54 protein-coding genes and 6 pseudogenes are annotated in these 50,722 nt (G+C 36.8%); 12 read left to right on the top strand and 48 right to left on the bottom strand.

The window, feature by feature from the left end:
- The coding region (locus A3I7_RS0103375) for an IS3 family transposase (RefSeq protein ID WP_018375372.1) at positions 1-219 on the top strand (219 nt) is incomplete at its 5' end.
- A 45-nt stretch (positions 220-264) separates the two neighbouring features.
- Here A3I7_RS0103375 and A3I7_RS0103370 read toward each other — a convergent pair.
- From A3I7_RS0103370 to A3I7_RS0103320, 11 genes are all read right to left on the bottom strand, one after another.
- On the bottom strand, positions 265-1,575 hold the full coding sequence (locus A3I7_RS0103370) for a sensor histidine kinase (RefSeq protein WP_018375371.1): 1,311 nt from the start codon (positions 1,573-1,575) through the stop codon (positions 265-267).
- Between the two features lie 4 nt (positions 1,576-1,579).
- Positions 1,580-2,311 carry a response regulator transcription factor gene (locus A3I7_RS0103365; protein ID WP_018375370.1) on the bottom strand — a complete coding sequence of 244 codons (732 nt, stop codon included), beginning with the start codon at positions 2,309-2,311 and terminating at the stop codon, positions 1,580-1,582.
- 16 nt (positions 2,312-2,327) lie between these two features.
- Positions 2,328-2,654 carry a LytTR family DNA-binding domain-containing protein gene (locus tag A3I7_RS0103360; RefSeq protein WP_018375369.1) on the bottom strand — a complete coding sequence of 109 codons (327 nt, stop codon included), beginning with the start codon at positions 2,652-2,654 and terminating at the stop codon, positions 2,328-2,330.
- 182 nt (positions 2,655-2,836) lie between these two features.
- On the bottom strand, positions 2,837-4,129 hold the full coding sequence (locus A3I7_RS0103355) for a glycosyltransferase family 2 protein (RefSeq protein WP_018375368.1): 1,293 nt from the start codon (positions 4,127-4,129) through the stop codon (positions 2,837-2,839).
- A 1-nt stretch (position 4,130) separates the two neighbouring features.
- Positions 4,131-4,430 (bottom strand): DUF3884 family protein, encoded by a 300-nt coding sequence (locus A3I7_RS0103350; RefSeq protein WP_026217110.1) that lies wholly within the window; start codon positions 4,428-4,430, stop codon positions 4,131-4,133.
- Between the two features lie 25 nt (positions 4,431-4,455).
- Positions 4,456-4,638 carry a hypothetical protein gene (locus A3I7_RS0103345; RefSeq protein ID WP_013643491.1) on the bottom strand — a complete coding sequence of 61 codons (183 nt, stop codon included), beginning with the start codon at positions 4,636-4,638 and terminating at the stop codon, positions 4,456-4,458.
- Between the two features lie 81 nt (positions 4,639-4,719).
- A complete protein-coding gene (locus A3I7_RS0103340; protein ID WP_018375366.1) occupies positions 4,720-4,929 on the bottom strand; it encodes a helix-turn-helix domain-containing protein in 210 nt (69 codons plus the stop codon).
- Complete coding sequence (locus tag A3I7_RS0103335) at positions 4,919-5,929, bottom strand: DUF6568 family protein (RefSeq protein ID WP_018375365.1); 1,011 nt, start codon at positions 5,927-5,929, stop codon at positions 4,919-4,921. Before A3I7_RS0103335 ends, A3I7_RS0103340 begins: the two co-directional genes overlap by 11 nt.
- 171 nt (positions 5,930-6,100) lie before the next feature.
- Complete coding sequence (locus A3I7_RS0103330; protein ID WP_018375364.1) at positions 6,101-6,397, bottom strand: bacteriocin immunity protein; 297 nt, start codon at positions 6,395-6,397, stop codon at positions 6,101-6,103.
- Positions 6,398-6,749: 352 nt separating this feature from the next.
- Entirely contained in the window at positions 6,750-7,061 is a 312-nt protein-coding gene (locus A3I7_RS0103325) for a hypothetical protein (RefSeq protein WP_026217109.1), read from the bottom strand.
- 87 nt (positions 7,062-7,148) lie between these two features.
- Positions 7,149-7,379 carry a hypothetical protein gene (locus A3I7_RS0103320; protein ID WP_026217108.1) on the bottom strand — a complete coding sequence of 77 codons (231 nt, stop codon included), beginning with the start codon at positions 7,377-7,379 and terminating at the stop codon, positions 7,149-7,151.
- 157 nt (positions 7,380-7,536) lie between these two features.
- Between A3I7_RS0103320 and A3I7_RS14835 the strand changes: the two are divergent.
- A pseudogene (locus tag A3I7_RS14835) lies at positions 7,537-7,688 on the top strand (bacteriocin secretion accessory protein); the annotation flags it as partial.
- Positions 7,689-7,818: 130 nt separating this feature from the next.
- On the opposite strand, the gene A3I7_RS0103315 reads toward A3I7_RS14835, so the two are convergent.
- The 7 genes from A3I7_RS0103315 to A3I7_RS0103285 all read right to left on the bottom strand — a co-directional run bounded on the left by A3I7_RS0103315 (position 7,819) and on the right by A3I7_RS0103285 (position 11,872).
- Complete coding sequence (locus A3I7_RS0103315; RefSeq protein ID WP_018375361.1) at positions 7,819-8,103, bottom strand: hypothetical protein; 285 nt, start codon at positions 8,101-8,103, stop codon at positions 7,819-7,821.
- 9 nt (positions 8,104-8,112) lie between these two features.
- Positions 8,113-8,328 (bottom strand): hypothetical protein, encoded by a 216-nt coding sequence (locus A3I7_RS0103310; protein ID WP_018375360.1) that lies wholly within the window; start codon positions 8,326-8,328, stop codon positions 8,113-8,115.
- Between the two features lie 183 nt (positions 8,329-8,511).
- A complete protein-coding gene (locus A3I7_RS13985; RefSeq protein ID WP_018375359.1) occupies positions 8,512-8,661 on the bottom strand; it encodes a hypothetical protein in 150 nt (49 codons plus the stop codon).
- A 243-nt stretch (positions 8,662-8,904) separates the two neighbouring features.
- Entirely contained in the window at positions 8,905-9,288 is a 384-nt protein-coding gene (locus A3I7_RS0103300) for a hypothetical protein (protein ID WP_018375358.1), read from the bottom strand.
- A 175-nt stretch (positions 9,289-9,463) separates the two neighbouring features.
- Positions 9,464-10,606: an ABC transporter permease subunit gene (locus A3I7_RS0103295; RefSeq protein ID WP_018375357.1), complete on the bottom strand. Its 1,143-nt coding sequence runs from the start codon at positions 10,604-10,606 to the stop codon at positions 9,464-9,466.
- A complete protein-coding gene (locus A3I7_RS0103290) occupies positions 10,600-11,466 on the bottom strand; it encodes an ABC transporter ATP-binding protein (protein ID WP_018375356.1) in 867 nt (288 codons plus the stop codon). Before A3I7_RS0103290 ends, A3I7_RS0103295 begins: the two co-directional genes overlap by 7 nt.
- Before the next feature lie 193 nt (positions 11,467-11,659).
- A complete protein-coding gene (locus A3I7_RS0103285; RefSeq protein ID WP_018375355.1) occupies positions 11,660-11,872 on the bottom strand; it encodes a bacteriocin class II family protein in 213 nt (70 codons plus the stop codon).
- Between the two features lie 242 nt (positions 11,873-12,114).
- Between A3I7_RS0103285 and A3I7_RS0103280 the strand changes: the two genes are divergently transcribed.
- The 4 genes and pseudogenes from A3I7_RS0103280 (at position 12,115) to A3I7_RS0103270 (ending at position 16,538) form a co-directional block, all read left to right on the top strand.
- A complete protein-coding gene (locus tag A3I7_RS0103280) occupies positions 12,115-14,262 on the top strand; it encodes a peptide cleavage/export ABC transporter (protein ID WP_018375354.1) in 2,148 nt (715 codons plus the stop codon).
- An 11-nt stretch (positions 14,263-14,273) separates the two neighbouring features.
- Positions 14,274-15,668: a bacteriocin secretion accessory protein gene (locus A3I7_RS12415; RefSeq protein ID WP_018375353.1), complete on the top strand. Its 1,395-nt coding sequence runs from the start codon at positions 14,274-14,276 to the stop codon at positions 15,666-15,668.
- A gap of 9 nt (positions 15,669-15,677) precedes the next feature.
- Positions 15,678-15,773: pseudogene (locus tag A3I7_RS14780) on the top strand (HlyD family efflux transporter periplasmic adaptor subunit); the annotation flags it as partial.
- A 114-nt stretch (positions 15,774-15,887) separates the two neighbouring features.
- Positions 15,888-16,538, top strand: a complete 651-nt coding sequence (locus tag A3I7_RS0103270) for a metal-dependent transcriptional regulator (RefSeq protein WP_018375352.1) — start codon at positions 15,888-15,890, stop codon at positions 16,536-16,538.
- Positions 16,539-16,834: 296 nt separating this feature from the next.
- Here the strand turns inward: A3I7_RS0103270 and carB are convergent, their stop codons facing one another.
- The 5 genes from carB to pyrR form a co-directional block, all read right to left on the bottom strand.
- Positions 16,835-20,014, bottom strand: coding sequence for a carbamoyl-phosphate synthase large subunit (gene carB, locus A3I7_RS0103265; protein WP_018375351.1), 3,180 nt, complete (start codon positions 20,012-20,014; stop codon positions 16,835-16,837).
- A gap of 187 nt (positions 20,015-20,201) precedes the next feature.
- Positions 20,202-21,293 (bottom strand): carbamoyl phosphate synthase small subunit, encoded by a 1,092-nt coding sequence (locus A3I7_RS0103260; protein WP_018375350.1) that lies wholly within the window; start codon positions 21,291-21,293, stop codon positions 20,202-20,204.
- Between the two features lie 52 nt (positions 21,294-21,345).
- Entirely contained in the window at positions 21,346-22,272 is a 927-nt protein-coding gene (locus A3I7_RS0103255; protein ID WP_018375349.1) for an aspartate carbamoyltransferase catalytic subunit, read from the bottom strand.
- Positions 22,273-22,275: 3 nt separating this feature from the next.
- Positions 22,276-23,538 (bottom strand): uracil-xanthine permease family protein, encoded by a 1,263-nt coding sequence (locus tag A3I7_RS0103250; RefSeq protein ID WP_018375348.1) that lies wholly within the window; start codon positions 23,536-23,538, stop codon positions 22,276-22,278.
- Between the two features lie 26 nt (positions 23,539-23,564).
- Positions 23,565-24,086: a bifunctional pyr operon transcriptional regulator/uracil phosphoribosyltransferase PyrR gene (gene pyrR / locus A3I7_RS0103245; protein ID WP_018375347.1), complete on the bottom strand. Its 522-nt coding sequence runs from the start codon at positions 24,084-24,086 to the stop codon at positions 23,565-23,567.
- Between the two features lie 570 nt (positions 24,087-24,656).
- Between pyrR and A3I7_RS0103240 the strand changes: the two genes are divergently transcribed.
- On the top strand, positions 24,657-25,268 hold the full coding sequence (locus A3I7_RS0103240; protein ID WP_018375346.1) for a TVP38/TMEM64 family protein: 612 nt from the start codon (positions 24,657-24,659) through the stop codon (positions 25,266-25,268).
- Positions 25,255-25,527 (top strand): annotated as a pseudogene (locus A3I7_RS14465) (hypothetical protein); the annotation flags it as partial. The gene A3I7_RS0103240 and the pseudogene A3I7_RS14465, both read left to right, overlap by 14 nt.
- A 252-nt stretch (positions 25,528-25,779) precedes the next feature.
- On the opposite strand, the gene A3I7_RS13355 reads toward A3I7_RS14465, so the two are convergent.
- From A3I7_RS13355 to A3I7_RS0103200, 8 genes are all read right to left on the bottom strand, one after another.
- Complete coding sequence (locus A3I7_RS13355; RefSeq protein WP_018375345.1) at positions 25,780-26,142, bottom strand: Rossmann-fold NAD(P)-binding domain-containing protein; 363 nt, start codon at positions 26,140-26,142, stop codon at positions 25,780-25,782.
- Between the two features lie 73 nt (positions 26,143-26,215).
- Positions 26,216-26,974, bottom strand: coding sequence for a type II toxin-antitoxin system toxin PezT (gene pezT, locus A3I7_RS0103230; protein ID WP_018375344.1), 759 nt, complete (start codon positions 26,972-26,974; stop codon positions 26,216-26,218).
- A complete protein-coding gene (gene pezA / locus A3I7_RS0103225; protein ID WP_018375343.1) occupies positions 26,974-27,450 on the bottom strand; it encodes a type II toxin-antitoxin system antitoxin PezA in 477 nt (158 codons plus the stop codon). Before pezA ends, pezT begins: the two co-directional genes overlap by 1 nt.
- Before the next feature lie 69 nt (positions 27,451-27,519).
- Positions 27,520-27,810, bottom strand: coding sequence for a hypothetical protein (locus A3I7_RS0103220; protein ID WP_018375342.1), 291 nt, complete (start codon positions 27,808-27,810; stop codon positions 27,520-27,522).
- Positions 27,811-27,859: 49 nt separating this feature from the next.
- Positions 27,860-28,249, bottom strand: a complete 390-nt coding sequence (locus A3I7_RS0103215; RefSeq protein WP_018375341.1) for a DUF5945 family protein — start codon at positions 28,247-28,249, stop codon at positions 27,860-27,862.
- On the bottom strand, positions 28,246-28,473 hold the full coding sequence (locus A3I7_RS0103210; protein ID WP_018375340.1) for a DUF5965 family protein: 228 nt from the start codon (positions 28,471-28,473) through the stop codon (positions 28,246-28,248). Before A3I7_RS0103210 ends, A3I7_RS0103215 begins: the two co-directional genes overlap by 4 nt.
- 53 nt (positions 28,474-28,526) lie before the next feature.
- Positions 28,527-29,603 (bottom strand): toprim domain-containing protein, encoded by a 1,077-nt coding sequence (locus A3I7_RS0103205; protein WP_018375339.1) that lies wholly within the window; start codon positions 29,601-29,603, stop codon positions 28,527-28,529.
- 39 nt (positions 29,604-29,642) lie between these two features.
- Positions 29,643-30,281, bottom strand: a complete 639-nt coding sequence (locus A3I7_RS0103200) for a hypothetical protein (protein ID WP_018375338.1) — start codon at positions 30,279-30,281, stop codon at positions 29,643-29,645.
- Positions 30,282-30,413: 132 nt separating this feature from the next.
- Between A3I7_RS0103200 and A3I7_RS0103195 the strand changes: the two genes are divergently transcribed.
- Positions 30,414-31,655, top strand: a complete 1,242-nt coding sequence (locus A3I7_RS0103195; protein ID WP_018375337.1) for a hypothetical protein — start codon at positions 30,414-30,416, stop codon at positions 31,653-31,655.
- A 22-nt stretch (positions 31,656-31,677) separates the two neighbouring features.
- On the opposite strand, the gene A3I7_RS0103190 is transcribed toward A3I7_RS0103195, so the two are convergent.
- Genes A3I7_RS0103190 through A3I7_RS0103180 form a run of 3 tightly spaced genes read right to left on the bottom strand, consistent with a single transcriptional unit; the run spans position 31,678 to position 33,663 of the window.
- Positions 31,678-32,658 carry a caspase family protein gene (locus A3I7_RS0103190; protein WP_018375336.1) on the bottom strand — a complete coding sequence of 327 codons (981 nt, stop codon included), beginning with the start codon at positions 32,656-32,658 and terminating at the stop codon, positions 31,678-31,680.
- A gap of 10 nt (positions 32,659-32,668) precedes the next feature.
- A complete protein-coding gene (locus tag A3I7_RS0103185) occupies positions 32,669-33,046 on the bottom strand; it encodes a TIR domain-containing protein (protein WP_000821055.1) in 378 nt (125 codons plus the stop codon).
- A 53-nt stretch (positions 33,047-33,099) separates the two neighbouring features.
- Positions 33,100-33,663: a hypothetical protein gene (locus A3I7_RS0103180; protein ID WP_001060373.1), complete on the bottom strand. Its 564-nt coding sequence runs from the start codon at positions 33,661-33,663 to the stop codon at positions 33,100-33,102.
- 93 nt (positions 33,664-33,756) lie between these two features.
- On the opposite strand from A3I7_RS0103180, the gene A3I7_RS0103175 reads away from it, so the two are divergent.
- Positions 33,757-34,644: a tyrosine-type recombinase/integrase gene (locus A3I7_RS0103175; protein WP_018375335.1), complete on the top strand. Its 888-nt coding sequence runs from the start codon at positions 33,757-33,759 to the stop codon at positions 34,642-34,644.
- Between the two features lie 44 nt (positions 34,645-34,688).
- On the opposite strand, the gene A3I7_RS0103170 is transcribed toward A3I7_RS0103175, so the two are convergent.
- The 5 genes and pseudogenes from A3I7_RS0103170 to A3I7_RS0103150 form a co-directional block, all read right to left on the bottom strand.
- Entirely contained in the window at positions 34,689-34,988 is a 300-nt protein-coding gene (locus A3I7_RS0103170) for a DUF5966 family protein (RefSeq protein ID WP_018375334.1), read from the bottom strand.
- A gap of 52 nt (positions 34,989-35,040) precedes the next feature.
- A pseudogene (locus tag A3I7_RS13350) lies at positions 35,041-35,271 on the bottom strand (helicase SNF2); the annotation flags it as partial.
- Positions 35,272-35,348: 77 nt separating this feature from the next.
- Positions 35,349-35,900 carry a hypothetical protein gene (locus tag A3I7_RS0103160; protein ID WP_018375332.1) on the bottom strand — a complete coding sequence of 184 codons (552 nt, stop codon included), beginning with the start codon at positions 35,898-35,900 and terminating at the stop codon, positions 35,349-35,351.
- Entirely contained in the window at positions 35,884-36,075 is a 192-nt protein-coding gene (locus tag A3I7_RS0103155) for a hypothetical protein (protein ID WP_018375331.1), read from the bottom strand. The genes A3I7_RS0103160 and A3I7_RS0103155 overlap by 17 nt, the downstream gene beginning before the upstream one ends.
- Complete coding sequence (locus A3I7_RS0103150) at positions 36,076-40,971, bottom strand: SspB-related isopeptide-forming adhesin (protein WP_018375330.1); 4,896 nt, start codon at positions 40,969-40,971, stop codon at positions 36,076-36,078. It abuts the gene before it with no gap.
- Positions 40,972-41,250: 279 nt separating this feature from the next.
- Here A3I7_RS0103150 and A3I7_RS0103145 point away from each other — a divergent pair, with 279 nt between their 5' ends.
- Positions 41,251-41,841, top strand: coding sequence for a type IV toxin-antitoxin system AbiEi family antitoxin domain-containing protein (locus A3I7_RS0103145; protein WP_018375329.1), 591 nt, complete (start codon positions 41,251-41,253; stop codon positions 41,839-41,841).
- Positions 41,842-41,850: 9 nt separating this feature from the next.
- On the opposite strand, the gene A3I7_RS0103140 is transcribed toward A3I7_RS0103145, so the two are convergent.
- From A3I7_RS0103140 to A3I7_RS12380, 9 genes and pseudogenes are all read right to left on the bottom strand, one after another.
- Positions 41,851-42,594 carry a CPBP family intramembrane glutamic endopeptidase gene (locus A3I7_RS0103140; RefSeq protein WP_018375328.1) on the bottom strand — a complete coding sequence of 248 codons (744 nt, stop codon included), beginning with the start codon at positions 42,592-42,594 and terminating at the stop codon, positions 41,851-41,853.
- Positions 42,594-43,157 carry a TetR/AcrR family transcriptional regulator gene (locus A3I7_RS0103135; RefSeq protein ID WP_018375327.1) on the bottom strand — a complete coding sequence of 188 codons (564 nt, stop codon included), beginning with the start codon at positions 43,155-43,157 and terminating at the stop codon, positions 42,594-42,596. The genes A3I7_RS0103140 and A3I7_RS0103135 overlap by 1 nt, the downstream gene beginning before the upstream one ends.
- A gap of 140 nt (positions 43,158-43,297) precedes the next feature.
- Positions 43,298-43,666 (bottom strand): TnpV protein, encoded by a 369-nt coding sequence (locus A3I7_RS12400; protein ID WP_033418490.1) that lies wholly within the window; start codon positions 43,664-43,666, stop codon positions 43,298-43,300.
- Between the two features lie 343 nt (positions 43,667-44,009).
- The gene (locus A3I7_RS12395; protein WP_018375325.1) at positions 44,010-46,610 is read right to left on the bottom strand and encodes a phage tail tip lysozyme; all 2,601 of its coding nucleotides are present in this window, start codon (positions 46,608-46,610) and stop codon (positions 44,010-44,012) included.
- A gap of 23 nt (positions 46,611-46,633) precedes the next feature.
- A pseudogene (locus A3I7_RS13075) lies at positions 46,634-47,082 on the bottom strand (hypothetical protein).
- Complete coding sequence (gene dcm / locus A3I7_RS12385) at positions 47,066-48,421, bottom strand: DNA (cytosine-5-)-methyltransferase (RefSeq protein ID WP_018375323.1); 1,356 nt, start codon at positions 48,419-48,421, stop codon at positions 47,066-47,068. The pseudogene A3I7_RS13075 and the gene dcm overlap by 17 nt, the downstream one beginning before the upstream one ends.
- 148 nt (positions 48,422-48,569) lie before the next feature.
- A complete protein-coding gene (locus tag A3I7_RS0103100) occupies positions 48,570-49,388 on the bottom strand; it encodes a replication initiator protein A (RefSeq protein WP_018375321.1) in 819 nt (272 codons plus the stop codon).
- Complete coding sequence (locus A3I7_RS13970) at positions 49,388-49,558, bottom strand: hypothetical protein (RefSeq protein WP_018375320.1); 171 nt, start codon at positions 49,556-49,558, stop codon at positions 49,388-49,390. Before A3I7_RS13970 ends, A3I7_RS0103100 begins: the two co-directional genes overlap by 1 nt.
- 211 nt (positions 49,559-49,769) lie before the next feature.
- Positions 49,770-50,360 carry a hypothetical protein gene (locus tag A3I7_RS12380; protein ID WP_018375319.1) on the bottom strand — a complete coding sequence of 197 codons (591 nt, stop codon included), beginning with the start codon at positions 50,358-50,360 and terminating at the stop codon, positions 49,770-49,772.
- A 174-nt stretch (positions 50,361-50,534) separates the two neighbouring features.
- Between A3I7_RS12380 and A3I7_RS13070 the strand changes: the two are divergent.
- Positions 50,535-50,722, top strand: a pseudogene (locus A3I7_RS13070) (IS4 family transposase); the annotation flags it as partial.

Genomic DNA, 50,722 nt, shown 5'->3' with positions numbered 1-50,722 from the left:
CGCTCTATGTCGCGTGTTGGTAAGTGTATTGACAACGCACCAATTGAGAGTTTCTTTGGGCACTTTAAGACGGAGTGCTATGATTTGAAGAAATATAAGACCTTTGAGGAGCTGGTTTCAGATATTGATGCCTACATCTATTTTTACAATCATCAACGTTTTCAAGAACGCAACAACGGCCTTGCCCCTCTTGAAATGAGGAACAAGGCCGTCGCCTAATCTTTTATTATTTCATTGTCCACTTGACAGGGAGCAGTTCATATTTCAGTCGAATGGTTTTTTGATCCGTATTGTTTGTCTGAAATGATAATTTTTGCTTGATGTTTGTACTGACATATTAGAATATTTTTTCATCATCTGGTTAATCGTTTTGAGACCAACACCTCTGCCGAATCCCTTACTTGAATAATTCTTTTGATAAATCAATTCCACTGGAACTCGTTCTTCTTTTGTGGTGTTATCCACAATTAAAATATAATCACCATCTTGATAGAAACAAGCAATAATCATGGCAGGCTTTTCAGCTTCTATAGCTGCTTCAATCGCATTGTCACATAAAATGGATACAAGTCGTACATAATCCAACAAGGGAATATCTGGAGCTCCAATTTTGTCTTTAACTTCTAATTCCACCTCAATATGATAAGATTCTGCTTCCAAAAATTTTGCTGATAACACGCTTTTTATCGCATCATTATCAATATTAACCAACCGTCCAATATCAAATTTTTTATTCTGAATAAGTTGCCCTGAATCTTCTAAGACAGAATTATAAATATTTCTCACCATGGTCATATCATTTTGGTCAATTCCTTCTTTTAAACTTGCTAAGATATTAGCATAATCATGACGAAATGCTCTTAGTTCTTCATACAGGCCTTCAATTTGTTTGCTATACACCGACAAAGAGTGCAGTTCTTGTTCCCGCGCTAACGATACTTCTTTCTCAAGCCAATTTTGATAGGAACGATTCATATAAAATAGCATTAGAATGAAGAAGGTGAAATAGAGAACCACCAACCATTGGCGATAGACCAAGTTTGGAACACCACCATAAAATTCCATACCTGTTAGAAATTCAATAGCCATATAAAAAGCGATCATTGTCACATCAGTAACAATGAGAAAAAACCTTAATATACTGACACTAACCATTTCTATAAATCTTTGAAAATCAAATTTAGAAATTTTCACTAGCGAAATATAAAGCATTAGGGATGTTAGCTCAACACACATAAAAATTATGTTATTCTCACCTACATCTAGATAATTTAAACCAATGATTGGAAGTATAAAGAAACCTATCAAGCGCCTAAAAACACTCTCAACAATCCAGGGGAAAACACCGTAAAAGACATGAAGCGTTAGTGGTAAAGGCCTATTTTTTAGATAGGATAACAATATTAAAATAATAAAATTACATATAATAAAATAAAACCAAGCATTGTCAACCCATACAAAGACAGCAACTGCTATTAATATCTCAAAAAAGTTTAATTTCTCACCTCTAACTTGAGAATAAATGTATAAAATAAATGAATTCACTATTAAACTAATAAATAAGTAATCCACCATGTACTCACCTCATCTCATTCAACAGAGGTTTTACTTTATCTCTCGAAACTAGGCAAGTATCGCCTGTTTCAAAATAAACACTCCGTGTGGCTTTATCAAATCTGACCACATTATCCACATTAATGATAAAAGAACGATGGCACTTGAAAAGACGCTTGTCTGATTTAGCAACCTCTGCAATCGTCGCATAAAATTCTATTCTGTCATTTTTCGTATGCAAAACCATGCGGTGCACAGCAGAAGATGTTTCAAAATAAAGAATGTCACTATATGGAACGCGTACACGTGCTTTGGGAGTCTCAAATAAAAAGGAATTTTCTCCAAAATTACCAATTTGATGTTTCATGGCTTCTTTCAAGCACAACTCTAAGCGTTCGCTAAATGCTTGGTCGTTCAAATTCTTATCAATAAAATCAATCGCTCCCACTAACGCTTGATAAGTTAACAACATAAATTCTGAATGGGTTGTTACAAAAACAATGATAGCTGTCGCATCTTTTTCACGAATAGCTTTAGCGGCATCAATTCCTTGCTTTTCATCGTCTTTGATCTCCAAATCCAGAAAGAAAATTTGGTGTTCTCCTTTTTCAGTTGCCTTTGCTATAATCTCATTTGCAGAACTAAACACTTCTATCCTCTGATAATCCCAATTATTTTTCGCCATAATGGTCTCAATCTCGCGTTCCATACGAAATTGTTGTGTGATATTATCCTCTAGTACATAAATATCTAACATAAATCTCCTCTAAAAATCAGTCGTTTGAGATGATTTCTTTTAGTTGACTTCCTTTACTTCGTGCATAATGTACAGGTTTCTTTTCATCTCCGACATATAAAAGTCGCTGTTGTCTATCCATTATCCGTATTTTATCCCTATTTACCAAAGTATCGCGATGACACCTAAAGAACTGATGGTATTCTCTTTCAATATCTTTTAATTGATGATAAGTATGATATTCCTCGTCAGTGGTTACCACCTTGACCATATGACTTTTTTCTTTAGAGACTTGGATAAAAAGAATGGTGTTAATAGCCAATTTATAGTCTCTTTTGTTAATGGTACATTTGAAATATTTCATAAATCATTATTCCCTCCTATAACATTATAAAGAAAATATTGATAAAAAAATCTCCAAGTCACAAACGGGTAAAATAAGGTCACGAACGGTCACTTTTATTGTAACATAGTAAAATGATATATGACTAGTTCTCATAAAATAGAAAAATTGTCCGTACAATAACAGACAATTTTTATTATAATTCATTTAGCTCTAAGTAAGAACTCCCTCATAGAATTAGTTAAAAAACAAGGAAAATCACTATTCCTATTAAATAATTCTTCTAGTATATTCTTACTTTTTTGGGGCTCTCCCTCTAATAATAAATAAGTTGCTAAGACAGAATATAAATAGTCGACAGGAAAAATGCTATTCTCAGTCTTTAATTTTTGACAAACATTTAACATTTCTTCTAACTCATCGCCTATTATTTCCTGAATTTTCAACAATTTAAAAGCATATTTCAAAAAAATATAATCTGAATGTTCACATGCAACATCTTTTATCGTGTATTGATATTTTTCAAAGTCAGATATTCTCTTATTTTGAAGTGCCTTAAACATAAGCAAGAGGGTTATTCTTACACTATAATAACTTCCTTTAAGATTTCTACTCAAAGGATCATCATAAAGAGAGTCGTAACATAATGTTTTCATTTCTGTATACTCAATGCTATTAAAATTATCTCTCAAATAAAAATATAACCACCTTAGATTCATAGGATTTTCATCAATAGTTAACAAAAGTAATTTATTATAATAATCAGCTTTTTTCAAAGTCATCCTATTCTGACTAATAATATCTATATTAATATTAGTATAATGAACATCACCTACAGAAGAAAAATATGTTTCATGGACCCTCCCACGGTATGAAAAACAAGATAGGTTTTGGATAACCTTACCACTTTTGTAAACGTTATCATCTCGAATTATATTCAAGTTGAATACTGTTTTAGGATAATCACCAAAATTTTTCAAGTAGGTCAACAATAATTTTAATAATTTAAAATTGGTAATTCTTTCATCAGCATCAAGAGAAACAATCCAGTCGCAACTCGCCTTGCTATTTGCAAAATTTCTAGCTCTAGAAAAATCATCACACCATTCAAAAGAATACAAATTAATTGAAGTATCATTCATCGAATAATTAGTTAAAATTTCAATAGTCTCATCAGTTGATCCTGTATCTACAACGATAATCTCATCAGCTAGTTTTTTTAAACTCTTTATGCTTTTTAATATCGTATTTTGCTCATTTTTTACAATGTAAACTACTGAGATTGTTGATTGGTTATTAAAATCAACTTTATTAACATAATCTATAACTTGTCTACACGATAATGATTTAGAATTTTTAGTATAAAGTATATTCCAATCATCAGATTCAATTAATTCAATAAGATGTAAGATTAATTCAAAATCTACTTTTGATTGTTTAATATACGCTTGATTATCTCTAAGCCATTCTTTCTTTAATATTGGATTTATTTTCATTCTATAATCCCAATATTTCACAAAATGGCAAATAATCAATCGTAAACTCAACAGCTTGTGCATCATTGTCACTTAGTTTAGACATGTTTAAAAAATTAGCTTGAAAATCTTCAAATGATAATTCTGAATGGCAAATCCAGTGTTTACCATCTGTGATATACCATTTTCCCAATGATTTCAACTCTTTAGAAAATAGAACTTCTTTTTGAACATTGTCCAAATTGATAACAAAAACCTGTTCATGAGTATTTTCAGGAAAAATAATCTTCTTTACAAAATTTTTAGCTCCAGATATAGTCATAACTTTTCCAACCTTCATCTAAAAATTAATTTTTACAAACTCTTCTCATATAAGCACAGGCACTGCCCGGATCAGATGTTCCATAGCCTCCAAGTGCAATATCATGTGCACAAGTTACCATTGCCCATTTACACGCTGTACTAGCTCCGCCTTCATAAGCCGCTAATAACTCTTTTGACAATTCCTTAAACTCAGTTACTTTTTGCATAATAGGTACCTCCATTTTGTTTTAATAACTATATTGTAAGCCCTTACCAAAAATTAGTAAAGCAACTTTAAATAGCAAATATTATTGGTAGACTAAAATATCTAAACTAACTTCAAATAATTGTGCTAAACTAATTAAACTCATAAAATCTGGATAATTTTCACCAGTCTCCCATTTTGAAATAGCTTGATGACTTACGCCAATTCTTTTAGAAAGCTCACTTTGTGACATTTTTTTCATTAAGCGATATTTCTTTATATTTTTAGATAATTGAATCTTATTATTCTTCATTTACTTTCCCTCTGCCAAACTTCATTAAAATCAGTCCCACCAGAGAAATTAATAGTCCGTAAAATGAGAAGTTGTTTTCTTTAATGCCCAATTTCGGCAAGGCGTTGCTCTTATTAGTTTTTACTTCGTTTTTAGGAAAAGCTTGTGGACTTTCTGAAACGATTGTTTTTTCAGCAGTTCTAACATCAGTTTGCGGTGAAAAAATCATATTCTGAATATTAGAATCACCTTTTATTTCTTCAGTATTAAAGCCTATCGTTTCTGTATTATCTTCACTTGATTGTTCAGCCATTGCTGCTACCATAGCCGCTGGAATTTTCCCATAAAAGAGATAGTCATAAAGTTCTTGTCCAGAAATACCGCCGCCAATCCACGCACTCACCATTTGACCATTTTGCAAACGAATAATGGTAGGTGTCCCTGGAATACCGACTGTTCCAAAAAGAAAGTTCGCTGCTTCTTCATCAAAATCTTGACTGTCAGTATTGTAATACTCTAGACGATTATCCATTAAAGTGTTGAACTCTTTTAAAGCTGGGGAAAATTGACGACAATAGTAACAAGTCGGACGTCCAATATAAATCATATGCTCTTTTCCGTCCTCTGTAAACATAGCATAAACGTCTGTCATTGGAACGTGATTAAAGTCTGTGACATTTTCTTCATATTGGGGAATAGTGACTTCAACTTCTTCTGGCTCATCTGATGTGTCTGATACTGTCGTTTTCGTTGCTTCGCTTGATTCCATTGTAACTGATGAATTATCAGCCGCTTCGATTGATGATACCTCCTCAGTTTTTTCGGATTGACTTTCTGGAATATCGTTTGATGGCTTAATAATATCTGTTGCTAGATTTTCTGTAGCATTATCTCCGTTGTCCACAACTTCTGTCGCTTCAATTGTAGGCACAAGCTCATCATCAGCAAAGACAGAAACGGTGGCCATTGATAAAACAGTTGCCGATAATAAAATTGTTGATTTTAAAACATTCTTTTTCATAAAATCTCCTTTTAATTAAGATTGTCACCGCGATTGACTATTTCAGTTTAACAAATTCTCTTGGAAATAAACGGTCAAGTCATAATTTGTCGTTTTTAAGTCGTCAATGGTAAAATTTAGGTTATAAAAAGCTGATAGAATTACCTATCAGCTTGAAAATAAATATTTTATCTAATAACCATATCTGATATTTGATAAACTTCTTAACCTCTTTAATTGTTTTGATTGCGCATCAGATAGTTGAAGTTTATTTTCTACCAGAATGTTAGACAGCTCTACATTCATCCTACTTAAAACTAATGGCGTAGATATTCCACTTGACTCTAGTTCCTTACGATAAAAAAGAAAACATTTTTTAAGTGGTGTATATTTTGAATCCTCACTTAAAGATACTAATAATTCGTCAATAATAACTACTGCCTCAGTTTTTCTTTCTTTTCCGCCCGAGAACCACTTTAAGCCTACCATTAAGCTATTCCCCCTTCAACGGTTGAAAGTCCTGCATCTGTCATGACATCAAATTGTTTAAAAGTTTTTGTTTTCATTTGAGTACCTCCTAAAAATCTGTTAAACTAACAGGTCTTAGTTTAACAGATTTTTAGGTTAATGTGTGCCCAAGTCGTAATTTGTCGTTTTTAGGTCGTAAATGGTAAAACTTGATTAAACAAAAGCCGATAGGCAAAAAGTACACTGTCAGTTCCTCACACCTGCCATATATGATTAGACTCATGGTTCAGTATGATGTCGAGGTTATTCGAAAAAGTCAAAATAACAACAGAAAAATGTTTCTTTAACCTGTAGTTTTAGACATAAATGAGAATTATAGAAGATCTTCCTCAATAATTTGATAATGTTTCTGAAATTGTTTTTTTGAAACAATACGATGATTAGTAACATCTAAAAAATCTCCGATATATCCCACAGGGTAAGAAGCATAACCAGGGTAACTCAGTAAGCTGATTTTCAAATTAAATTTCATAGACGGATTTATTCCACTCATAGAAATCACTAATTTATCATCGTTCCATCTCAGATATTTTTGTTTAAAAGCTTGCTGAACCCATACTGGTTGTGCGTTTGTCTTACTTATTTCCCATACATCAGATAGACGACCATTATATAATGCTTTCATAATGTACATACCTTATTTCTTTTTGCAAAAAAACTTAGATTACCTTTAAAATAATATTATTTATAAGTTTTTAGAAACAAATAAATATCAACAAGCATTAGGTGTTCCACCAGTTCCTCCAGGAGGGCAAGAACGAACAGGACCACGACGTGGATACTCTCCGTTTAATTGATTTATCACTTGTTGAGGGTTAACAGGGTGCGCAGCATTACCTATAGCACTCAGTACATCTCCAATCCATTCCATACCTCCACCTTCAACGATTGAAAGTTCTGCATCTGTCATGACATCAAATTGTTCAAATGTTGGTGTATTCATCATGAATACCTCCTTATTAATTTTTTATATTTCCGGAAAACAAATTTAGTATAACACTTTTTTAGAAAAATAAACGTGAACGCCTAAGTCTATCAAATAGTTAGAACCTACATTAACAACAGTGTATTTATCACATCTATTGAAACTAGGTTCTTGAGAAGGAAATCTCTTTGAAGTACAGCACTAGCCACCGTCGATAAACAAAATAGCTCCAACCTAAAATATGGTTTACAAGGCAAAACAATCAGTACCATCGTCAAAAAAACTTTCTTTCATTATTACAAATATAAAATATTAAAAGATTTTTAATACTTTGATAAAATAGCTCACAACTACTATAAAAAATATCAATTTGTAAAACTCCTATTACTTAGGGAAATAAATTGATCTTTTACTATTGAAACATAAAATTTTTAGTAATAAAAAATAGATTTTTATATCAAATAAGTTGATAGTCTTTTTCAAATTTTGATTTGCTTATCACCTTACCATTAGTTAAATCAATAACATCTCCAATTTTCCCAATGGCATACATTCCATAACCGTAATTATGATCATCTTTTGACCAATTAGGATATAAAGCTGGGATTAAAATCCTAAGGCTATTATCTAACCAATGAAGATAATTCTTAGTAAATGCTTCTGCTATCCATAAAGGTTGAGTTAAATCGTTTTTTGATATCTGCCAGACTTCAACTTCCTTATTTTTATACAGCGCTTTCATTTCAACCTCTTAAAAATTACAAAAATTAGGGGTTCCTCCAACACTATAAGGAGAACAACTACGTGGTTTTGGTAGCTTAATTCCATTTAACTGCTCCAATGTAACTCCGCCACCATCAATGGCTCCCATAGCACCTGCCAGCAATTCTCTCCAGAAATCTCCCTCAATACTTGAAAGCTCTACTTCGCTCGTGACATCAAATTGTTCAAAAGCTTTTGTATTCATAATGAATACCTCTTTATTAATTTTTATATTTTCGGAAACAAGTCTAGTATAACCCTTTTTTAAAAAAATGAATGTCCAAGTCGTAATTTGTCGTTTTTAGGTCATAAACGGTAAACTTTCCATACTTCATGTTTTTAACACTGTTACCCAAAAAACACTTTTAGATAATAAAAGCTATCATCTTCACATAATTTCAGTTTTTGGTTTTACTGGTTTTGGAATAGTTCCTTTTGGTAGGGGCGTTTTTGTTTCGATTAAAGCTTTAATCGGATCGCAAATACATCTACCAGTAATTTTTGAAAGTTCCACAGCACTAAGTAAATTATTCATCATAAAAAACTCTCTAAAATGAATAACTCCAAGAACTAGTTATCAATTTCTATTATTTTTCTCTAAAGCATGGAGCTACTAACAGGTAATCCACGACCAAATTGATACTTAAATCTCTTCTTTATTACTTAAGTCATCATTTTTGATTCATGAAACATTGCCTGAACACACGTACTGACAGATTTTTTTCTTTTTCACCCTCAACGGCTGAAAATGCTAATTTAAAAACATCCCCTAAGTAAATGTTTACGTATGCGATTTCTTCATAGGAACATTATTAGAAGCCATGATAAACCCTACAGTACAAAAAACAACTAGGGCATTCCACTCAAAGAAAATAGTAAGGATACTGTCTTTTTGAAAAACACCAATTACGATAACCATTAAAACAATAACAGGATAATAAATAGTTTTCCAGATAAATTGTTTAAAGTTTGTTAAGCTGGCTACCAGAGAAATATTACTATGATATTTCATAACACAACAGATATGAAGAATAACTTCAACAACTGTACCCAATAACACAATACCAATAATTTTAGGGACAGATAGCCCCATAAAATAACCCGACCACTCAATAATAAGTTGAGATAGGATTATTACTGTCAATACTCGAATGTGATTAGTCATAATAGTTCCTTCATCAATTTTTTTAGGGTTGCAACCTTTATAGTTTTAGTATAGTCTTTTTTTGAAAAATAGACGCCCAAGTCATAATCTGCCGTTTTTAAGTCATCAACGGTTTGACAACATTATCCACCTACAAAACTTTAAAAATTTCCTTTTCTGAAATGTAATTATTATTCTAATGACTTACCTTCTTCATTGATAAGTATGTCAAGTATAGGCAAAGTAACACAAAAGCTAATCTAATTGTGACAACAAATAATCCGTCAAGCCAAAAACTTTCAAAAAAACCATCATAAGCAAGTTTAAGCATTAAATTTGGTGTATTTGAAGTTGATACAGATAAAATATTCAAAATCTTATTAGGTATTCCCGCTTGAAAAACATCCATAAGAAAACTTGGTACAAAAATACTACCCACAGACAAGGCAAAACCTACCAATGGAGACTTAATTTTACTCGATATAAGGATATTGATACCCGTAATAAAGACAAGTCCTACAAACTGATAAATTACCAGATTGATAAATGTTCCCAAAAGTGTCATTTTTTCTGGAAAAGCCATGATATTCACATCGTTGTCAATCCAATGTAGATTGAGTTGAACACTCGTGTCCCAGCCACTAAAGCCAAAATACCATGCAAATACAGCTAGTATTATGGCGTAAAAAGTAACAAACACCAAGGTACTTATCAAGTAACTACTTATTATCTTAGTCATTGTAAGTTTGTTGCGACCATACCTCGTTGTCAACAAAATAGAATTCATATTTTCAGCAGTATCACCAGAAAAAACCGGAGCGATGAGGTAAATAGACAAAAGAAGAATAAGGATATAAGCACTATTGGCGACCAAAAATAGTTGATTCCATGGTGTAAAATTACCTAACTTTAGTTTATCATAAGGGAGGTATGAGCCAAGCTCCGTTTGAGATTTTGGATTAATCTTACTGAAATCAATATCTTTCCCTTTCTCCAAATCAAAATAATAATTTCTAAACTTGGGATCAAAATGGCTAGTTACATAGTAACCAAATACATTGAAGGTAGGATTATTTGATTCCACATCAAGACTATAATCCTTGATTGTTCTGACTAGCAAATCATTGGATAGCTGTCCCGTATGCTCCTCCGCAAACTGTTTGTTTATCTCAACAACGTCTCTTCCATGAATTTTATCCACTGAATAGCCACTGATTTGTCCATTAAAAAAGTTTATATAAAATAACCCAAAGATGGCTAATAAGGTAGCCAAAAACATTCCTAAAACTGATTTTTTTCGGATTAATTTTTTTAATTCAAACGGTAAGAGAGCTAACATAAAACTTGCTCCTCTCTAAAATAATAAATGTATAGATCTTCTAAAGTGGGAGAAACTAGTCTAGCTAGCTGGCTTGGTTTCTCATCACTAACCACACGGAAAACACGACCAGATGAGGATAGTTTCTCATTAACTAAAGCATAATGGCTATACCGTGGCAACTGTGAACCATCAGGTACAGACAACTCCCACACTTTTTCGGAAATTATTTTCAACAGTTCTTGGCTACTGCCTTTATGGATAAATTGACCATTTTTTAAAAGAATAATCTCCTTGGCGATAGCTTCAATATCAGAAACAATATGAGTTGATAAAATAATGATTTTGTTAGCCGACAATTCGCTAATAATATTACGAAACCTCACTCTCTCTTTGGGGTCCAATCCTACCGTTGGCTCATCCAAAATCAGAATTTCAGGATTATTGAGTAGGGCCTGAGCTATGCCGAGACGTTGTTTCATGCCCCCTGAATAGGAAGCGATACGCTTTAAACGAACATCATATAAATCTACCAGTTTTAACAATTTGTCCGTTTCTTGTTTGGCTTTATTTTTAGACATTCCTTTCAAGGCCGCCATATAGAGAAGAAAGTCTCGACCAGAAAAATAATCATAATAACTAAAATGTTGGGGCAAAAAACCAATATGCTGGTAAAATTCTTCTGATTGGGGTTTATTATCCAGTAAAATTTCTCCCTCATCAGGAGTCGTAAAATGACTAATAAGATTGAGCAAGGTTGTCTTACCCGTTCCATTAGCACCCAAAAGGCCATAAAGACCAGGGGTGAATTGTGTGGAAATTTTCTTCAAAATTTTTTTTGAACCATAATTCTTACTCAATTGTTTTAATTCTAATAACATAGCCCCCTCCTTAAATGATTATGAGATAAAACTCTGACTACTAATATAAAAAACGAACAAAGAAAACTCTATAAAATTGAAGGATCCTCTTCGTTCATTTTTCTTTCCTATCTGTTTAATTCTGTAAGTCAGGGGAATAATCTAGAATTTCTAGACTAAATTTATTATCCCAGTCTTCGCTAGCTATTTATAGCTAGACATTATAAACACGACAAATTGAACCTGGATATAAATCCATATGATTTTGTGCATTACGAGCTGCTGTCTGATAGGAACTATGCCAAGCACTTGTATAAGTTGGTTTACCATTTTTTGTACATTTCCAAACATAGCCCCAACCACCTTCAACAGTAGAAAGTTCTGCCTCTGTCATTACATCAAATTGTTCCAACATTTTTGTATTCATAATGAATACCTCCTTATTAATTTTTATATTTCCGGAAACAAATCTAGTATAACGCTTTTTTTAAAAAATGAACGTCCAAGTCGGAATTTGTTGTTTTTAGGTCGTAAATGGTAATTTTTTTTCATATTTTCATGATTTTTTGACCGTTTGCGACTTATTTTTGACTTTTTACGACTTGGGCATTTTTTAATCTTGTTTTATGGCACAATAGTCCTAGTTTTATTTTTTAAAAGGGAAAGGTTATGAAAAGATATAAATATGTTAGTCAAATTGATTTGCGAGATTGTGGTGTGGCAGCTTTGGCATCAGTTGCCAAGCATTATGGATCAGATTTCTCGCTGGCTCATTTGAGAGAATTAGCCAAAACAACTAAGGAAGGGACGACAGCGTTAGGGATAGTCGAGGCAGCTAAAGCCATTGGCTTTGAAACACGCGCCATTCAAGCTAACATGGAACTGTTTGATATGGCCGATATTCCCTATCCTTTTATTGTTCATGTTAATAAAGAAAGCAAACTGCAGCACTATTATGTCGTTTACAAAGCTAAGAAAAACCACCTTATCATCGGTGATCCAGACCCCAGTGTCAAAGTGACCAAAATGCCCAAGGAGCGCTTTGAAAAGGAATGGACAGGTGTCTCCATTTTCTTAGCGCCTGCTCCGCATTATCAACCACATAAAGATAAGAAAAATGGCTTAACAAGCTTTTTACCAATTATTTTCAAACAAAAGGCACTGCTAACTTATATCATTCTGGCAAGTTTACTCGTGACCTTGATTAACATTGTTGGGTCTTACTATTTGCAAGGAATCTTAGACGATTATATTCCTAATCAATTGCAATCCACTCTTGGAATTGTCTCAATTGGGTTGATTGTAACCTACATAATGCAACAAATTATGAGCTTTTCACAAAATTATTTACTTGTTGTGCTGAGCCAACGGTTAACAATTGACGTGATTTTGTCTTATATTCGTCACATTTTTGAATTGCCCATGTCCTTTTTTGCCACAAGGCGGACAGGTGAAGTTATCTCGCGTTTCACTGATGCTAACTCGATTATTGATGCACTGGCATCAACGATTCTCTCTTTATTTTTAGATGTGAGTATTTTGTTTATTGTCGGAAGTGTCTTAATTCTGCAAAATGCCAATCTTTTTTTCATCACCTTAATAGCATTGCCTATCTATGCTATTATTATTTTGGCTTTTATGAAGCCTTTTGAGCGAATGAATCACGATGTCATGCAAGCCAATTCTATGGTTAGCTCTGCGATTATCGAAGATATCAATGGTATTGAAACGATTAAATCTTTGACTAGTGAGGAAGTCCGTTATCAAAATATTGACCGTGAATTTGTGGATTATTTGGATAAAAGTTTTACGCTTAGTAAGTATGAAGCTGTGCAAACGTCGTTAAAACAGGGAGCACAGCTGATTTTAAACGTCGTCATTCTCTGGTATGGTTCACATTTAGTCATGGCTGGGAACATTTCAGTAGGACAATTGATTACTTACAATACGCTTCTGTCGTACTTTACAACACCAATGGAAAATATTATTAATCTGCAAACCAAACTACAATCTGCCAAAGTAGCTAACAATCGTCTCAACGAAGTTTACTTAGTGTCATCTGAATTTGATGGCAAACAACTCTTAAATGACAGCCATTTTCTACAAGGAGATATTGTTTTTGATAATGTTTCTTATAAATATGGTTTTGGTCGTGACACGCTGAGTCATGTGAATTTACACATTAAGAAGGGTGAAAAAATTAGCCTAGTTGGTATCAGCGGTTCTGGTAAGACAACCTTAGCTAAAATGATTGTCAATTTTTACACACCTAACCATGGACAGATTACCCTTGGTGGCTACGATTTAAAAACCATTGATAAAAAAGCCATTCGCCAATACATTAATTACCTACCACAACAGTCTTACGTCTTTTCAGGGACGATTTTAGAAAATTTAACCTTGGGAGCACCTGACAATATCACGCAAGAAGAAATTCTGAAAGCTTGTGACATCGCTGAAATCCGTGCTGATATTGAATCAATGCCACTAGCATACCATACCGAACTTTCAGATGGTGCTGGGTTATCTGGTGGGCAAAAGCAACGTTTAGCTTTAGCACGCGCTTTACTGACACAAGCTCCCGTCTTGATTTTAGATGAAGCCACAAGTGGTCTTGATGTTCTAACGGAAAAACGTGTGATTAAAAATTTACTATCTCTCACAGACAAGACTATTATTTTTGTTGCCCACCGTTTGAGCATTGCTGAACAATCTGACCGTGTCATTGTTCTAGATAAAGGACAAGTTATCGAAGAAGGGCATCATAAACAACTCATCCAAAATCAAGGTTTCTATGCACAGTTATTTCATGAATAAAAGGAGACCATATGAATCCTAAATTATTTCAATCTGCTGAATTTTATCATAGGCGTTATCATAATTTTGCGACTGTCTTAGTGATTCCAATGACACTCTTGGTCTTTTTTCTCCTTGCCTTTTCTCTCATTGGTAAAAAAGAAATTACCGTTACGACACTTGGTAGTATCAGACCAACAAAAGTCATCGCTGTTGTTCAATCAAGTAGCAATAACACCGTTTTAACCAATAATCTTAGTGAAAATAAGGCAGTCAAAAAGGGAGATCTACTCATCCAATACTCCGACAAACTGGAAGATAGTCAACTTAATGCCATTAAAACACAAATCGAAAGAGATGAACGTCAACAAAAGGCACTCAATCAATTGAAAGAAAGTCTAAAGAAAGGACAAAACCTCTTTACAGGTGATGATGAATTTGGTTATTCAGCAACCATTGAGCGTTTTTTTAATCAATCTCAAACAATTACTGCTCAAATTTCTCAATCAAACCAATCAGTTGCTAAACAAGAAGCTGGTGTCAACCAAGCAAATGCAGCCATCACCAATCAGATTGCCAACCTACAAACACAAGCCAGTCAATATCAAGAAATTAAAGATGCTATTCAAACTGACAAAACAAACGTATCTGGCAATAATCCATATGTAGCTACTCTTAATAGCTATCTTAGCCAAATTCAAACAATTGATACGCAAAGCAGTTCAACTGACAACAATTCTGCTAGCAAAGAAAGCATTAAAAATCAATTTTTAACAGACCTACAAGGGCAGATTGATAGCATTAATGCCTCTATCTCTAGTTTGCAAACACAAGCTGCTTCCAATTATTCAACGGGAAGTTATGACACTAGTGCCACTAGTCAAATTGAAAGCTTGCGTCAGCAGGAATTGACACAAGCTGAAACACAACTCACGCAAATTACTCAAGAAAAAGAAAATTTGCAAACGCAGCTTGACCAGACAAATCTCTCCAAAGCTGACACCGTTTTAAAAGCTAGTCAAAGTGGCATTTTACATGTTTCTGATGAATTTGAAGGGCAAACGCTCTTGCCGCAAGGCAGCCAGATTGCAGAGATTTACCCAGATATTGCCCAAACACAGCAAGTCGCTATCCGCTATTACGTTGACTCCACTCATGTTAGTCAATTGAAAAAAGGACAGCCTGTTCGCCTAACCCTTGAAAAGATCAGCAATCATGCCATTGTTATCACTGGCAAAATCACTAAAATTGCAAATTCTGCCACACAAACCAAAGAAGGAAATGTCTTTGAGGTGACAGCACTAGCCACTGTTGGTAAACAAGATAGTTCCAAACTAATACTCTTCGAAAATCAAAACTATCCGTTGTCAACTTGCCTTGATGAACTCAAGTTCTATCGTCGGCTTCGTTTCCTAGGCTACTTTTGATTTTCATTGAGTATAAAATATGGTTTACAAGGCAAAACAGTCAGTGTCATTGGTAAGAAAACTTTCTTTAATTATTACAAAGACAAGCTATTAAAAGATTTTTGAAACTCAATTTATCTCCAATTCTCAATTATCTTTCTAATTAATAGTTATTAACTCAATTATTTTGTCAATCATTTTCCGAAATTCTGTTATAATAGTTTTGTGAAAGGATGAGACATGACACCAAATAAAGAAGATTATCTGAAATGTATCTACGAACTCGGCGAAAATCAACCCAAAATTACCAATAAGCAGATTGCGGAACAGATGAAAGTTTCCGCACCTGCTGTCACCGAAATGATTAAAAAAATGATTGCTGAAAAGCTGATTATCAAAGATAAAATCTTGGGTTATTACCTCACGCAAAAGGGACTTCTTCTGGTTTCTGAGCTCTATCGTAAGCACCGCTTAATTGAAGTTTTCTTGGTCAACCATCTGCACTACACAGCAGATGAAATCCATCAGGAGGCAGAAGTTCTAGAACATACCGTGTCTGACATTTTTGTTGAACGCTTAGATGAAAATTTAGGATACCCCAAGTTTTGTCCACACGGTGGCACCATTCCTAAGAAAAATGAATTCTTGGTTGAAATCAATCATACCACTTTAGCACAAGTCGAAGAATTAGGTAGCTATCGTCTTAGTCGTGTCCATGATGAATTTCAACTCCTCAAATATATAGAAGACCATGGGCTAATGATTGGTAGTCGCTTGGAACTTACGAGTATTGATCAATTTGCTAGGACCTACACTATTTCTTACCAAGATAAAAACTTAGCTATTCCAGAAAACATTGCGGAGCAGATCTATGTTACCAAGGAAAACTAAAAAGCAAGTCTGGACAAAAAAGTTCTTTATCAACTGTAGTGGATAACTCATAAATAAACACGATAGGAGACTAATACAAATACTATTACGTTAAAGTATTAACTGTTAAAGAAACTATTCCCTTTCCAACTGTAAAGTTCATGATGGAAACGGGAATAGTTTCTTTATTTAGAGTACATAAAAGGAAGGGACTGGGAAAAAGCCCAGCCCCTAGTTAATTTAATGATATGTCCCCACTACAGCTGACAATAAGCCAAAATTTTCTCCCGATTTTAAGGAAAATAAGTTCTTTGTCCTTAAATCGCTTGTGTCATAAAGCCACGGCTCTCCAGAACTTTACACATAGCATCAGCCGTGTCCAACGCTGTAAAAAGTGGTACTCCTTGTGCAATGGCAGAGCTTCTAATTGTTGCTCCATCTTCATCAAAAGTTCGTTTGGTGCCGACTGTATTGACTATAGCCTGAACCTTACCAGCTCTAACTAAAGCTGGAATATCATTAGCATCATCTTCACCTAGTTTCTTAACTAAAGTGCTTTGCAAACCATGCTCAGCAAAATACTCAGCAGTTCCTTGTGTTGCAAAGACGCTGTAACCAATGGCATCAAATCGTTTAGCTAGTGCGAGAGCTTCTTCCTTAGTATCATCAGCAATGGTAAAGATGACATTACCAAATTCTGGAAGATGGAAGTAAGAAGCTTCAAAGGCCTTGTATAGGGCTTTTTCTAAGGTAGAATCTGAGCCCATTACCTCACCAGTAGATTTCATTTCTGGACCAAGTAGGCTATCAACCTTAGCCAGCTTGGTGAATGAAAAGACGGGTGCCTTGACATGGACTTGCTGGCTTTCTTGATAGAGACCGTCTTCATAACCCAACTCAGCAAGGCTAGTACCTAAAATAAGCTTGGTAGCTACCTGAGCCATAGGAATATCAGTAACCTTAGATAAAAATGGTACCGTACGGCTGGCACGTGGATTAACCTCAATGACATAAACGGTTTCATCCTTAATCACAAACTGTATATTCATCATACCGATACAGTTGAGTCCAATAGCAAGACGTTTGGTGTAATCTGCAATTGTTGCTTGGATTTCTTTTGACAGAGTTTGTGGTGGATACACCGCCATAGAATCTCCTGAGTGAACTCCAGCCCGCTCAATATGTTCCATAATTCCAGGAATAAGCACATCTTTACCATCAGAAATAGCATCCACCTCGCACTCACGACCCACAATGTAAGAATCAACGAGAACAGGGTGATCTGGACTTGCTTTAACCGCTGTTCTCATGTAAGAACGAAGATCATCCTCATTTTCAACAATTTCCATAGCGCGTCCACCCAAAACGTATGACGGACGAACAAGAACTGGAAAGCCAATACTACGCGCAGCCTCTACTGCCTCTTCTTCATTTGTGGCAGTTTGACCAGGTGGCTGTGGAATATCCAATTCTTTAAGAGCCTGTTCAAAAAGGTCACGGTCTTCTGCACGATCAAGATCAGCAACTTGGGTTCCTAAGATTTGAACACCAGCTTTTGACAATGGTTCTGCTAAATTAATCGCAGTCTGCCCACCAAATTGGACAATAACCCCTTTTGGCTGTTCAAGCTCAATGACATTCATGACATCTTCAAAAGTCAAAGGTTCAAAATACAACTTATCAGATACAGAGAAGTCAGTTGATACTGTTTCTGGATTAGAATTCATGATGATAGCTTCGTAGCCAGCAGCCTGAATAGCTTTGACCGAATGAACTGTCGCGTAATCAAATTCGACTCCCTGACCAATGCGGATTGGTCCAGAACCAAGTACAATTACTGACTCTTTATCTGATTTGACAGACTCATTTTCCCATTCATAAGTTGAATAGAAATAAGGTGTTGCCGATTCAAATTCAGCTGCGCAGGTGTCAACCATCTTGTAAACTGGGATAATTTTGTGCTCAAGTCTCAAGGCACGAACCTTATCTGCACTCGTTTCCCAAAGCTCTGCAATTTTACGGTCTGAAAAACCATTACGCTTAGCTTCTTTGAGGACAACAGGATTCCCACTATGACTTGCCAAGTCTTGTTCAATCTCAAAAATATGTAACAATTTATCAAGGAAGAAGAGATCAATCTTGGTTAGTTCAGCTAATTCTTCAATGGTATAGCCGCGACGAATAGCTTCTGACAGATAGAATAGACGGTCATCTTGCGCTTTTACAATTTTTTCAACCAAAGCATCATCGGTAACTTTTGCTAACTCTGGAATTTCATTGTGATAAACGCCAATTTCAAGTGAACGGCAGGCTTTAAGAAGACTTTCTTCAATATTTCGGCCGATGGCCATGACTTCACCAGTCGCCTTCATCTGCGTTCCCAAACGACGTTCTCCATGTTCAAATTTATCAAATGGAAAACGTGGAATCTTTGCAACCACATAGTCAAGAGCAGGCTCAAACATAGCATAGGTTGTACCAGTCACTGGGTTAATCATCTCGTCCAGAGTTAAACCAACTGCAATCTTTGCAGCTAACTTAGCAATTGGATAACCCGTAGCTTTGGAAGCAAGGGCTGATGAACGCGATACACGTGGATTGACTTCAATAACATAATATTTAAAACTATGAGGATCAAGGGCCAGCTGAACGTTACAGCCACCTTCAATCTTCAAAGCACGAATGATGCTGAGACTGGCATCACGCAGCATTTGGTTCTCAATATCTGAGAGTGTCTGTGTCGGCGCAAAAACAATTGAATCTCCCGTATGAATGCCCACAGGATCAAAGTTTTCCATGTTACAAACTACCAAGGCATTATCAGCGGCGTCACGCATCACTTCATATTCAATTTCTTTGAAACCAGCGATAGAGCGTTCAATCAAACACTGGGTCACTGGAGAAAGTTTTAAGCCATTTTTAGCGGTTTGCCGAAGTTCGTCCTCATTGGCACACATACCACCACCAGTACCACCTAGAGTGAAAGCTGGACGGACGATAACGGGGTATCCAATAGAATTTGCGAAGTTAAGTGCTTCATCAACTGTGTTCACAATATCAGATTCTGGAATAGGCTGTTTAAGATCTTCCATCAGTTGTTTGAAAAGGTCACGATCTTCGGCTTGATCGATGGCAGGCAATTTTGTTCCTAGAAGTTCAACCCCAAGTTCATCAAGAATGCCAGCTTTTGATAATTGCATAGCCATATTGAGACCAGTTTGGCCTCCCAAAGTTGGTAACAGAGCATCTGGGCGTTCTTTCCGAAGGATTCTGGTGACAAATTCCAGTGTAATTGGTTCGATGTAAACCTTGTCAGCAATTTCTTTATCCGTCATAATGGTAGCCGGGTTAGAATTGACAAGAACAACACTGTAACCTTCTTCCTTGAGAGCAAGGCAGGCTTGTGTCCCTGCGTAATCAAACTCAGCAGCTTGACCAATAATAATGGGACCAGACCCAATTACCATAATTTTTTTAATATCAGTACGTTTAGGCATTTATAAGATATTAAGGGCGTTAAGCGGACACAGCAAAAATAGGAAACCAGCCGACAGCGCTCGCGTCTAGGATATGTTTATCTTTTTTGCAAAGTCCGTAGCCCGTATTCAGTTTAACCAAATACGGCTTATAACCCTTTCTCCTTTCTTTCTATTCGCCGACTCTCAGGACGGCATTAAATTGAAATTAGTAACGATTTGCTCGTTCTGCTTGAAAAGCATCAATCAATTCTAAAAATTCATCAAAGAGATAGCTGGCATCGTGTGGTCCAGGAGCAGCATCTGGGTGAAATTGAACTGAGAATGCTGGAAAATCACGATGACGGACACCTTCAACCGACTTGTCATTGATTTCTTCGTGCGTGACCATGAGGCAGTCAGGAAGGGTTGCACGGTCTACAGCATAACCATGATTTTGACTAGTGAAATCAACACGGCCAGTGGCAATCTCACGAACCGCATGATTAAATCCGCGGTGGCCGAACTTCATCTTGTAGGTTGTTGCACCATTAGCCAAACTGAACAGTTGGTGTCCCATACAAATACCAAAAATCGGAATTTTTCCTTGCACGCCTCGAATCATATCAAGCGCATGTGGGACATCCGTTGGATTTCCTGGACCATTTGACAGCATGACACCATCTGGGTTGAGATGGAGAATTTCTTCTGCTGTAATATCATGTGGAACGACTGTCACATTACAATCCCGTTTCGAGAATTCTCTCAAGATGGAGTGCTTTAGACCAAAATCCACCAGAACGATATTCTTACCAATACCTGGCGCAGGATAGGCAGTTTTTGTTGAAACTTGTTCGATATTATTAGTTGGCAGAACCGTTGCTCGAAGCTGATCTTGCAAATGTTCAATCACATCACCAGAATTGGCTAAAGTTGCCTTCATCGTTCCATGTTGACGGATAATTTTAGTCAAAGCTCGTGTATCAATACCAGAAATTCCTGGAATTCCTTTAGCTTTTAGAAATTCATCCAAAGTCATCTGATTGCGCCAATTGCTTGCGCGTCTTGCAGTTTCAGAAACCACCACTCCCTTACAGGTTGGCTTTATGGATTCGTAGTCATCTCGATTAACACCATAATTTCCAACTAAAGGATAAGTAAAAGTCAAAATCTGACCGTTGTAAGATTGGTCAGTAATAGACTCTTGATAGCCTGTCATCCCTGTGTTGAAAACAATCTCTCCAGTCACATCAAGATCTGCACCGAATGCCTGTCCTTCAAAAATTGTTCCATCTTCTAAAATTAAAAGTCGTTTTGTCATTAATTTATTACCTCGTTGACTCTCACTGGAGCCTTTTAACGTTTGCCTTCTGTTATGCTTTACCATTTAAGATGGCCTCAAGAATAGCCATGCGTACAAAAACACCATTTCGCATCTGAGTCACAATGCGTGACTGTGGCGCTTCTACTAATTGATCTGCTATCTCCACATCACGATTAACAGGTGCAGGATGCATGATAATGGCAGAGCTTTTCAGCTTTTTGTAGCGTTCTGTAGTGAGACCATGTAGTTTATGATAGTCTTTTTTTGAAAAACTTCCTTTACCATCGTGACGCTCATGCTGAACACGTAAAAGCATAAGGACATCCACTTCTCCTATAATTTCATCTATGGAAACATGTTTTCCATAAACATCGAATTCTTCAGAATACCATTCTTTTGGACCTGCAAAATAAATTTCGGCACCCAGTCTCTTAAGAATTTGCATATTGGACTTCGCAACACGAGAGTGGGTAATATCCCCCGCAATGGCGACCTTTAGATTTTCAAAATCTCCAAATTCTTCATAAATAGTCATTAAATCAAGCAAACACTGGCTTGGGTGCTGACCAGAACCATCTCCACCGTTGACAATAGCCGTCTGTATCGTTCTACTATCAATTAATTCTTTGTAATAATCCACTTCTGAGTGACGAATCACACAAATATCGATCCCGAGTGCTGACATGGTCAAAATGGTATCGTAGAGCGTCTCACCCTTGTTAACTGAACTAGTCTTGGCATCAAATTCAATAACATCCAAACCTAATTTTTTCTCAGCTACTTCAAAGGACTTGTGCGTCCTAGTTGAAGATTCAAAAAACAAATTAGCCGCGAAATACTGACGATCTAAAGTAAAATCAGCTCTCCCATTTTTAAAAGCAATACCACGCTCAATCAGACCAAGTACTTCTTCATTAGATAAAGTTTCCATTGTCACTAAGTGTTTTAGTGACACCACACCATCTGTAATCGCCATAATTTAATCCTTTTCTGGAAGAATTTGGTACAAGATAATTCCAAGTAGAGTTGAGAAAGCTACACCTGTAATTTGAAGACCAGCCACTTGAAGTGTTAAGCCACCAATCCCTGAAACCAAAATGACACTTGCAATGAGAAGGTTCTTCTTGTTGTCAAAATTAACCTTATTTTCAATCAAAATTTTCAAACCACTTGAAGCGATAACACCAAAGAGAGCAATTGAAACACCGCCCAGAACAGCCGATGGAATTGACATAAGAATTGCTGAAACTTTACCAACAAAACTCATAATAACGGCAATAATAGCTGCACCAGCAATCACATAAACAGAATAAATTTTATTCAGTGCCATAACTCCGATATTTTCTCCATAAGAAGTTACAGGTGGAGCACCGAAGAGACCAGCGATAATTTGTGAAAGCCCATCTCCCATAAGCGTACGATCCAATCCCGGATCTTTAAAGAAATCTCGACCAGTCAAGCTGTTTAAGACCATAACATGACCAAAATGTTCTGTCATGGTTACAAAAGCAATAGGAGCCATTGTCAGAATAGCCGAAGGATAAAGTTTGAAGTCGTAGTCTGCAAACATAATGCTAAAATCTGGTACATCAAACCATTTGGCATTGGCAATCGTTGTAAAATCAATCAACTGCTGACCAGTCACAGCACCTAAAATCAGCGAAAAAACATATCCAACAATCAAACCAAGCAAGATTGGAATAACTGCTACAATTTTTTTACCGTAAATATTGAAAGCAATGACTGCAAAGAGTGTCACCATACTAATTACTAGACTTGTGAAATTGTAACTTCCATCAACAGTCATTGCATCACTCACAGCTGAACCAGCTAAACTAAGTCCGATAACCATAATGACGGGACCGACAACAACTGGTGGAAGGATTTTATCTATCCAAGCGTTTCCTATTTTCCGAACAATCAGAGCTACAATCAAATAAACTAGCCCACCAGCAATCGCTCCTTGAGCAACTGCTGCTATTCCATCGGTTTTCATCAATGTTTGCATGGTCGCAATATAGGCGAAACTTGATCCCATATAGGCTGGAATCTTATATTTTGTTACAGATAAATGAGCTAGAGTTCCTAAACCACTTGAAAACAAGGCAATTGCAGGATCAATCCCAACCAAAATTGGAACCAAGACAGTTGCTCCAAACATCGCAAAAAGATGTTGAAAGGATAAACCAAGCAGAAGGCCAGGTTTTGGCATATCATGTACATCATATTTTACAGAATCCACTTTTTTCTCCAGTCTATTTTCTAAACTTAACTTGGGTCAACGATACTAATACGATCCTGACCATCAAATTCAGCGACTTCAACCACAATTTCTTCAACAGCACTTGTTGGAATATTTTTACCAACGTAGTCTGCACGGATAGGTAGCTCACGGTGCCCTCGATCCACTAAGACAGCTAGACTTACACGCGATGGACGACCAAGACTGACAACATTGTCAATTGCTGCACGAATTGTACGACCAGTATAGAGAACATCATCAACCAAAATCACATCTTTGCCTGTGATATCAACAGGCATAACTGTTGTGTCTTCCTCAGTTTTCATATCATCACGAAATGGTTTAATATCTAGTTCACCAAGTGGAATATCAAAACCTTCCAGCTGCTTGAGACGTTCCTGAATACGACGTGCAATAAATACACCCCGAGTTTTGATACCAGCAAGTACAATATTATCCAAGTTTTTATTACGCTCAATAATCTCATAGGTAATACGAGTGATGGCACGTTTCATGGTCACATCATCAACAATTTCTTTTGTTTTCATAAAAGAACCTTTCTAAAAATACAAAAAATCTCCCTGTTTCCAAGGAGATTCCACAAAATAGGGGCACAGTTTGAATCACTGTACTCTTTTCCTGTTCACTCCTTGCCTGCCTCACGGGACAGTATTAAAGGATATATCTACGGTTCTTATCATATCAAAAATTAGAACTTTTGACAAGGTTTACCCTCTATTTTTCACAACAAACGCATGAAGAAAAAAGTTCCAATAAATTTCTGAAATACAAAAATTTATTCTAAAAAGTTAGGGGGTCAAGAACAATAGTTACAGAAAGCAATTTTTTCAAGAGCTATTTTGGGAAAAGAAGACAACCATTTTTGAGTAAACTCTCTCGAAATACCTAAAAATTTGAGATTTTTCTGTTTTCAAAAGTTTTTCAACAAATGATTTTCTTCATGCGTTTGTCCTGTCTATTTTTAAATGAAGATAACTAGTAAGGATAGAAAAATGTTTGAGTCACTTTTTAATATCATTCTTAGGACCGATGCATCTGTATGGTTTTAATGATACAATTACAATGTAGACTACTTAATAATATTTGGAGGTTTCCCTATGCTTTTAGGATTCCAATTCCCTTTAACGAATAAACAATGGATAAAAATAATAACTGTCATCGGAATTCTGATTTCTGTTATCTCAGCAATTTACGTCAAAACTCATCCAAGCCTTTTTGCTGTCGGAGGGGCTTTCCATCAAACTCTCCATCATATAGGGATTTTCGCACCACTACTTTTCATCTTGGTACAGATTATCCAAGTCGTGTATCCTGTCATCCCTGGTGGATTAACCTGTGTTGTAGGACATGCATTATTTGGTCCCCTTTGGGGATTTGTTTATAACTTTACCGGTATTTTCCTAGGTTCAATATTCGCTTTTCTCCTAGCAAGACGTTACGGTGAAACTTTTGTGAAATCTTTTGTTTCTGATCAAACTTATGATAAGTATATTACTTACCTTGACAAAGGAAAATTTTTTGAACGTTTTCTTGCAGCGGCATTTATTTTACCAGGATTTCCTGATGACTTTCTCTGCATGGTGGCTGGTCTTAGCAAAATGTCGCTAAAGAAATTTGTTGTTATTACACTGATATCAAAGCCAGCAACTTTATATCTCTATACACTAATTAGCTACCAAGGAATCCAACTGCTCAATCATATGTTTTAAAAAGAGTAACCGAGCAGACTATTCGGATACCGAAACTCATAAGGAAGTCATGGTTAAGCTAGATTATCTAACTCCTAAATGTCATACCTGTCGCGGTCAGATAGCGAATTATGACTCCCAAAAAGCCTCCAAAATCCCTTATATGGAATGTGCTAGGTACAAGACACTGATTCGCTTACGAAAACGGTGGTTTCGTTGTCAAAACTGTGGAAAGATGGTAGTCTCTGAAACCACTTTGACCAAAAAACATTATCAAATTTGTTTGACATGATCTTAACCTCTTTTTGTTTTATTATCGATTGATGAGTCTATTATAGACTAACTTATCAATTCACACCATGACAATTCACTCCAAACTCTTAGCAGTTTCTGCCGTTTTCTATTTTACTAGCATCACTGATTGTGAAAGCAAGGCTTCGGATTGTTCCCAAAGGGTTGTCATAAGGTTTTAAACATACATAAGGGGATTAACTTTTTTGGCAACTTGTCCATTTTCATAGTAGGCGCCTACTTAAAAATCTTGAATTGGCTTTGCTGTCGCCAACCAGATTAGCTGCTCTGCTCCTTTTTCCGGTGAGATGGTAAAGAAGCGTTTTAACGGTCCGTGGTGAACATGACGCATCAAATAAGTAGTATCACAGGCGAAGTTTGTCCCAACAATCCCTGAGTGAAAGGCGACTGAAACCAGCCCTTGAGAACGATAGCGACGGTCCAACTCTCGCATAAACAATAGGGTTGCTAACTTGGCATTGCCATAAGCTCGTTCTGGTCGATACTCTTTCTCCAACTGCAAATCATGGATATCAAACTGTTTCCCAAATCGAAGAGCGGAACCACTTGATGTATGAATGAGCCTTGCCTTTCCTTTTAGCAAAGAAAGGGGCTAAATGGTTGACTTGAAATTTTCTATCATATAAAGTTGTGATTTCTCCCATTATTTTCTCTAGTTAAGTACTTAATTTATCCAACCGTTCCCGTCCAGCCTTCAACATCTCTTCCTCGACTTTACTCCATTTTCCAAAGAGGCAGTCTTGAAGAACTTCTGCTGCGGAACCATTATCCGTTTCAGAATCGAAGATACAAGTCCTATCCCTTTGATAAATCTGGATGCGGTCAAAGAGTTGTTCGCTTTCTAACACCCTCAAGTTCTCAACCAAGTTCTCAACAATCCCATCGTGGTGTTCTTTTGGTGTTGCTCTAGCCTGATTGGGATCGATGGCATAAAGCTCTTCGTAACGAATCAAGGTGCTGAGATAGGACAATTCTGGTTTGGTACCAATCACAGCTAAGGAAACTTGGTATCCTTTCGAAGCTAATAATTGAGCAGTCTGACGAGGAACTTGAGTGGTACGCAAAGTCCCTTCAATCAGCAAATAATAACCTTGTGTGCTAAGTTCATCAACCAGATGCTCTACCATTTTTCCTGCAAATCCCTTGGTATAGTCCACGCTGTCCTTGCCATACTTTTCTTGCAGGGCTAAGTAATTGGGATGCTGAGAACGGTAGCTGTCACCATCGATGATAATGATATTGCCCTGAAATTCCTTTTGCTTGATACGATGAATAGTCGTCTTACCTGCTCCGCTTTGTCCACCAAGTAAGATAGCTTTCGGTTGATCTGAAATCGTCTTTCCTCGGGTTAAAGCCCGAATGGTTCGTTGCAAGGCCTTCTGAAATTCAGTCTCACTAAATTCTTCCAATCTCATTAAGCAACCACCCGATGATTCACCATGTCTAGCATCCGTTCGATACCATCTAAGTAGCCATTATAACGCTCGATTTCATCGAAAGTATCGACAAGATAGATTTTCGTATTGATCAATTCAGACAAATCATCGCTCATGAGAATCCAAGGATTTGTTTCATCATCAAAAGCAATATCTTGACTATCCTGGTATCTATAAAGCTGTGATAAAATGGCTACTCCACGTTCTTTTATCACTTCTACTTTTAAAGTCAATTGGTAATCTTCAACAGGTGTTAACATCTTATCCTCCCCTACAATATCGACATAAGAAACGTTAAATTTCTGACAAATGCGATCAATGAGTTCTGTTGAAACGGTGCTGGTTCCATTTTCATAACGACTTAAGCTATTGCGTGAAATCCCAACCATTTTCGCAAATTCTGGTTGTGTTAAATCGTGTGTTCGACGTAGTGATTTAATATTGTCTCCAATCATAGATAAAGACCTCCTCATATTTGCTTTCATTATACCATAAAAAACGGATAACGCACCAAATATGGTGCGTTATCCGTTTTTTGGTTTCTTCGATTGCTTAAACTGTTCTATTCGCTTCTCCAACTGCTCAGTATTCAGTTTATTTTTCGCTTCCTGGATTGACCTATCAAGACTTTGTTCCCCAGTAGTTATATCGTTTCGAGATATTTCTACTCTCTCACTAGACTTGAAACTTGGATCAAAGACCACATCTAGGAGTTGTTCTACTTTGGTTAGTTCAGAATCTGACATCTCTGATAGTCGATGAATCAGTCGTTTAAATCGGTCTTGATTCTGTGTTTTCTTTTGAAAAAATTTCATTATCTTCTCCTTACATTGTAAAAAGGTAGCCCGCATGGGACTACCTGACTTATAAATCATCAATAGCTACTGAAATAGCCTGTAACTTTTTATTTTGGATTTTCTTTTCATCAATCAATTGATGAAGTTCTTCAATTTGCTTCTGACAGGCGGAAATATCTTTGTTGTTTTGTGCAACAGTATCTGCCAAGTGTTGTTTATAGTCACTTGTAATATTTACCTTCTTCGGCTGATTTTGTTTAACTTTTAATTCAGGCGTCTGTACAACTTTAGATTCTGACTCCTTTTTTTGCTGTTCAAAAGCAGCCACATAATCTACTTCTTCAATGGGTTTTTCATCCTGCTTATGGAAAAGTGCTGCGATTTTAGCTCGTTCTTCATGGGACGATGTTGGTTTCACATCATCTAATGGCTGATCAAAATTCCATGTTTTACTCATTCTGTATCCTCATTTCTGCAATCTGGGTGTAGTGTGGTTTCTTTACCAAAGGCTTGCTCTAGTGCTTCTTGAAATGACAACTGACTAGATTGTTGCCGTTTGATAAAGGTACTGTACATTGCAGTTTGTAGTTGGTCACGATAGTGTTCCAATTTCTCCGTCTCACGTGAGACCTTTTCTTCTTGCCTAGCTACTTTTTCGGCTAGACGTTCAATCACACTCATAGGGTGTCCTCCTTGTCACATTCTAGATTATGATAGCGGACTTGATTTTGTTATCACAATTCCAATGTATGCTCCCATTTAGGTGGAGGATGATTCTTAATGGCTTGTATCTGGGCTGACTGAATAAGATTGCTTAAAGATATTTCCTTCTGTTGTTTCACAATATCATTCCAATCTGACTTTGTTTCAAGTCCTTGCAATGGTGGTAAATCTTGGGAAATCGGAAGTCCTTTATCTGACAGTTTCTGACAAAATTCTCTTCCTGCTTCATCGTTATCAACAGCCATTGTTATGACATTTGAATGAGTTTGAAAAAAGGTTGTCGTCTCTTGTATTGCCTGAAGATAATGGCTAAGTCTGCTTGGTTTTACTGTATCTAGAAATGCCAATTTCCCCTGTTCCTCTGCTGCCAGACGCAAGGTCTGATAAGCAATCACTGAAAGTTTTAAGCCTTCCATTGACACCAGGCGAACATCGGATAATTGCTTTTGGTGAAGCTGATAATAACTCATCATATTGATAACGGATTCACAAAAAATGAGTCGCTTGGGATTCCCAATATCGAAACTAATACCAACATGACCATGAGAACCTTTCATGATTTTTTTGAGATAGCCTCGATTGTGTTTTTCTTCGTTTTTGACGAGACCTTGAAGGCTTGCTGCTTGTAAGGTCCCATTATGGTCATAGCTTTTTAACACTAATACTGGCTCCGATTGATAAGTAGCTTGAGCAAGCAATCCTTGTCTGCCAAAGGTATTGATAGTCTGATCACTTAGGCCACGAACATCTTTCAAGTAAGTACGTGCTTGCTGAAAGGGTTCTTCATGCAAATAATATTGAAACGGTTGATAAGTTTCTTCTATCACCTTAGCTTGTTCAAAATCTCCCGTTTCAAGATAGGATACAGCCTCATTGAAAGTAACACCTGCTACTAATTGAACAAAGTCAATCACATCCCCCTGTATATCTCTTGAAAACCATTTGAAAGTATTGGTATCCACAAAAATCCGAAAGGAATCATGGTCTGGGTGTTCATAAATTTGACCTGATAAACGTCTAAAGGAATAACCTAGACTTTCAGCCACATCTAAAATAGCCTTTTGTTTTACTGCTTTAATTCGTGTCATCTTGTCTCCCTATCAAAAAAAGCAGAAGACTGTCTCCTGCTAGTTGTTCTCACTTGTTGTAGTTCCTTGGATCGTTGGGATGCTGGAATTAGCACCATCAGTGACTTCTTTCATGTCCTCCAGTTTTCCATTCCAAATGGTCAACTGATTAACCAGGAGCTTGTCGGAAACTTTGGAGTAGGATAACATAACCGTCTTGGTTTCTGTCTGAGTGGTTCGCTGTTGTTGCTCACTCAAATCAGAAACATAGGTCACTTGATAAGTTACTTCCGCAAGTGCAACATTGCTTTCTGTATTGACATAGATACTGGCTGATTCAAATCGGTAGTCAAGCATATAATCTTTATAAACTTGGTTGATCGCTTTATTCTGATTTGCTTCCTCTTCTGAAAATGCCGAGTCCGTCATGTAGGGTTTGATACGAGTGTTATTTTCACCCAGCTGGACCTTTGTATAATATTGAGTGAGAAATTCCTTGACAAGCTCATCTGATAGGACTGTCGCTCTTTCCTCCTGCTTTTCCTTTGTCACAAGTTTATTAGCTTCTGCTCGTATTTGGTTCTCTGTTTGTTTTGAAACGGATTGTGAGCCAATCGTGTAGCCAATCATGACCATAAAACTGACTGCGATTAAACCTCCAACTCCAATCAGAAATCGAGCTTTCACTTTATTTAACATGGCTTACTCCTTTATTAGTGATAGCCACATCATAACAAGATTAGCTTGGAGATTTTATCACAAGAAAATATGATTAACTACAAAATATGGTATACTAGTGATAATAAATTGTTATCGGTAGGAGAATGATTGATGAGTAATAAAACATGCTTTGTAGTCATGGGATATGGGGTGAAAAAAATTCCTGGAACTTTAGTAAAACTGAATTTAGATGATGTTTATTTTAAGTTTATAAAACCTGTATTATCTCGAAATCATTTTAAATCAGTCTACTCCACACAAGCATATCGAGGAGATGAAGTTCCAACTTCATTAGCTATAAATAAAAACTTCATAACATCTATTTTTTTAGCTGATATTGTGATTGCTGATATAAGCACTTTAAATCAAAATGCGATTTATGAGTTGGGACTTCGGCATGCAATGAGGCCAAAATCTACAATTATACTTTGTGAAGAACTAACTATTAGCAAATACCCATTTTTTGATATTTCAATGAACCCTCAATTAAGATATCATAGAAAGAAAATAGTATCTGATGAAAACTATAGAAAATCTCTGCAAGATAAATTAAAAGATATATTAATTTCTTGCCTAGAATCCAATACTGATTATATTGATAGTCCTGTATTTGATTTTAATTTGTATAAGATTAAACCATTAGTTCAATTAGATAAAAATGTACATGTAGCAGGAGCATCTATAAGGACAATGATTGAAAAAGCTGAAAATTTGAAGGAAAATATGCTGTTTAAAGAAGCCGAAAATCACTATCTTCAAATTTTAAACTTATCCTTTGATGAAGATATATTTTCTCAATATCTATTGTGTCGCTATAAAAAAGATTTGTCCCTAGAAAATTTGCTTTTGACCTTATCATACGTTAATGAGAACATAGATTTAGCTACATCGACAAATGAAAACTTACTGGGGATTGTTGCAGCGATAAATAAACAAATATTTGGTCTAACTAAAGAATGTAAATTTTTAGAACAAGCTAGAAGATATTACAAAAATGGCTCAAACTTTGAAAGTGGGAATCTTTATTGTGCTAGAAATTACTGTGCACTTTTGTTAAAACAATATTGTATATCAAACGATACTGAATCAATAAAAGAGTATTACTACTCTGCTGTTCATTATGCTAAAACTTGCTTAACAGAATTACAATTTCTCAAACGAGAAGAAACTGATCTTGACAATACTTGGTATAATGAAAACATTAAAGATTTGACCCTAATTGCATTTGGTACTGATGAATCAATTATTGAATTTAAGCCTGTTACAAAAAGGCAAGAAGAGACGGTAAGCTCAGGTCGTAAAGAGCTAAAGTATGATTATCATGAAACTCTAAAAATAATCAAAGGGAAATGAGCAATTTTACTCACTTCCCTTTTTAAAATCTTTTATCTCTTGATAATTTCCAATAATGTAAACCTAGCGGTGTCAAACGGCAAGACTTACTATTCATAGCAGCAAAGTACATATGCTCCTCTCCAACAGGTTCGATTAAACCTACGCTTTCATAAAGCTGTAACTCTTTAAATTTACCAACATTTTCTTCTTTTGCGAAAGGTTCTTTATATTCATGAGTTACTTCAGGAGTATTAGTAAATTCAAATGATGGATCTAATTGAAATTCTGAAGTAGCTTCTGCAAAATATTGATGAAGTTTCCGTAGTACCTTTTTTGACACTTTAGCTTCAACAGTTCTGATAGGTAAAAATCCTGTTATATTTGTTTTAAATAGAGGCCTTTGTTCCCATACTCCAAGTGACTGATCGACAAAAGAATACAAACTAGCAGGAGTGACATTCCCGCTAACATCTGCTGCTCCACCTTTTAGCCCCTGAATTAGTAATTCAGTAAACACACCATGACCAGTTATTCCATCTTCAATAGCAACTTCATCACGATTGCTTGCTGTTAGAATAGTAACACCTTTTCCAATAATGGCATCCGATGAGTCTATAGCACTAAAATCTCCTAACTTTCCAGAATAACAACAATCTAAGATGATAATTTTATTTCGACTTTTAGAAGTGTTTGCCAGTCGAAGTATATCATTCATAGAAATTCCAATATCATAGCCATTAAAATCTGGTGTTACGATTTGCCCAGCCATCTCATCTGTCCCGTGTCCTGAGAAATAAAAAAGTGCAATGTCGGATTCTCCTTCTTTAAATAAAGAATGAAGATCCTCCAATAACTCTGCTTTTGTTTGTACATTGCGTTTTAGCTTAACACTGAAATTAGGGGAACCATCCTCGTTTTCTTCCAATAATTTCGCTATCTCCTCTGCATCATTTACACACCCCCCTAATGGAGCCTGAGAATATGCATCGATACCAACAATTAATGCCTTGTTTTTTAACATAAATTATTCCTCACAATTGTTTTATCCAAGCGCTAATCTTTTCCCAATTCCAATCTACTACAGGAAGATAGCCACATTCATTTGGAATCGTAGCACCGATATGACTATTATTACCATAAATTGCAAGAAGTGGGATACCCTCATCTTTGGCACAGTTCATTTCCCAAATTTGCCCATCGGCATTCTTGGTATTCCTAGTAATGATAGAAATCATACCATCACACCCTCTAATTCTTGTTCTACATTTAGTTTTCCATTGAGAATCCCACGGTTGCTTAACAGACATATCTACAAATTCAAATGGGGAGTTCGTATTTCGCGATTGTCCCCTTAGTAAATCTCGAAGATTTTCATCTTCAATTGCAAAGCTTATAAAAATTCTTTTCATCTATTTTCTCCTCGTAAAAGTTTTGACTTTATTATACCACTTTAGAAAACGCTTTATACTATTTTTCCTTCAATTTTATTAAATATTTTCTCTAGTGATTTTTTCCAACAGTATATTTCTTTTTCTAAAATTTTTTCAAAAAAGAAATCAATTTGTGAAGTGTTTTCTAAAGTAAAATCTGATACAGAGACAATTTTTTGATCATCCTTTAAAATACCATCAATACGTAAATTTTTTTGCTTAATAATTAAAATGGGAATATTATTTGAAATTGCCATAGCACCTTCAATTTGACAAAAAGAACTAGTAATCCATTTTCCATCTAATGATTGTTCTTCAGCTTCAAAAAAATTTTTATTCTTAACTGCTCCTTTTTTTAAAATACCAGATTGAATATATGTATGTCCAAAAGCTAAGATGACCATACCGTAACATCTTTTTATCATTTCATTCAAAACAGTTAAAGATTCATATGGTGAATAATCTTTTGCTTGCAATGTTATACTTTCAATATTGTACTTATCTAAGGTACTTTTTAATTTTTCGATAAAGTACTGTTGTTCTTTAGTAAATGGATTGGGTCTACTCAAAAAAACTCTTATTTTTTTATTATTCACACCAGATTTCTCCTACCGATAACAATTTATTATCACTATACAAAGCGTCAAAATCAGTCTATAATAGCGTCATTATCGTTAAAGGAGACTATTATGGAATATACTACTATTTCTAACTACTTGAATTATTGTAAAACTCATAAACGCTTGAGTACACACACCTTGCGTGCTTATAAAAACGATTTAATGCAATTTTACAATTCCAATAACGAATGTGTGGTAAGTTATATTGAAGGTTTAACACATTCAAACTTAAAAACTAGTACTTTACGGCGAAAAATTGCAAGTTTAAAAGTATTCTACAGCTATCTACAATCGAAAAATGTTATTACTGACAATCCCTTTAATCAATTACGGTTTCAATTTCGAGCAGAAAAAACTTTGCCCAAGACAATCCCTCATGATAGTTTAAAAATCCTCTATACCTATCTACAAAAGAAGATTATCTCAGCCAAAACTATTTATCAAAAACAGAAAGCTGAAAGAAATTTGTTAATTGTCTCCTTATTGCTTTCTACCGGCATTCGGATTTCTGAACTGTGTCATATTCGAATCAAAGATATTAATCTAACGGAACAAACACTCCAAATTCTAGGAAAAGGTAAAAAAGAGCGTATGATTTTTATTGGCGATGAACGAACTTTTCAGTTATTAAAAGCTTATATCACTTGTTATTGCAATCATACAGACGATTATTTATTTCCCGGAAAATCCTTACAAAAACCACTGACAGAACAAAGTGTTCGTTTGCTTCTAAAAACAGCCAAAACACAAACCAGACTCACTACAACTATTACACCTCATATGTTTCGTCACAGCTTTGCTACGATGTTATTAGATAATGATGTCGATATTCGGTACATCCAGCAGATACTTGGACACAGTTCTATTTCGATTACTCAGATATATACGCACGTATCACAATCAAGACAAAAAGAGATACTAAGTTCCTGTAATCCAATTTCATCTATCTACACTTAATCAAAAACATACAAAAATAAAAGACTACCTAAAATCAGGTAGCCCTATTTGTATCCCGTCATTCTACTTTTCACGATGTCGGTCATAAGTCCAAGCACAAGCAGAATATTAAATATTATAAAAAATCCTGTAAAACTCCAAACTCCATTAGTTGCTAAATCTTCTGTAAAAAGGTATCTTTCTGTAAAAAAGAGGTAAAGTCCATAGATTTCAATAAAGACTAATCCACTGATGAGTCCGATAAGAAACAAAGCAGCTGAAACTTTCACAATCCGATAAAGGACAAGTAACATTAGTCCTATTGCTGCGATAATCAAAAGGCTTTGTAGAATTTGTTCCAACATCTTACACCTCTTTCTAGGCTAATTGCTTGCGATAATAGTCAGCCTGTTCCTGGTCAATGGCATTACTAATCCGTTGAATAGTTCCCACATCTGATTTCAAATCAAGGGCGACTGTATATTGATTATCACCTACAATCATCAAAGAAACCGTCTCTGAGCGGTTATAGGTAATGAGTTTACGCAGATAGTCCCCAGCTTCTGCACGATTATCCATTTTCTGATTATCAAATCGCATGACAAAATCGTGCGACCTTGTTACCAAAGATTGGGCAATATCTTTATCATCATTTGTAGTAAGACTTCTTGATTCATTTTTCCTCCCATTTAAAAAAGGCCGAGAGTGTTTCTCAGCCCTTTGTGTTAATCTAGGACCAAGGCTCGTTGGTCTCTTTCTTGTGGAATACCTTCCAATACAGTAGCCACGTAGTGTTGTAAGAAATGACATTTCTGGTCTAGTAAATCTTTTTGCAAGGCAAGGTGAACCAGATCTTCAAAATAATCCTGACTGGAAATGGCCAAGTCCTGTTGAATCATGGCCTGTAAGGTTTCAAGGCTAAGTGGTGAATAATCGTCACTATCCAAAACCTCATATTGTTCCAAGGTGTCTGAAAGACTATTTGAGGACATTAAATCCATAATAAAACTAGAGCCTTCCCCTGTTCGGTACAATTTTTCCAGAATATCAGTCATAGCAGCTTTTACTTCATCCTGATAACCATCCACTTTAACTTGTAGCTCATCACTAATCAAGGACAGGTCATCTTCATCCATATAATCTTGATAAACTTGATTGAGGATTGTTCTATCAGAGGTACTTAGTTCCAAAGAGAGAAAGGCTTTGATAAACTCTTGGTAATCGTCCTTCTCCATTTCAGATAAAGCCTCTTTCATGGTGTCAAAGTTCCAAGTCATCGTACAACTCCTTTAGTGGGACTAATGGTGAATATCCAGATTGTAGCTCTTCTAAATCAGCTTGACCATCAGCATCTGTGTCAACAGACTGCGGATTGGTTCCCAAAGCTAGTTCCTGAGCTTCTGTCAAACCATCTTGGTCTGAATCCATTTCATAAATGTTTTTTGGATTCATCTACTTCTCCTCCTTTTTCTTCAGTCCATAAGCTGTACCAAGTAGAATACCAGCTCCAATTAAGCCCAAAAGGGATTCCTGTTCCCCTGTATTTGGCAAAATGCTTGCTGGAACAGGTGGTTCATGTACCTCAATTGGTGGTTGAGGTGGTGTGGGTTGATTTGGACTTGGTTCTTCAGGTTTAGGTGTATGTGTTACAACTGTATTTGAGCTGATGACATAGCCATTTACTGTATGGAGATAGGTATTCTCCACCTGACCAGTCGCAATCCGTTTCATCTGAAGGTAAACATCTGCCTGAAAGGCTGAATCATCAGAAATAGTCTCTAAGAAGGATTTATCAAATGAAATTGACACGAGGCCATTTTCTGTATCCACCTGTTGCAAGGTATATTTCGTGACTTCCGTTCCTTCTTTTAAGACAGAACCGTCTTTGAGGGTGATATCCGTCATCAGATAGCTACGGTAAATACCATTGTACTCATCATGCTTCTCATCATAGTTATCTTCAAAACCATATTCAAATAAATCAGTCGCACGATTGCTTGGAATCATAGCTCCAACTAAGCGATAGTTAAAGGTTTGATTCAAGGCCACTTCTTTCCCATCAAGGCTGTCATCTTTATGAGATAAGTCAATCACCACATCCTTTTGTGGGTCTAGTTTGGGAACATTATTGACTACTGTTTCTGTGACATAGGCCAAGCCAAAATCAATTTGATAGGCTGTATTTTCATACTGACCACCTGTTTTGGTCAACTCATTTTTAACCGTCATCGGAAGCGTGACAACCAAGGTTTGACCAGTCTTCACATAGGTCTCATAAAATGTTTTGGGATCATCGCTACTAAGGACTTGAATGGCTCCTTTAGGTATAAACTGACGTTTAGCCATGGCATCTTGGACGACTTTCGGAGCTTCTGACAAACTTGCGTAGGTGCTGACAGAGATACCAGATACACGATTACCATCCTTATCCAAAACTTGAATGCCATCAGGATTTAGGGTAAGGGCTTCTTCTGGGTAATCGTCTACCATGTAAAATCCCTTGGCAAGAACATCATCCGTCACGACCATATCTTTGTATTGACTGTAATCCAAGACAATTTTGTAATAATTGACTGTATTCGGAAGGACAGTCTTTCCATCAATTAAAATGCCTTCTTGATTGGTATTAGACTTATGTGGAGTTACTTTAGGGACAAAATTGGTCACCGTATTAGTTTCATATGCTTGTCCAAAATCCACCTGATAGGCCACGTTTTCATAAGACTTCCCTAAATTAATCATGGTTTCCAAAACAGTCATCGGAGTGACGATGGTAATATTCTCCCCCTTAGTCACATACGATTCATAAAAGGCTTGTGGGTCTTCTGGCATGAAAACTTGAAAAGCTCCTTTAGCCTGAATTTTTTGTTTAGAAAGGGCTGCTTGTAAAGATTTAGGAGCTTCTGATAATCGAGAATAAGACTTCACCATAATTCCTGAAACTGTTTTGCCATCAGATGTGATAAACTGAATAGCTGTTTCATCTGGCAATAACGCTTCTTCTGGATAATCATCCACAAAGTAAAAACCTTGTGCAATCTGAGAGTTGTCTGCTTTAATCCCTCGGTATTGGTCCAAGTCCCATGAGAGAGTATAATGATTTTGAGTTCCCACTAGCATAGGCTTCCCATTGATGTCCACTTTGTCTTTATTAAGGTTTTGTTTCTTAGGTTCTGGAGAAACCAGGGTGTTGGTTACTTCCTTGGTTTCATAGCCATTGCCGAAATCCACTTGGTAAGCCTTGTTTGTATAGGTCTTTGTTTGACCATAGAGACTATCTTTAACCGTCATTTTGGTCAGTAAAGCTAAAGATGTACCTGTTTTGACATACTGGTCATAAAAGGCCTGGTTGTCATCGGGCATAAAGACTTGAAAGGCACCTGTCGGTGTAATCTTAGCTCTAGCTAATTTATCTTGAAGGTCCTCAGGGGATTCATTTAACGAAGCATAGGTTTTAACCGTTATACCTGATACCTTCTGACCATCAAGGGTTGTAACAGCCGTGCCATTTTCCACCACATCAAGCACTTCCTCCGGGTAATCATCCACAAAGAAGAAGCCTCGTGCAATTGTCTCTTTAGCAGAACGATCTCCCTTATACTGGTCCAAATCCCAAGTCAATCGGTAGTGGTTGGTTGTGCCAAGGGCTACGACCGTGTCATTAATGAGGACACCATCCGCATTTTCATTGTTCTTGTCAGGTGTAATAAGTGTAGTTGTCTCCCCATCACCTGGTGTACGAACCGTTACAACATTTGAAGTGCCTGTGTAAGCATTGACTGTGCCCTTGTTCAAAAGGAGTTTGTAGCTATTAGAATAGGTTGCCCCATCATTTTGAACAGAACCATAGAGTTTGGGGGCGGTCAATTGATAAACCTTGGTTAAATCTTTATTCACCTCCTGCAACAAGTTTTCCTTTGCGGTCAAGGTCACAAAATTCTTAGTCTCATCAAAGCTAAGGACATAGTTTCCATTCTCTTTTTGTGTTGTTTCCTTATCAAACAAATAACCAGCAGGCAAATAGTCTTCAAAAATGAGACTAGTCGTTTGAGCACGATTGGATGAAAAGGCATCAACTGTTAAGGGATAAATCACCGTTGAATCTTTAGCGACAGTTTTCTCATGAAGATTAGCTTGGTCACTATTGACCACTTCTTTCATAATCTCTGGAGTTGTCGTCAAACGGTACGCATGATAATGGACAGTCGGTACTTGTGGTGGCGTTGGAAGTTCTTTTGGAATAGGTTTGACAGGTAAGGTTACCTTGGTCAACGTCAGATTAGGCTGCACCACTTCTTCCAAAGGCTTTGGCGTAAAGGTTACAGGCTTTTCTGGTGTAAATGTTTTAGGAGTAAAGACATCTGGTGTTACCGTAATAGGTTCTGGAACAGGTTCAAGCTCCACCGTTACATGAGGTTTGGGACTATAAGGTGTTACTGTACGTGCAACTGGTAGGGTATTCAAGGCAAACCAGTAAGACAATCCAACATTCTGTGGCATATCACCTTGTCCAAAGGTTACTATGTAGGTATTGCCTGATGTGACCGTTGAGACAATAGCTCCTTTATAAGCATAACGACTTGATGTGGTATCCCATTCCTCAGGTAAATTCAAATCGCTTGCACGGTTGGAACCCAAAGAACGTGCTAGACCTTCATTAGTCACTTGAACGGTTGAACCATTAATCGGTACAAATTTCCCAGATGAATCTTTAACATACTCTAGACCAATGTCATTATGATTGAGGGAAGAATGCGTGAAGACACCTGGTTTTTCTTTGGAGAAGGTAACTTGTGAGCCGTCTTCCAAGAAATACTTAGCAACTACACGAAACTCCATCTTATCCGTTCGCCAGTCACCGTTTCCGTCATTTCGGTAGGTGATAAAACCTTCAGTTGGATCATTTGGCACAACCAATTTCACGGCATCGGTTCCAGCTGGTGATACAAGGTTGGTAATATCGTAAGTCACACGACTAATCTTTTTCCCATCAAATCGTGCATGTTGAAGATTTTGATAGTTAAAACTAAGGGTCTCACCTGTTTTGAAGCTATCATAGACAAAGAAGCCCGTGGAATCCAAAATTCTTGAGTAGCCACCCAGCATGGCATCGCCAGTTGAAATAATCTGATCAGGATTTCGGGTAATGGCCCCATGTTGTGCTTGTGGCTCACCGTTATTGAGATTGAGGGCTTGAGCAAGGGCTTCAGAAATATAACCTTCTTCACCTTTCGAAATCTCGGCCAAGTCACGTTGATAGCGTTCCATTTCTTTGGCATTGTAGGCATCAATTGCTTCATTCTCTTTTCTGGCTGTGACTTCTTTTTCTTGATTGCGTTTTGTAATGGCTTCAATCTCAGCTGCTCTATCTGAAACTAATTGTAGTTTCTCCTGAATAGCCTGATTCACCGCAGCTTGACCTGCACGATTTTCAGCATCTACAGCTGATTGACCTGCCTGATTACGCCTTTCAATGGCTTCGTTATCTGCTTTTGCCTTAGCAAGTCCAGCTTCATTTTCTTTTTGAATGACCTGATTTTTCGCAACAATATCAGCTGCCTTGGTTTTCTTTGTTAGATAATCCGCTAAAGCTTGTTCGTTAGTTGATTGAATGGTTTCAACAGCCTTGCCATAGTTTGTATAGTCCAGTACAGATGTCCCATTTCCTGATGAAACCACTTGTTCTTTTACTGTCACATCAGCATCTGAATACTGGGATTTTAGGTCATTGACTTTGGCATCAACCCAAGCATTTGTCTCTTTACCAGTTTGGTTGGCCACTTCATAGGCCTGTGACAGCTCCCTATTTTCTTGTTCAATTCGGACTTTTTCATCCTCATAAGCTGCTTTGTCAGCTTTGTAGGTTTCAGTAACTTCATTGATAGCCGCAACTTGGTTTTGGGCATCTGCTTCTGCTTTTGAAATTTGTTGGTTGGTCTCTGACGCAGAAGTTGTATTTCCCAAGTCCATTGGGCTATCTTCAACCGTAGAAACACCTTCAGCCTTAGCTTCTTCAACTGCTTGTGTTACCGTATCATGTGGTACGGTTACAGCAATCGCTCCATTAGATTGACCAGTTGACGCTATACTTTCAGTTTGTGCAGAAACGGGGGTTGGCTGTGCTTCTGGTAAATTCGTGGCTGGATTTTCCGTTCGTTGAATGGTTGTGTCAACCGATGATGTGACTTCATCAGCATGTGCAACCGTTCCTCCCCAAGCAACAACAGCAGTTACCATGGTTCCAAGGGCAACCGAACATAAAGTACGGTATTTTTTACTCTTACGAAAGACGTGTTTCTCGCCTTTTTCCTGATTGACAAGAAAGTGATGATTACATGTTTTGGTCATAAATAGTCCTTCTTTTCTTTTTTCTGTAGCAACAAACTGTCACTCTTTATTAGATACGAGGGCGTTAAGCGAGCACGACAAAAATAGGAGTTTTGACGAAGAACTTTCCGTTCTAGGAGAAACTCTCTTTTTGTACAGCTCGTAGCCCAAGTTCAATACCATCATAAAAAAGAAGGCTTGATTTTGTTATCACAATCAATTCAGGGAAAAGAAAATGTTGCTTTTACACTACAAATGTTATAAAATTGTAGTGTAAAAGCAACATGGAAAGGAGTAAGCATGTCAAAAAAAGAGATTCTACTTGAATTTATAGAAAACCACAATGGCATTATCACCTATAAAGATTGTAAAGCTCTAAATATTCCAACAATATATTTGACAAGACTAGAAAAAGAAGGAATTATATACCGCGTCGAAAAAGGAATTTTCCTAACCCAGAATGGAGACTACGACGAATACTTCTTCTTTCAGTACCGATATCCCAAGGCTGTTTTCTCTTATATCTCAGCGCTTTACCTGCAACAATTTACAGATGAAATTCCTCAATATTTTGACGTAACCATTCCTAGAGGCTACCGTTTTAATACTCCTCCAGCTAATCTGAACATTCATTCCGTTTCTAAGGAATATAGCGAACTAGGAATTATTCTTGTAAAAACCTCTATGGGAAACAAAGTAAGAGTGTATGATTTCGAACGTATTATCTGTGATTTTGTGATTCATCGAGAAAAAATAGATACTGAGATTTTTGTCAAAACACTTCAACATTACGGAAACTATCCTAAAAAAAATCTTACAAAACTCTATGAATATGCGACAAAAATGAACACCTTGGACAAGGTCAAACAAACTCTGGAGGTCCTAGTATGAATAATATCATCACCGCCTATCTTTATTTTCATATTCATCAAATTGTTTTGTTTTTTTCAATATCCACAGTGAGTAACTTACGCTAACAATACATAATACTGCACTTGATATAATATGAAACTTCATTGAAGAATTTTCAACAGCAAAAACGCTCGAAGAATTTACAAAACTATGTGCAATAATACACGGCAAAAGGCTCTTTCCTTTGTAAAAAATAATTGTAAAAAGAATGCCTATTGCGATTGCATAACAAACTTGTAAGAGTGTAGGTATTATATCTTTTCCGTTTAGTAAGTTTACAATATGTCCAATTCCAAAAGTAACACTTGAGATAACAATCGCCAACTTTACATTATCCTTGTATAATGCTTTGAACAGAAATCCACGAAAAATAATTTCTTCAATGAATCCAACGCAGAGCATACTTAAAATATATAACACAGTTTCTAAAACAGACAACTTCATCGTAACGCCATTCCACAGGTTAATACTCATAATTAGAAGTAGCGGAGTAAAATATAAGTAATTTCTAAGGCTTCCATTAAAAGAACACAAACCGTATTTTTCTTTTAAGTTGTGTTTACGCACAAAGCCTAAAAGAAGCAATGTAAAAACGATACCAACGGGTGCAGTAATTATTTTTTCAGTGCCAAGCGAGACAGAAAAGCTGTCAGCAACACTGAACAAAACAACATAGGAAATAATCCAAACTAATGAGAAATTTAATTCATTTTTCTTATATAAACGATACATTATAATCCTCCTTTTAATGAATAAATTATTCCATCAAATACCAACTCTAAATCAGATATAATCGTCTGCTCGTCATAGGTTATTTCGTTATTTGCAAACATACTTGCATATCCGTGTGCAATCAAAAATAATGAGCGAAAAATAGTTTTTGCTTGTTCTGTATTGATCCCTGCCTCTTTACTGAGTGTAGCTATAATAGGCTGTAATTCTTCAGAATTTATCAACTCAGAAATGTTTTTTCCTATAAACTCATTTGTTTGAAAGAGAAACCGAAACAAATTTTTCTCTGTTTCAGCAAAGCGTATATAATTCAGTCCAATACTTTTCATCGGATTTTCACTCTGAAAATTAGTTATATATTCGGAATGATATTCATCTGCCTTAACATATACAGTTTTTTTCAATTCCTCTATTGTTTTAAAATGATACATAACTGGTTGAGTGGAACAGCCTAATTTTTTTGATACAGTTCGTGCATTGATATTTTCTGCTCCTTCACTTCGTGCTATCTCAAATGCCGCATCTATAATCATCTCTTTTGTAATTTTCACCTTTGGTGGCATTGTTTTCACCTCTTCATCATTTTATAATTACCGTTATATAACAGTGATTATAATTAAAAGAGAGCTTTTTGTCAAGTTTAGTAACGATACTAAAATAAAAATAAGCGGCAGAGCTTTTACCCTCTGCCGTCTTTATCTACTTATCCGAAGATAATTTCCTTATTCACAATCTCCCTTGCACACGCTTGTATATTATTCATTCTCTGCACCCACTCTAAGGCGTTTTCCGACTTTAACTGTTCTGTTATGCCCTGCGACTGTTTCATCTGTTCCACAAGCCTTTCAAAGCGTTCCTCCGTCTGTTTATCGACATCAACAAGATATTCATTTAACTTACCACTTGTGAGCAGCGTAGTGTAAAATATTTTGTTATGTTCCTGTAAATAGCGTTTGTGTCGCTGTCCCCATAAGCCGATAGGCTTGTATTCTTTTTCGGTTGGTAATGTAAGACAAGGATTATAATAATCTCCTTGTAGTTCATACCACAGACCGTTGCTTTCATCATAAATATACTTTTTCCATTAAAAAATCCTCCGTTATAATATATTCGCACATATGTCACAGTTCTCCGATTGCCACACTCTGTTATATCTTGTTATCAGATTTTCTTGCCCTTGAATTTGCCCTTATGAGCAATCAGGGAAAGAGTAAACTTGTGTGAAATCATATAAAGAGATAAGGCGAACTCATTGCGATAAATCCTTTATTTTCAAGGCTTTTGGAGGATTTTATTGATAACCTACGGAGAGCAATAATAACTCATAATTTTATAGTTTTCAAATTCTGATTAATAGTGACCAAAAAATTAAAAAGGATATGCTAACATTTATACATTTTGTTAGCATATCTTTTTTATTTCGTCGTATATGCAAAACTCAAACTACTATCCACTCCTGATATTCTACGGAAGGTGTAGTTTGGATTGCCATTATAGTTAGTTTCGGAGATGAGGAATGAGCCATCTGGGTAGACTTTTTCGACAAAAGCCACATGCCCGTATTCTGCTGGTGTGCCATGTCCTCCTCCTGCAAAGGAAAGAATAGCTCCTGCTTGCGGACTTGTTCCAGTTTCACCACCAAGACTTGCGGCTGTATGCACCCAATCCTGGCCATTGCCCATGGTACTGATAATTGAAATCTTCTCACCATTTTTACCTTTGAGTTTTAGACCCAGTTGGTTGATACGGGCTGCGACTCCCCAAGTACATTGGCCGTAAGCATAGCCCATACCGTCACCACCTCCTGGAACAGAGTTTTCAAAAAGGTCTCCTCGTACAGCTTCAAGTGCTTTGGGATCACTTTGTGCTGTCCCACCGTTGGGTTGACTAAAGCCTTTTTCAATTTGGTAATACCACTCACTTGCTCGTGTCTGTCGTTCAAGCAGCTTATCACCACTATTTCCTTCCCAGTAAATGAGAAAGAGTTGGGCAAGACTAGCTGGACTTCCTGAATTTTTGAAGAAGTCCTTTAACCAGTTGGTGTAATAAGGACTATCCCCATACAAGATGAAATCCAGTTGTAACCCTAAGTCATACCACTTTTGATGTTTTCCTTTGGCATATTCCAACAATAAAGTATGTCTGCGTGACCCATCCGCGGTATCTGTCCATTGTCCTAAGCCTAAACCACGTTTGAGAATATTTGGGTAACGCCCATTGTATATAGTTGGACCATTGAGTGAGAGCCATCCCTCATCATCCCATGAGCTGTCTGTCGCACCAATAGGGGGAGATAGATAGTCGCCCTCCGCACGCTTGGGATTAATAGAGGATTCTACCGACCAATTTCCTAAAATGGCTGCGATAGCTTGATTGGTCGCACCTTTGCTTTTGAGATAGTCATAAATCGCCTTGGCTCTCTCGAACTCATCGCCACCAAATTGACCAATAGTTGGAAGAATGGTGGTCTGAACCTGGATTACTTTTGGAAAGTAGAAAGCTGGATTGACATAGACTAGCTTATCCGTGTCATCATCAACCTTTTGATAGGTGACTTTTAGACCCGTTCCATCCTTGGTCTGACCAATAATATCTCCTGCCAAGACTTGTTGATTGTCACTCACTCGGCCTGAATGAATGCTAAACAAGGTTAGTTTAGTCTTATTCACTCCCTTACCAGATGTCAAAACAACGTTCTCTCCATCAAGAGATACCCTGCCATCCATAGGAGCCACAATGACTTGACCCTCTTTTGCTTCTAAGATGATATGGTGATGAAGCGTTGGTTTCTCATCAATGACCTCATAACCATATCGGTAGGTCATGTTTAAGCTACCCTCATCGGTCTGTCCCTGAAAGGGATTGTCTAATTCTTGAAGGGCTAAATAGTTGCCTTCTTCGGTCAATTCCTTGAGTTCTTCTTGGTCCTCATCTGGCAGCTTGTAGGGAGGTTGCTGGTATAAGTCAGACATGGATTTAATAGAGTCTCCACCATTTAAGTCCGTCCACACTTGACTGAGAAATGCTTTGTAGGTCGCACCATCTTTTTCCATGAAATCGTCAAGCTTGTAGTCTTGGTATTGATGATTCATGTAAACCATGACCTCATCAATCTTGGTGTAGTAGGTAATCCCTTTTTCGTTGGTTCTCGTATTTTCAGCATCTTCCCACGTCATGTGGGTATAGGCTTTAGTCAACTCCATCTCATCTTGTTGAATGGCACTGCTTCCTGAGACACTCATGAAAAAGCTCATCATCAAAAGGAGCATCAAGAGAATGCCTGAGACAATCCAAGTCAAAGGATTTCCAGCAATAGCAGAAAAGAAAGTCAGGCTTCCCTTAATGGCTTGGACGATTCCTTTGAAACCTGCGACACTTTGTTTTCTGGCAAGCTTTAAAAAGGTTTGGTAGCGTCTTCTTGGTTTAAGAGGTTTCTGGCGTGTGAATCCTTTTCCCTTTTTGAAGTTCTGGAATCGTTCCTTTCCATGAGAAAATTTTGTTTTGGTAAACCGCACACCAGTCTGTCCACTTTTTACTGCCACCTTACCTGCTTGATAGGTAAACCTGCCATAGCGTCTGACTTTCAGGCTAGTATCCTTTAGGGTTCTAAGTCCATCTAAATCATCATCCTGTGATACCAAGTCAAACGATTCAGATGCGGCTAAGCCTAATCCAACTTTAACTTTGGTAGAGTTTTTCTTAGTCTTTTGGACTTTCTTGAGTTGTTTGACCTCACGTTTAGCAGAACTTACTTCTTTTTCTGCACTGAGTCGATCAAATGATTTTTCTTGGTGAAACTGAAAGCGAGACTTCAAGGAAGATTTATCTTTTTGGAAGGTAAACTTAGGATTAATTGATTTTGACTTCTCACTTAGTTGCACTTCTGACAAATGTTTTCTTGCCGTCCGCAAACGTTTTTGAGCTTGAGGAAGTCGATAGTTCTTGATTTCCTTTCCCCTTAACAGTCTAGGAGAGACATAGGTAATTTCCTTTAGAAACTTCTCTTCTGCTTCCATTTGGCTACTGAGTAGATTTTCTTTTAACTCTGTTTTCTTATCTTGAATAGGGTTAGGCTATTTTCAACTGTTGGTTCAGGAGTTGAGAAATAGCGACTCATATCAATGGGCATCCGTCCTTCACCAAAGCACTTGACCGTCACTAGAGTCGTTAAAATGCCATCCTTTCCCTAGCAGTATAATTTTGACCAAAGGCACGAAAGGCCAGGTGATTGTCTTTCGTCAATAGTGTATCTACACCATTTTTAATATCCCTAGCTTCCAAAAAATCAGAAATCCGATGAAGATTGGATTCGTAGAATAGGGGATCATTCATCTCTTTGTGGTAATCATCTTCAAAAGTCACCTCAAAGTCACAATCAAAATTGGGGAGCGACAGTATCTTTTCCAGTAACTGATTGGTTTCAACTTGGTGAATACGTTCCTCTAATTCAGTACACTCTAGGATACTTTTCTTATGTAGTAGGTTCATGTTTTTCTTCCTCTTCTATTCTTCTAAATTCTCTCGCAATGGCTTCAATAACTGTGACAGTCACACTATTACCGGCCTGTTTGTATAGTTGACTCTTACTGGAAACACTTTCTGCTCTTTCATAAGCCCAATCAGGAAAGCCTTGAAGTCTGAAACACTCTCTTGGTGTCAGTCGTCTAATTCTTAGGCGATAGAGTTTTCCATCTAAGACAATGCCTGTGACTTCATACCACTTATCCTGTCGATATTCCAGAGCAGCGACCACCACTCCCATATTGTCTGAAGTCGTCAAGGTATTGGATATTCCCTTTCCCACTCGTCCCCTACGTTTGGTTGAGTCTGGATAAGCCAGATTGACAGAGTCTCCAAGAGTTGCCTTTGCGTATCCTGTTTTTGTGGCTTCCTTGATTTTCAGAAATGGCAGCTCCTCCCTCAGCAGTATCTTTGGCACCTTATCTCCACCTTGCATGGTTGTCAAGGTTGGTGACAAACCAGCAATGTCAAATACTCTACCGGTCTGGTCAAAGCTAGTCGGCAGATTTCCTGCGACGACAACACCATGTCTATCTTGACTAGTCAAAGTAAACATAGAGTCTTGATTATCCTTAAAGCGACGCCCATGTTGGCGTTTTTCAAGTCTATCTGGGGTTAAGACTGGAATGGCGATTTGGGGCCCCTCTCCTTTACCTCTTGTTAGTGTAGGAGCAAGTCCACTCGTCAGATAGACTTCACCATTCAAACCACGTTTAGAGGGATTGATATTTCCTAGCCTTTCAAGATGAGCTGGGCTGTTTTCTCTTCTGAGAGGAAATAAGAATCTGGAACGGTATCTTCTAGAATGTCCGATAATAAAGACCCGCTCTCTGTTTTGCGGGACTTGGAAGTCCTTACTGTTAAGCACCTGCCATTCGACATCATACCCCAATTCATCCATCGTGGAGAGGATTGTGGAGAACGTCCGTCCCTCGTCGTGATTGAGTAGGCCTTTGACGTTTTCCAAAAATAGAAAACGTGGTTGGATTTGTTTGGCCGCTCGAGCAATCTCAAAAAAGAGAGTCCCTCGAGTATCTTCAAATCCCAGTCGTCTTCCTGCGAGTGAAAAAGCTTGGCAAGGAAATCCCCCGCAGATAACCTCCACTTGCCCTCTAAATTGTCTAAAGTCATGGTCTGTGACCTCTTTAATGTCATGGTATTCTATTTCTCCTTCTGTGTTAAACATGGCTTTATAGGATGTTCTAGCGAATTTATCAATTTCACAAAAGCCCAGACACTCATGACCCTGTGAATCCATTCCTAGCCTAAAACCGCCTATCCCAGCGAATAAATCTAAAAATTTCATTTTTCCTCTCTTTCCAAATAAAAAGAGCCTTACAATTTGTAAAACTCTTGCTTATATATAATCATCCATTTCTGGTGCACGGATGATTTCAACAATCAAAATGATGATAGAAATCAGATAGATTCCACCTAGTATCCACCAAATCATCTTAATCACCTCCCTTTACTTCTTGTCGTCTCAGTTGCTTAGTCCACTCTGACAGCACACCATTAAACACGTATTCAGCTATCACTTCCGCTGACCGAGCAAATCGCATATGTTCCAATGCGTACTGATAACGTTCACTAAAATAGATCATGGCATAGTCACTAGCCGACTGAGATAGGCCTGTCTGTCTTAACTGTTCATGAACCAAACCCCAAATATAGTCTCGATCGTACTTAGTCACATCGTCTACTTTTGGAGTAAAGTTTTCTTCTTGTTTTTCATCTACTAGCTGAATCTCCTCCTCGTCCTCAATAAGGAAGTCACTCCCTTCAGTTTCACTATATTTAGTCTCACTTCCTTCAGTCTCACTAGGGGCTGAATTTAAGACCGGCCCCGTATTTCTTTGAGACCCCCCTAGTGTTTTTTTAACACTAGCCCCGTTTGAATCTAAGACTGGGGTAGGCACATGTTCTAATTCCCCCAAGTAAATTTTATTTGCCATACGACCTTTTTCACTAGAGGACTGTTGGACTTCATCGATTAAGCCATATTCACGTAAGGTTTTTTTGATAGATAGTAATTTTGACTTTGAACAGCCTAAAAGTGCCATCAGATTTGAATTGGAATAAATCAAGTAAATAGCCCCATCCTCATCAATCCAGCCTTTACTCAAAGACAACTCCAACCGATCTTTTAAAACCGCGTAGGCTACCTTAACCTCCAGCTTCATGTCCTTATACCGTTCACTCTCAAACAAAACTTTAGGGAGTTTATAATATCGCTCTGATGTCTGATATTGATTAGCAGTAATACGTTTCATTATTGTCCCTCCAAGACTAAAAGTCCAACATTTCCAAATTCATCAAATCGGATTAAACCTACTTGTTCCATTTCATCAATTAGCTGAGTTGCTTTCTCAATATCAACTCCCAAGATTGTCACGAGATGACACATCACCATTTGACGTGATGATTGTTCATACTTTTGCATCATTTCCTCCTGAAAATAAAAAAAACGAGAACACTTATTAAAATGTTCTCGCTGAACCATTATATTTTATGACGTATCTATTTTTTGTCTACGCAGTCGACATCCAAACAGACGTTCACATCAATGTACTTTTTTTGAACCTTTTTTATGTCAAAATCACCCTTTTCAATAAAGACAAAATGTTTGAAAAAGTGCTTAAAATAAAGGATTTTCACCCGTTGCTTCGTTGTAGCAACACTACGCACTCAACGTGTTCGTTATTGTCCAAACTAATCTCCAGATTATTTTCAATGATAGGAAGTTTGAAAAAAAGGGATTTCACCCATCTTCCATTTTCATTCTTCTCATCTCGAACAACTACTTTTTCCAGTAAAAGTTGACAAAATCGTTTCTTGTCGACCTCTTCCATAACAGCCAATAAAGTTTCAAACTTTAGAAGAATTTCATACACGTTATCAGCTGTCATTTTTTGTTTAAGAATAACTTCTTTCCTTTCTTCATTCTCTACGATTAACGAATCTATTTCTTCAAGTTTATCATAGATAGCATTCAATCGTTCATTTAAATCTTGAAATTTCTGTTTGTAATGACGATCATTATAATCAAGATTGTCAATTTGAGACATCAAAGATACTTTTGTTGAAAGATACTTACGATGTTGATTATAGTACTTATCAAGTAGTTTATCAATTTCTGCCGTATCAATTTGAATGTTGATTTTCTCTTGAAGTTTTTCTGCAAACAATGGTTCACTAACAATTTTGCTGATAATGGTCAATACCTCACGGTTCAACGTTTCCATTTTCAATTGCTTAGAGAAAGTACACTTATGACCAGACATCATCTTACGATGTTTACATGAATAGTAGAAATAATGTTTGTAATATTCCCCAATGTCATTAAGTTAACTAACCTATCACGTTTTGTGGTAGGTTAGTTTTTTCTATGGTACACTAAAAATAAAAGGGGAAAAGTCATGTTAGATCAGATTAAAGCTCATTTACTTGATAGTATTAACAACATCGTTTCCACCGCAAACCAGTTTGTGCTTCATCCTGAAAAAGATTTTAGTCGGAAAAGTCAGCTAACGATGAAAACCATGATTCAAGCTATACTGACCATGGGTGGTAATACCTTAGCCAAAGAGCTACTTGATTTAGATTT

The organism is Streptococcus orisratti DSM 15617 (genome assembly GCF_000380105.1).
Taxonomy (GTDB): Bacteria; Bacillota; Bacilli; order Lactobacillales; family Streptococcaceae; genus Streptococcus; species Streptococcus orisratti.
The sequence above is the reverse complement of the archived record's forward strand: the minus strand, read 5'-3'. Positions and strand labels throughout refer to the sequence as shown.

What these genes read in the sequence shown, in the direction of transcription:
- pyrR (WP_018375347.1), bottom strand. Translation starts at nt 24,086, where the DNA reads ATGAAAACAAAAGAAATTGTTGATGATGTGACCATGAAACGTGCCATC.
- A3I7_RS0103145 (WP_018375329.1), top strand. Translation starts at nt 41,251, where the DNA reads ATGTCAAAAAAAGAGATTCTACTTGAATTTATAGAAAACCACAATGGC.
- A3I7_RS13985 (WP_018375359.1), bottom strand. Translation starts at nt 8,661, where the DNA reads ATGATGAATAATTTACTTAGTGCTGTGGAACTTTCAAAAATTACTGGT.
- A3I7_RS0103140 (WP_018375328.1), bottom strand. Translation starts at nt 42,594, where the DNA reads ATGTATCGTTTATATAAGAAAAATGAATTAAATTTCTCATTAGTTTGG.
- A3I7_RS0103370 (WP_018375371.1), bottom strand. Translation starts at nt 1,575, where the DNA reads ATGGTGGATTACTTATTTATTAGTTTAATAGTGAATTCATTTATTTTA.
- A3I7_RS0103195 (WP_018375337.1), top strand. Translation starts at nt 30,414, where the DNA reads ATGAGTAATAAAACATGCTTTGTAGTCATGGGATATGGGGTGAAAAAA.
- A3I7_RS0103255 (WP_018375349.1), bottom strand. Translation starts at nt 22,272, where the DNA reads ATGGCGATTACAGATGGTGTGGTGTCACTAAAACACTTAGTGACAATG.
- A3I7_RS0103100 (WP_018375321.1), bottom strand. Translation starts at nt 49,388, where the DNA reads ATGAAACGTATTACTGCTAATCAATATCAGACATCAGAGCGATATTAT.
- A3I7_RS0103160 (WP_018375332.1), bottom strand. Translation starts at nt 35,900, where the DNA reads ATGACTTGGAACTTTGACACCATGAAAGAGGCTTTATCTGAAATGGAG.
- A3I7_RS0103350 (WP_026217110.1), bottom strand. Translation starts at nt 4,430, where the DNA reads ATGACTATATCTGGAGCTAAAAATTTTGTAAAGAAGATTATTTTTCCT.
- A3I7_RS0103150 (WP_018375330.1), bottom strand. Translation starts at nt 40,971, where the DNA reads ATGACCAAAACATGTAATCATCACTTTCTTGTCAATCAGGAAAAAGGC.
- A3I7_RS0103170 (WP_018375334.1), bottom strand. Translation starts at nt 34,988, where the DNA reads ATGTTGGAACAAATTCTACAAAGCCTTTTGATTATCGCAGCAATAGGA.
- A3I7_RS0103310 (WP_018375360.1), bottom strand. Translation starts at nt 8,328, where the DNA reads ATGAATACAAAAGCTTTTGAACAATTTGATGTCACGAGCGAAGTAGAG.
- A3I7_RS0103190 (WP_018375336.1), bottom strand. Translation starts at nt 32,658, where the DNA reads ATGTTAAAAAACAAGGCATTAATTGTTGGTATCGATGCATATTCTCAG.
- A3I7_RS0103220 (WP_018375342.1), bottom strand. Translation starts at nt 27,810, where the DNA reads ATGAAATTTTTTCAAAAGAAAACACAGAATCAAGACCGATTTAAACGA.
- A3I7_RS0103270 (WP_018375352.1), top strand. Translation starts at nt 15,888, where the DNA reads ATGACACCAAATAAAGAAGATTATCTGAAATGTATCTACGAACTCGGC.
- A3I7_RS0103320 (WP_026217108.1), bottom strand. Translation starts at nt 7,379, where the DNA reads ATGAATACACCAACATTTGAACAATTTGATGTCATGACAGATGCAGAA.
- A3I7_RS0103290 (WP_018375356.1), bottom strand. Translation starts at nt 11,466, where the DNA reads ATGTTATTAGAATTAAAACAATTGAGTAAGAATTATGGTTCAAAAAAA.
- A3I7_RS0103315 (WP_018375361.1), bottom strand. Translation starts at nt 8,103, where the DNA reads ATGAAAGCGCTGTATAAAAATAAGGAAGTTGAAGTCTGGCAGATATCA.
- A3I7_RS0103355 (WP_018375368.1), bottom strand. Translation starts at nt 4,129, where the DNA reads ATGAAAATAAATCCAATATTAAAGAAAGAATGGCTTAGAGATAATCAA.
- A3I7_RS0103185 (WP_000821055.1), bottom strand. Translation starts at nt 33,046, where the DNA reads ATGAAAAGAATTTTTATAAGCTTTGCAATTGAAGATGAAAATCTTCGA.
- A3I7_RS0103155 (WP_018375331.1), bottom strand. Translation starts at nt 36,075, where the DNA reads ATGAATCCAAAAAACATTTATGAAATGGATTCAGACCAAGATGGTTTG.
- pezA (WP_018375343.1), bottom strand. Translation starts at nt 27,450, where the DNA reads ATGATTGGAGACAATATTAAATCACTACGTCGAACACACGATTTAACA.
- pezT (WP_018375344.1), bottom strand. Translation starts at nt 26,974, where the DNA reads ATGAGATTGGAAGAATTTAGTGAGACTGAATTTCAGAAGGCCTTGCAA.
- A3I7_RS0103260 (WP_018375350.1), bottom strand. Translation starts at nt 21,293, where the DNA reads ATGACAAAACGACTTTTAATTTTAGAAGATGGAACAATTTTTGAAGGA.
- A3I7_RS0103335 (WP_018375365.1), bottom strand. Translation starts at nt 5,929, where the DNA reads ATGAAAAAGAATGTTTTAAAATCAACAATTTTATTATCGGCAACTGTT.
- A3I7_RS0103175 (WP_018375335.1), top strand. Translation starts at nt 33,757, where the DNA reads ATGGAATATACTACTATTTCTAACTACTTGAATTATTGTAAAACTCAT.
- A3I7_RS13970 (WP_018375320.1), bottom strand. Translation starts at nt 49,558, where the DNA reads ATGCAAAAGTATGAACAATCATCACGTCAAATGGTGATGTGTCATCTC.
- A3I7_RS0103295 (WP_018375357.1), bottom strand. Translation starts at nt 10,606, where the DNA reads ATGTTAGCTCTCTTACCGTTTGAATTAAAAAAATTAATCCGAAAAAAA.
- A3I7_RS0103210 (WP_018375340.1), bottom strand. Translation starts at nt 28,473, where the DNA reads ATGAGTGTGATTGAACGTCTAGCCGAAAAAGTAGCTAGGCAAGAAGAA.
- dcm (WP_018375323.1), bottom strand. Translation starts at nt 48,421, where the DNA reads ATGAAATTTTTAGATTTATTCGCTGGGATAGGCGGTTTTAGGCTAGGA.
- A3I7_RS0103200 (WP_018375338.1), bottom strand. Translation starts at nt 30,281, where the DNA reads ATGTTAAATAAAGTGAAAGCTCGATTTCTGATTGGAGTTGGAGGTTTA.
- A3I7_RS0103280 (WP_018375354.1), top strand. Translation starts at nt 12,115, where the DNA reads ATGAAAAGATATAAATATGTTAGTCAAATTGATTTGCGAGATTGTGGT.
- A3I7_RS12395 (WP_018375325.1), bottom strand. Translation starts at nt 46,610, where the DNA reads ATGGAAGCAGAAGAGAAGTTTCTAAAGGAAATTACCTATGTCTCTCCT.
- A3I7_RS0103205 (WP_018375339.1), bottom strand. Translation starts at nt 29,603, where the DNA reads ATGACACGAATTAAAGCAGTAAAACAAAAGGCTATTTTAGATGTGGCT.
- A3I7_RS0103340 (WP_018375366.1), bottom strand. Translation starts at nt 4,929, where the DNA reads ATGAAGAATAATAAGATTCAATTATCTAAAAATATAAAGAAATATCGC.
- carB (WP_018375351.1), bottom strand. Translation starts at nt 20,014, where the DNA reads ATGCCTAAACGTACTGATATTAAAAAAATTATGGTAATTGGGTCTGGT.
- A3I7_RS0103215 (WP_018375341.1), bottom strand. Translation starts at nt 28,249, where the DNA reads ATGAGTAAAACATGGAATTTTGATCAGCCATTAGATGATGTGAAACCA.
- A3I7_RS0103285 (WP_018375355.1), bottom strand. Translation starts at nt 11,872, where the DNA reads ATGAATACAAAAATGTTGGAACAATTTGATGTAATGACAGAGGCAGAA.
- A3I7_RS0103240 (WP_018375346.1), top strand. Translation starts at nt 24,657, where the DNA reads ATGCTTTTAGGATTCCAATTCCCTTTAACGAATAAACAATGGATAAAA.
- A3I7_RS0103135 (WP_018375327.1), bottom strand. Translation starts at nt 43,157, where the DNA reads ATGCCACCAAAGGTGAAAATTACAAAAGAGATGATTATAGATGCGGCA.
- A3I7_RS0103365 (WP_018375370.1), bottom strand. Translation starts at nt 2,311, where the DNA reads ATGTTAGATATTTATGTACTAGAGGATAATATCACACAACAATTTCGT.
- A3I7_RS12415 (WP_018375353.1), top strand. Translation starts at nt 14,274, where the DNA reads ATGAATCCTAAATTATTTCAATCTGCTGAATTTTATCATAGGCGTTAT.
- A3I7_RS0103360 (WP_018375369.1), bottom strand. Translation starts at nt 2,654, where the DNA reads ATGAAATATTTCAAATGTACCATTAACAAAAGAGACTATAAATTGGCT.
- A3I7_RS0103325 (WP_026217109.1), bottom strand. Translation starts at nt 7,061, where the DNA reads ATGAAAGCATTATATAATGGTCGTCTATCTGATGTATGGGAAATAAGT.
- A3I7_RS0103300 (WP_018375358.1), bottom strand. Translation starts at nt 9,288, where the DNA reads ATGACTAATCACATTCGAGTATTGACAGTAATAATCCTATCTCAACTT.
- A3I7_RS0103345 (WP_013643491.1), bottom strand. Translation starts at nt 4,638, where the DNA reads ATGCAAAAAGTAACTGAGTTTAAGGAATTGTCAAAAGAGTTATTAGCG.
- A3I7_RS12380 (WP_018375319.1), bottom strand. Translation starts at nt 50,360, where the DNA reads ATGGAAACGTTGAACCGTGAGGTATTGACCATTATCAGCAAAATTGTT.
- A3I7_RS0103330 (WP_018375364.1), bottom strand. Translation starts at nt 6,397, where the DNA reads ATGGTAGGCTTAAAGTGGTTCTCGGGCGGAAAAGAAAGAAAAACTGAG.